Origin of the sequence: Streptomyces sp. NPDC090077 (assembly GCF_044747545.1) — a bacterium.
Classification (GTDB): Bacteria; Actinomycetota; Actinomycetes; order Streptomycetales; family Streptomycetaceae; genus Streptomyces.
In genome coordinates this window covers 334922-392592 of sequence record NZ_JBIVEG010000002.1, presented here as the reverse complement: position 1 = coordinate 392592, position 57671 = coordinate 334922, and the positions used below count along the sequence as shown (strand labels likewise).

Sequence of the window (57671 nt, the reverse complement as noted above, 5' to 3'; positions counted from 1 at the left end):
CCGTCAACGCCTGGCTGCCCGAACCGTCCCTGTGGGCGGTGCAGTTGTGCGTCGCCTGGGACGGCCTGGCGTCGGGCGTCAGCGTCACCGCGCTGATGGCCGCCGCCCCCGGTCTGGTCCGCGAGGACCAGCTCCCGGCCGCCGGCGCGCTGATGTCCCTCACCGGCGAGATCGGCTCCATCACCGCCCCGTTCCTGGGCGGCGTGCTGCTGGCCGCGTGGGGGCCCGCCCCCGTCTTCGCCTTCACCGCCGCGACCACCGCCCTCACCACGCTGCTGATCACCCGGGTCCGGCCGCTGCCGCCCGGCGGCGGGGACGAGGAGGAGGCCGGCGGCGGCAAGCCCTCCCGGTCCCCCCTCGCGGCCTTCCGGTTCGCCCTGCGCGACCGCGTCGTGGGCGGCCTGGTCCTGCTCGGCGGTGTGACCGCGGTCTTCAACGTGCCCGTGGTCCTCTTCCCAGAGATGGTGGACCGCCGGTTCGGCGGCGGCGAGGTGATGCTCGGCCTCCTCTACACGGCACCGGCCGTGGGCGCCGTACTCGTCTCGGCGACCAGCGGCTGGCTCGGCCGGGCGGCCCGCCCCGGACGGCTGCTGCTGGCCGCCGCGTTCACCGGAGGCCTCGCCACCCTCGGCTTCGGCCTGAGCGGCGACCCCGTGCTCGCCTTCGCGCTGCTGGCCGTCGGCGGCGCCGCCGGGACCGTGTACGAGATCCTCGAGTACGCCCTCGTCCAGCACCACACCCCCGACGCGATGCGCGGCCGCGTCGTCAGCGTGATCACCGCCCAGGGCACCAGCGGCGACATCGTCGGCGACGCCGAGGTCGCCGCGATCGCCCGCTGGTTCAGCCCGGCCGGGGCCGCGGTCTTCAACGGCGCGGTCTGCGCCGTCGCCGCCGTGGCGGTCGCCGTGGCCGTACCCGGACTGCGCCGGGCCACGCTCCCCGCGCCCGGCGCGGACGACGACGGACCGCACGGCCCCGCCGGCGCCCCCGAGGCCCCGGCCGCGCCCGCCGCGCCCCGCGCCTGACCCCCTCCGCCGCACCCCACTCCCCCGGCCGGCCGCCGTCCCGGTCCCGCCGACGACCTCTGGAGCACCACCCATGAGCGACCGCACCCCCCAGCGTCTCCCCCTCACCGGGGCCCAGACCGGCGTCTGGTACGGCCAGCGGCTCGACCCGCGATCCCCGGTCTTCAACGTCGGCCAGTACATCGAGGTCCAGGGCCCCCTGGACGCCGGCCTGTTCACCGCCGCGCTGCGCCGCACGGTCGCCGAGTGCGAGGCGCTCACCGTCACCTTCGGCGAGGACGCCGACGGGGAGCCGTACCAGCTGGCGCGGCCCGGCACGGACCCCGGGCCGGCGGTCGTCCAGGTCCTCGACCACACCGGCCAGGACGACCCGTACGGCACCGCGCTGTCCCTGATGCGCCGTGACATGGCCACCCCCGCGGACCCGGCCGAGGACCCCCTCTACCGCTTCGGCCTGCACCGGGTCGCCCCGGACCGGACCCTCTGGTACCAGCGGGTCCACCACATCGCCCTCGACGCCTACGGGTTCTCCCTCGTCTCCCGGCGCGCCGCCGAGGTCTACACGGCCCTCGCCGAGGGCCGCGAGCCCGGCCCCGCCCCCTTCCCCGGCCTGACGGCGATCCTCGACGAGGAGGCCGCCTACCTCGGCTCCGAACGCCACGCGGCGGACCGGGCGTACTGGCGGGAGCGCCTCGCGGAGCTGCCCGGGCCGGCCCCGCTGAGCGGCGCCGCACACCCCGCGGCGCACTCGTTCCTGCGCGCGCACGCCGAGCTCGGCCCCGGGCCGACCGGCCTGCTGCTGGCCGCCGCCCGGTCCGTGCGGGCCGGCTGGTCCGATGCGGTGACCGCCGCGTTCGCCGCCTGGCTGCACCGGGCCGGCGGGGCCGAGGACATGGTCCTCTCCCTGCCCGCCATGGCCCGGCTCGGCTCGGCGGCGCTGCGCGTACCGGCGATGGTGGTCAACGTGCTGCCGCTGCGGGTCACCGTCCGGCCGGGGACCCCGTTCGGCGAACTGGTCGCCGACGTGGCCGCCGGGGTGCGCGGACTGCGCCGCCACCAGCGCCACCGCGCCGAGGACATCCGCCGCGAGCTCGGTCCCGGCCGCCCGGAGGGCGCGGGCGCCTTCGGCCCGATGCTCAACGTCAAGGCCTTCGACTACGGCCTGGACTTCGCCGGGGCGCCCGCCACCGTGCACAACGTCGCCGCCGGCCCCGTGGACGACCTGACCCTCGGCGTCCACCACGACGAGGCCGAGGGCCGGATCCGGCTGGAGCTGGACGCCAACCCCGACGCCTACGACCAGGAGACGGTGACCGCGCTCCTCGCCGAGTTCGCCCACTTCCTCCAGGCCTGCGCCGAGGCCGGTGCCGGGTCCCCGGTGGGCCGCCCCGACCTGCTCGCCCCCGCCGCCCTGGCGGCGGCCGTCGCCGCCGCCGGCGACACCGCCCGCCCCCTGCCGGCCGGCCCGGTCGTGGCCTCCTTCGAGGAGGCCGCGCGCCGCCACGCCGACGTGCCCGCCGTGATCGCCGGGGACACCGTCCTCGACCACGCGGAGCTGCACGCGCGGGCCGGGCGGCTGGCCCGTCTGCTGATCGCGCGGGGCGTCGGCCCCGAGTCGTTCGTGGGCCTGGCCCTGCCCCGCACCGCCGACCTGGTGGTGGCGCTCCTCGCGGTCCTCAAGGCGGGCGGCGCCTACCTCCCGCTGGACCTCGCGTACCCGGCGGACCGGCTCCGCTTCATGGTGGACGACGCCCGCCCGGTGTGCGTGCTCACCACCCTGGACAGCGCCGCCCTCGCCCCGGACGCCCCCGGCACCGAGCGCATCGTGCTGGACGCCCCCGACACCCTCGCCGCGCTGGCCGCGCTCCCCTCCGGCCCGGTCGGCGACGCCGAACGGACGGCTCCGCTGACCGGCGGCCACCCCGCGTACGTGATCCACACCTCCGGTTCCACCGGCCGCCCCAAGGGCGTGGTCGTCCCGCACGCGGCGCTCGCCACCTTCCTGCACGTGCAGGCCGAGGCGCTCGCCCTCGCCCCCGGGGACCGTCTCGTCGCGGTCACGACCGTCTCCTTCGACATCCACGTCCTGGAGCTGCACACCCCGCTGCTGTGCGGGGCGACGATCGTCCTCGCCGACCGCGACACGGTCCGCGAACCCTCCGCGCTGGCCGCCCTCGTGGACGCCCACCGGCCCGCCGTGATGCAGGCGACCCCCTCGCTGTGGCACGCCCTGCTGGAGGACGGCCGGCCCGCCGCGCTGTCCGGGACCCGCGTGCTCGTCGGCGGCGAGGCCCTGCCCGCCGCGCTCGCCGAACGCCTCGCCCGCACGGCGCGGTCGGTCACCAACGTGTACGGGCCCACCGAGGCCACCGTGTGGGCCACCTCCGCCGACCTCGCGGCGGACCACACCGGCGTGCCCGGCATCGGCCTGCCGTTCCGCAACACCCGTGCGCACGTGCTGGACTCGGCGCTGCGCCCGGTCCCGGCCGGCCGGGCCGGCGAACTGTACCTGGCCGGCGCCCAGCTGGCCCGGGGCTACCTGGGCCGTCCGGCCCTCACCGCGGAGCGGTTCACCGCCGACCCGTTCGGCCCGGCGGGCTCGCGCATGTACCGCACCGGCGACCTCGTCCGCCGGGACCGGGACGGCGGGCTGGAGTTCCTCGGCCGGGCCGACGACCAGGTGAAGCTGCGCGGCCACCGGATCGAGCCGGGCGAGGTCGAGGCGGCGCTCGCCGCGGCCGCCGGCACGGGCCGGGCCGTCGCCCTGGTGCGGGAGGACGAGCCGGGCCGTCAAATGCTGGTCGGCTACGTCACCGGTGCGGCCGACGGCTCCGGCCCCGACCCGGCCGCGGTGCGGGGCGCCGTCGCCGACGTGCTGCCCGGCTACATGGTGCCGGCCGCGGTCCTCGTGCTGGACGCATTCCCGCTGACCGCCAACGGCAAGGTGGACCGCAAGGCGCTGCCCGCTCCGGCGGCGGACCCGGCCGGTGCGGGCGGACGCCCCTCGGGCGGGGCCCGCGAGGAGATCGTCACCGGTGTCCTCGCCCATGTCCTGGGCGTCCCCGCACTCGGCCCGGACGACGACTTCTTCGCCCACGGCGGCCACTCGCTGCCGGCCTCCCGCGCGGCGGCCCGGCTGCGGTCCGCGCTGGGCGCCGACTGCACGATCCGCGACGTGTTCGAGTCGCGGACCGCCCGGGCGCTCGCCGCCCGGCTGGACGGCCGGACCTCCGCGGACCGCCCGGCCCCCGCCCCGGCCGCCCGGCCGGCCGTACTGCCGCTGTCGTACGCACAGCAGCGGCTGTGGTTCCTCCACCAGCTGGAAGGCCCCTCGACCACCTACAACATCCCGTTCTCCGTACGGTTCGACGAGCGCCTCGACGCCCCGGCCCTGGACGCGGCGCTCGCCGACACCGTGGCCCGGCACGAGGCCCTGCGCACCGTGTTCGAGGAGCACGACGGCGTTCCCGCGCAGCGGGTGCTGCCCGTGGACGGTGCCGGTGTGCGGCTGCGCCTGGTGGAGGCAGACGGCGCCGATGCCGTCGAGGCGGCGATGGCCGGGGCGCTCGGCCACCGCTTCGACCTGGCGGCGGGCGCCCCGGTCCGGGTGACGCTGGTCCGCCCCCGGTCCGGTGCCGGTGACGTGCTGGTGGTGCTACTGCACCACATCGCCTCCGACGAGTGGTCGATGGGCCCCTTCCTGGCCGATCTGACGCAGGCCTACGCCGCCCGCCGGGCGGGCCGGGCCCCGGAGTCCGCCCCGCTGCCCGTGCAGTACGCCGACTACGCGCTGTGGCAGCGCGAGCTGCTCGGCGACCCCGCCGACCCGGATTCGACGGCCGGCGCGCAGGCCGCGTACTGGCACCGGACGCTGGCCGGGGCGCCCCCGGAGCTCGCGCTCCCCGCGGACCGGCCCCGCCCGGCCACCGCGGCCGAGGCGACGGCCGGGGCCCTGGTGCACCGGCCGGTCCCGGACGGGGTCGCCGACGGGATCCGGCGGCTGGCGCGGGAGACCGGCACCAGCGTCTTCATGGTGGTCCACGCGGCGCTCGCCGGTCTGCTGCACCGGCTCGGCGCGGGTGAGGACGTGGTCCTCGGCTCGCCCGTCGCGGGACGCTCCGACAGCGTCCTCGACGGCCTGGTCGGGTTCTTCGTCAACACCCTGGTGCTGCGTACCGACCTGAGCGGCGATCCGACGTTCGCGGAGCTGCTGGACCGGGTGCGGACCGCCGATCTGGCGGCCCTGGACCACGCCGACCTGCCGTTCGACGCCGTGGTGGAGGCCGTGGCGCCGGAGCGGTCCCCGGTACGGCACCCCCTGTTCCAGACGATGGTCTCGCACAGCACGGTCAGCCAGGACCTCGGCTCGCTGTTCGGGCTGGACGCGCGGGTGGACCGGATCGACCCGGGTGCCGCCAAGTTCGACCTGGACGTCACCTTCTCCGACTCCGCGCACGGCACCGGTCTGGAACTGGAGGTGTTCTACGCGACCGCCCGCTTCGACGCGGCCACCGCCACCGCCTTCACCGAGCGGCTGCTGCGGGTCCTGGCCGAAGCGGTCTCGGAGCCCTCGCGCCCCGTCTCCGGCTGGGAGCTGCTCGACCGGCCCGAGCGGGCCGCCCTGGAGCGGTGGAACGCCACCGGCAGGCCGGTCGCCCCCGAGCCGGTGACGGCCGTGTTCGCCGCGCGGGCGGCCGCCTCACCGGACGCCACCGCCGTGGTGGCGGGCGCGGAGCGGCTGTCCTTCGCCGAGCTGGACGAGCGGGCGGGCCGGCTGGCGGCCCTGCTCGCGGCCGCCGGTGCGGGCCCGGACACGGTCGTGGCCCTCGCCGTCCCCCGGTCCGCGGACACCGTGGTTGCTCTGCTGGCGGCTCTGAAGGCGGGTGCGGCGTACCTGCCGCTGGACCTGGACCACCCGGCCGACCGGCTCGCCTTCATGCTCGGCGACGCCGCGCCGGTGTGCGTGGTGACCACGCGGGCGGCCGCCGGGCGCGTGCCGGGCGTACCGGCCCTGGTGCTCGACGACCCGGAGACCGCGGCCCGGCTCACCTCGGCGGCGCCGCTGCCGCAGGTGCCGGTGCATCCGGAGCACGCCGCGTACGTCATCTACACCTCGGGGTCCACGGGCGTGCCGAAGGGCGTGGTGCTGCGGCACGCGGGCCTGACCCGGCTCTTCCGCGACCACGAGCGCGACCTGTACGGGCCGGTCGCGGACCGGCTGGGCCGCCGGGTGCGGGCCCTGCACACGGCGTCGTTCTCCTTCGACTCCTCCTGGGAGCAGCTGCTGTGGCTGGTCGCCGGGCACGAGCTGCACGTCCTCGACGAGTTCGGGCGGCGCGACGCGGAGGCCGTCGTCGCGTACGTGCGCGAGCACCGGATCGACGCCCTGGACGTGACGCCGTCGTACGGGCGCCGGCTGCTCGACGCCGGACTGCTGGCGGGCTCGTGGCGGCCGCCGCTGTTCCTGCTCGGCGGCGAGGCCGTGCCGCCCGGCATGTGGGCGGAGCTGCGCGAGTTCCCGGACGTCGAGACCGTCAACTACTACGGACCGACCGAGTTCACGGTCGACGCGCTGGTGGCGCGGGTGGCCGACGGCCCGTCCCCGGTGGTGGGCAGGCCGCTGGACAACACCCGGGCGTACGTGCTGGACGCGCGGCTGCGTCCGGTGCCGCCGGGCGTGCCCGGCGAGCTGTACCTGGCCGGTGAGCAGAGCGCGCGGGGCTACCTGGGCAGGCCCGCGCTGACCGCGGAGCGGTTCGTCGCCGACCCGGCGGGGGCGCCCGGTACCCGCATGTACCGCACGGGCGACCTGGCGCGGTGGCGGGCGGACGGGCTGCTGGAGTTCCTGGGCCGGGCCGACGACCAGGTGAAGATCCGCGGCTTCCGCGTGGAGCCGGGGGAGGTGGAGGCGGCGCTGGCCGCGCTGGAGGGCGTGTCGGCGGCCGCGGTGGTGGTGCGCGAGGACCTGCCCGGCGCCGCCGGAGCGCCGGAACTGGTCGGGTACGCCGTGGCGGACCGGGCCGAACCGGAGGAACTGCGGCGGCAGTTGGCGGCGGCCCTTCCGGAGCACCTGGTGCCGGCCGCGGTGGTGGTGCTTCCGGTACTGCCCGTGAACGTGAACGGCAAGCTGGACCGGGCGGCGCTGCCGGTGCCGGGCCCGCGCGCAGCGGGTGAGTCCCGGGCGCCGCGCGGGGCGGCCGAGGAGCGGATCGCGGCGGTGTTCGCCGAGGTGCTGGGGCTGGCGTCGGTCGGCGCGGAGGACGACTTCTTCCGGCTGGGCGGGCATTCTCTGCTCGCGACGCGCCTGGTGGCCCGGATCCGTGCCGCCGGTACGGCGTGCTCGGTACGGGACGTGTTCGAGGCGCGCACGGTGGCCGGGCTCGCGCAGCGGCTCGCGGGCCGGGGTGGCGCGGGCCGCCCCGAACCCGTGGCGGCGGCGCGGCCGGAGCGGCTGCCGATGGCCTTCGCCCAGGCGCGGCTGTGGTTCCTGGACCGCCTCGACGGCGCGTCGGCCACGTACAACGTGCCGCTGGCGCTGCGGCTGACCGGGCCGCTGGACGCGGCCGCGCTGCGGTCGGCGGTCGGCGACGTGGTGATCCGCCACGAGGCGCTGCGCACGGTGTACGGCGAGGACGCGGCGGGCCCGTACCAGCGGGTGCTGGCGCCGGGCGGGACGGAGGTGCCGTTCGCGGTGACGGCCGTGCCGGCCGGCGGGGCCGACGCGGCGCTGGACGAGGCCGCCGGGTACGCCTTCGACCTGGAGCGGGAGCTCCCGGTCCGGGTGACCCTGCTGGAGGAGGGGCCCGAGGCGCACACGCTGCTGGTCCTCTTCCACCACATCGCCTCCGACGAGTGGTCGACGGGGCCGTTCCTGGCCGATCTGGCGCACGCCTACGCGGCGCGCTGCGACGCGGGCCGGGCGCCGGAGTTCGCCCCGCTGCCCGTCCAGTACGCCGACTACGCGCTGTGGCAGCGGGAGCTGCTGGGCGAGGCCGCGCAGCCCGGCTCGGTCGCCGCCGAGCAGTCCGCGTACTGGCGGGGGGCGCTGGCCGGGATCCCGGCCGAGCTCACGCTGCCCGCGGACCGCGGCCGCCCGGCGGTGCCCTCGTACGGGGGCCGGACGGTGTCGGTGGGCCTGCCGGAGCACCTGGTCGCCGGGCTGGAGGCGCTGGCCTCCTCCTCGGGGACCACGGTGTTCGCGGTGGTGTCGTCCGCGGTGGCCGCGCTGCTGCACCGGCTCGGCGCGGGCGACGACCTCCCGCTGGGCTTCCCCGCGTCGGGGCGTTCGGCGGAGTCCCTGGACCCGCTGGTGGGGTTCTTCGTGAACACCCTGGTGCTGCGGGCCGACGCGTCCGGGGACCCGGAGTTCGGGGAGCTGCTGGCGCGTACGGCGCGGGCGGCGACCGGGGCCCTGGACCACGCCGACCTGCCGTTCGACGCGGTGGTCGAGGCGGTGGCCCCGGAGCGCTCGCTGTCGCGGCACCCCCTGTTCCAGACGATGGTGGCGTACGAGGGCGGGGCGGCCGTGCCGGCCGGCCTGTTCGGCGGGGCGGTGACGGCGCGGGAGCGGACCGTCGGCGCGGGCGCCGCCAAGTTCGACCTGGAGGTGCTGTTCCGGCGGACGCCGTCCGGGATGACGTGCGGGATCCGTTACGCGGTCGACCTGTTCGACGAGCCGACGGTGATGGTGCTGGCGGGGCGGCTGGTGCGGCTGCTGGACTCCGTGACCGCGGATCCGTCCGTACGGCTGTCGCAGATCGCGCTGCTGGACGGGGCCGAGCGGGAGCAGGTCCTCTCCGGGTTCAACGACACGGCCGTGGCACTGGACGGACCGGCCACCCTCGCCGGCCTGGTCGCCGCGGGCGCGAACCGCGCCCAGGGCCCGGCCCTGGTCTACGAGGACACGGAAACCTCCCGCCCCGACTTCGAAGCCGCCGTCAACCGGCTCGCCCGGCTGCTCATCGGCCGCGGCGTCGGACCCGAGTCCGTCGTCGCCGTCGCCCTCCCCCGCTCCGCCGAACTCCTCATCGCCCTCCACGCGGTCATCCGGGCCGGCGGCGCCTACCTCCCCCTCGACCCGTCCCTTCCCGCCGACCGGCTCGCGTACATGACGGCGACGGCGCGTCCGGTGTGCCTGCTGACCGACGCGGTGTCAGCGGCCGCCGTTCCGGCGTCCGACGGGACGGGTGTGGTGCTGCTGGACGCGCCGGGAACGGGCGCGGAGCTGGCCGGGCTGCCGGCCGGTCCGGTCGAGGACGCGGAGCGTACGGCTCCGCTGCGGCCCCACCACCCCGCGTACCTGATCTTCACCAGTGGTTCGACGGGACGGCCGAAGGGGGTGCTCGTCGAGCACGAGGCCATCGTGAACCGCCTGGAGTGGATGCAGCACGCCTACGCGCTGACGGCGCGGGACCGGGTGCTGCACAAGACGCCGACGGGCTTCGACGTCTCGGTGTGGGAGCTGTTCTGGCCGCTCGCCCAGGGCGTCCCCCTGGTCATCGCCCGCCCCGACGGCCACAAGGAGCCGGCGTACCTGGCGGATCTGATCGGCGAACAGCGGGTGACGGTCTGCCACTTCGTGCCCTCGATGCTCGGCGCCTACCTGGCCGAGCACACGATCGAGGCAACGCCGTCGCTGCGGCTGGTCGTGTGCAGCGGTGAGGCCCTGACGACCGATCTGACGGACCGCTTCCACGCCCACAACGCGCACGACGCCGAGCTCGCGAACCTCTACGGCCCGACCGAGGCCGCCGTCGACGTCACCGCCCACACCACCACCCCCGACCACCCACACCCCACCGCACCCATCGGCACCCCCGTCTGGAACACCCAGACCTACGTCCTCGACCACCACCTCAACCCCGTACCCCCCGGCACCCCCGGCGAGCTCTACCTCGCCGGCACCCAACTCGCCCGCGGATACCTCCACCGACCCCACCTCACCGCCGAACGCTTCACCGCCAACCCCCACGGAACCCCCGGCACACGCATGTACCGCACCGGAGACCTCGTACGCCAAACCCCCGACGGCACCCTCCACTACCTCGGCCGCACCGACCACCAAATCAAACTCCGCGGCCTGCGCATCGAACCCGCCGAAATCGAAACCACCCTCACCACCCACCCCCACCTCACCCACACCACCGTCCAACTCCGCGAAGACACCCCGGGAGTCCAGCACCTGGTGGCCTACGTGGTCCCGGCGGCCGGGACGGACGAGCCGGACGAGGCGGAGCTGCGGGCGTGGGCGGGCGACCGGCTGCCCGAGTACATGGTGCCGAGCTTCTTCGTGACGCTGGCCGAGCTGCCGCTGTCGCCGAACGGCAAGCTCGACCGCAAGGCCCTGCCGGCCCCGGAGCTGCACGGGGCCAGTGGCTCCCGGGCCCCGCGCGACGCTCGGGAGGAGATCGCCGCGGGTGTGCTGGCGGACGTCCTGGGGCTGCCGTCGGTCGGCGCGGACGACGACTTCTTCGCGCTCGGCGGGCACTCCCTGCTGGCGGCCCGGGCGGCCGCCCGGCTGCGGGAGGCCCTGGGCGGGGAGTGCGCCGTGCGCGACGTGTTCGAGCTGCGGACCGCGGCCCGGCTGGCCGCGCGCCTCGCAGGGCGGGGCGCCGGGTCCGGTGACGGCCGTCGGCTGCCCGTACTGGCCGAGGCGGCCGCGCGGCGCGCCAACCGCCCCGAACTGTCCTACGCACAGCACCGGCTGTGGCTGCTGGACGCGCTGCGCGGCACCGGCACGGTCTACAACGTGCCGGTCGCGGTCCGGCTGCGCGGCCCGGTGGACGCGGAGGCGCTGCGCGCCGCCGTGCAGGACCTGGCGGCCCGGCACGAGGTGCTGCGGACGGTGATCGCGGAGGAGGACGGCCGCCCGTACCAGCGGGTGCTGCCCGCGGAGCGGGCCGTGGTGCCGGTGGAGGTCCGGGAGGTGTCCGCCGACCGGCTGCGGGCCGAGGCGGAGGCCGCGGGGTCGTACGCCTTCGACCTGGAGCGGGACCTGCCGCTGCGGGTGACGCTGCTGCGGGCCGCGCCCGATGACGCCGTGCTGCTGGTGCTGCTGCACCACATCGCCACCGACGAGGCCTCGGCCGGCCCGCTGCTGGCGGACCTGTCGGCGGCGTACGCGGCGCGCTGCGACGCGGGCCGGGCACCGGAGTTCGCCCCGCTGCCCGTCCAGTACGCCGACTACGCGCTGTGGCAGCGGGAGCTGCTGGGCGAGGCCTCCGACCCCGGGTCGCCGGCCGCCGCCCAGGCCGCGTACTGGCGCGGGGCGCTGGCCGGGATCCCGGCCGAGCTGGTGCTGCCGGCCGACCGCGGCCGGCCGGCGGAACCGACGTTCCGGGGCGGGGTGGTGCCGTTCTCCGTGTCCGCGGCGACGGCGGACGGGCTGCTGCGGCTCGCCCGGACGGCCGCGGCGACCCCGTTCATGGTGGTGCACGCGGCGGTCGCGGCCCTGCTGCACCGGCTGGGCGCGGGCGAGGACATCCCGCTCGGCAGCCCGGTGTCGGGGCGCGGCGGGGCGGAGCTCGACGGGCTGGTCGGGTTCTTCCTGAACACCCTGGTGCTGCGCACCGACGTGTCCGGCGACCCGGGGTTCAGCGAGCTGGTGGCCCGGGTGCGGGACACGGCGCTGGCCGCCTTCGCCCATGCGGACCTGCCGTTGGAGGCGGTCGTCGAGGCGGTGGGGCCGGAGCGGTCCCGCGCCCGCAATCCGCTGTTCCAGACGATGGTGACGTACCACTCGGTGGCGGAGTCCGCGCGGGAGCTGTTCGGGGCTCCCGCCGAGGAGTTCCGGGTGGAGACCGGCGGGGCGAAGGTGGACCTGGAGCTCGCCTTCGGCACCCTGCTGCCGGGCAGCGGCTTCGAGGGCGGGATCCGGTACGCCGCGGACCTGTTCGACGAGCCGACGGTCGAGGCGCTCGCCGGGCGGCTGGTGCGGCTGCTGGAGGCGGTGGCGGGCGATCCGTCGGTGCCGCTGTCGCGGATCGCGCTGCTGGACGGGGCCGAGCGGGAGCAGGTGCTGTCCGGGTTCAACGACACGGCCGTGGCGCTGGACGGACCGGCCACCCTCGCCGGCCTGGTCGCCGCGGGGGCGGACGGCGCCCAGGGCCCGGCCCTGGTCTCCGAGGGCACGGAAACCTCCCGCCCCGCCTTCGAGGCCGCCGTCAACCGGCTCGCCCGGCTGCTCATCGGCCGCGGCGTCGGACCCGAGTCCGTCGTCGCCGTCGCCCTGCCCCGCTCCGCCGGACTCCTCATCGCCCTCCACGCCGTCATCCGGGCCGGCGGCGCCTACCTCCCCCTCGACCCGTCCCTTCCCGCCGACCGGCTCGCGTACCTGCTGGACAGCGGCGGCCCGGTGCTCGCGCTGGCGGACGCCGCCTCGGCGGCGCTACTGCCGCCCGGTCCGGACGTCCCGCTGGTCGTGCTGGGTTCACCGGCGGTGGAGGCGGAGCTCGCCCATCAGGCCGAGGGGCCGGTGGCGGACGCGGAACGGGTCGCACCACTGCTGCCCCGCCACCCCGCCTACGTCATCTTCACCAGTGGTTCGACGGGACGGCCGAAGGGCGTGCTGATCGAGCACGAGGCCATCGTCAACCGCCTGGAGTGGATGCAGCACGCCTACGCACTCACCCCGGCCGACCGGGTGCTGCACAAGACCCCCACCGGCTTCGACGTCTCCGTGTGGGAGCTGTTCTGGCCGCTCGCCCAGGGCGTCCCCCTGGTCATCGCCCGCCCCGACGGCCACAAGGAACCCGACTACCTCAACGGCCTCATCACGGAACAGCAGGTCACGGTCTGCCACTTCGTGCCCTCGATGCTCGGCGCCTACCTGGCCGAGCACACGATCGACGCCACGCCGTCGCTGCGGCTCGTGGTGTGCAGCGGTGAGGCCCTGACCGCCGACCACACCCGGCGGTTCCACGCCCACAACACCCACCGCGCGGAGCTCGCGAACCTGTACGGACCCACCGAGGCCGCCGTCGATGTCACCGCCCACACCACCACCCCCGACCACCCACACCCCACCGCACCCATCGGCACCCCCGTCTGGAACACCCAGACCTACGTCCTCGACCACCACCTCAACCCCGTACCCCCCGGCACCCCCGGCGAGCTCTACCTCGCCGGAACCCAACTCGCCCGCGGATACCTCCACCGACCCCACCTCACCGCCGAACGCTTCACCGCCAACCCCCACGGAACTCCTGGCGCACGCATGTACCGCACCGGAGACCTCGTACGCCAAACCCCCGACGGCACCCTCCACTACCTCGGCCGCACCGACCACCAGATCAAACTCCGCGGCCTGCGCATCGAACCCGCCGAAATCGAAACCACCCTCACCACCCACCCCCACCTCACCCACACCACCGTCCAACTCCGCGAAGACACCCCGGGGGTACGACGGCTGGTCGCCTACGTGGTGCCGGCCGAGGGCCGCACGGTCGACGCGGCGGAGCTGCGGGCCCTGGCCGCCGCCCGGCTGCCGGAGTACATGGTCCCGTCGGCGTTCGTGACGCTGGAGCGGCTGCCGCTGTCGGCCAACGGCAAGCTGGACCGCGGGGCGCTGCCCGCGCCGGCGCTCCCGGCGGCCGCTACGGCCGCCGCGGCGGGCGTCCCCGCCGCCGTCCCCGCCGGGGAGCCGGTGGACGTCCTGCGGGCCCTGGTCGCCGAGGTGCTGGGCCTGGCGGCGGTCGGGCCGGACGACAACTACTTCGAGCTGGGCGGCGACAGCATCGTCTCCATCCGGCTGGTGGGCCTGGCGCGGAAGGCGGGGCTGACCATCTCGGCGCGCCAGGTCTTCCAGCACCCGACGCCGGCCGCCCTGGCGTCCGTCGCCACCCGGCGCGCGGACGCCGCGGCGGCGCCCGTACGGCCGGCGGACGGCGGGCCGGGCCCGCTGCCGCTGCCGCCGGTGGCGCAGTGGCTCGCCGAACGCGGCGGCCCCTTCGCCTCGTTCGCGCAGGCCCGGCTGGTGCGGCTGCCGGCCGGCACCGACCGGGCGGCCCTGGTGGCCGCGCTGCAGGCCGTACTGGACCACCACGACGCTCTGCGGCAGACGCTGACGGTGGCCCGGCCCGGGGTGTGGAGCGCCGAGGTGCGGCCCGTGGGAGCGGTGCCGGCCGCGTCGGTCCTCGACCCGGTGGACGCGGTGGGGGCCGGTGACGCCGAGCTGCGGGAGCTGCTGGCCCGGGAGTCGGGGCGGGTCTCGCGGCTGCTGGACCCGGAGTCCGGCGTGATGCTGCGGGCGGTCCACTTCGACCGCGGTCCCGATGCCTCCGGGCGCCTGCTGCTGGCGGCCCACCACCTGGCGGTGGACGAGGTGTCCTGGCAGATCCTGCTGCCCGACCTGCGGGCGGCGTACGAGGCGGTGGCCGCCGGCCGGCCTGCCGTCCTGGAACCGGTGCCGACCTCGCTGCGGACCTGGACGTCCCATCTGCTGGCCGAGGCCCAGGCGCCGCGGCGGACGGCCGAACTGGACCACTGGCTCGCGGCCTCCGCGGCAACGGCTCCGCTGCTGGCGGACCGCCCGCTGGACCCGCGCACCGACACCGCGGCGACGGCCCGGAAGCTGACCGTGCGGGCCTCCGCGGAGCGTACGGCGCCGCTGCTGCGGGAGGTGCCGGCGGCCTTCCACGGCACCGTCGGCGACACCCTGCTGACCGCGTTCGCGCTGGCCGCCGGGGACCTCGCGGCCCGTCACGGGCTGCCGTCCGGCGACGGGTTCACGGTGGACCTGGAGGGGCACGGCCGCGAGCAGGAGCTGCTTCCGGGTGCGGACCTGACCCGGACGGTGGGCTGGTTCACGTCCATCCACCCGCTGCGGATGACGGCCCGGTCCTACGACCCGGCCGGTGTGCTGGCGGGCCGGGACGACGCCGGTGCCGCCCTGAAGGAGGTCAAGGAGCTGCTGCGGCAGGTCCCGGACGGCGGGCTCGGCGCGGGCCTGCTGCGGTACGCCAACCCGGCCGCCGCACGGCTCTTCGACGGCTCCGCGCGGCCCGAGGTGCTCTGGAACTACCTGGGCCGGCAGACCGGCGCGGCGGACCCCGACTGGGGGCCCGCCGCGGAGGCCGACGCCCTCGCCGCCCGGCCCGACCCGCTGCTGCCGCTGTCCCATCCCCTGGAGATCACCACCGAGATCGGTGACGGCCCGGACGGGCCCGCACTGACCGCGACGTTCACCTGGGCCGGCGGGGCGGTCCCGCAGAACACCGTCGGGGAGCTCGCGGACGGCTTCCTGGCCGCCGTCGACGCCCTGGCCGCCTGGGCGGCCGACGGCACCACCGGGGGGTACACCCCCTCGGACCTCGACCTGGTCGACCTCGACCAGGACCAGATCACGATGCTCGAAGACATGTGGAGGGCACAGCAGTGACCCAGGCCAAGATCGAGGACATGCTCCCGCTGTCCCCCTTGCAGCAGGGCATGCTGTTCCACTCGCTGTACGACGGCGCCGCCCCCGACGTCTACACCGTGCAGGTGTCGGTGTCGCTGGCCGGACCGGTGGACGCGGAGCGGTTGGAGCGGGCGGGCGCCGCGCTGCTGCGCCGCCACCCCAACCTGCGGGCCGGGTTCTGGCACGAGGGGGTGCCGCAGCCGGTGCAGTTCGTGCCGGCCGAGGTGTCCTTCGTCCTGGACCGGGTCGACCTCTCCGACGACCCGTCGCCGGCCGCGGTGCGCCGGGTGGAGCGCGCGGAGCTGGCGAAGCGGTTCGCCCTGCACCGGCCGCCGCTGCTGCGCCTGGTGCTGGCCCGGCGGGGTCCCGAGGACCACCTGCTGGTGGTGACGGTGCACCACGTCCTGGTGGACGGCTGGTCGATGCCGCTGCTGGTGGGTGACCTGCTCGCGCTGTACGAGGCGGACGGCGGCCCCGGCGGTCCGGGCCCGGTCCGCCCGTACAAGGAGTACCTGCGGTGGCTGAAGGCCCAGGACGGTCCGGCCGCGGAGGCCGCGTGGCGCGGGGCGCTGGCCTCGCTGGACGGGCCGACGCTGGTGGCGGCGGCCGACGCGGGCCGGCTGCCGGTGCGGCCGGGCGTGCACCGGCTGGAGCTGACGGCCGAGGCCACCTCCCGGCTGACGGGGGCGGCGCGCCGCCTGGGCACCACGCCGAGCACGCTGGTCCAGGCGGCCTGGGGGCTGCTGCTGGGGTCGCTCACGGGCCGGGACGACGTGGTGTTCGGCCTGACCGTCTCCGGGCGGCCCGAGGAGATACCGGGTGTCGAGGCGATGGTGGGCCTGTTCATCACCACCGTGCCGGTCCGGCTGGCGGCCCGCCCGTGGGACACGGTGGGCGGGCTCGTACGCCGCTTCCGGGACGAGCAGAACGCCCTGCTGGCCCACCACCACCTGGGGCTGCGGCTGATCCAGAAGCAGGCGGGCGGGGGCGAGCTGTTCGACACGCTCGTGGTGGTGGAGAACTATCCGGTGGACCCGTCCGCCCGGCCCGCGCTGTCCGACGGCGTCCGGGTGGCCGGGGTCGAGGCCCGCGACGGCACGCACTACCCGCTGACGCTGGCGGTGAACCTGGACGAGCGGGCCGAACTCGCCGTCGAGTACCGGCCGGACCTGTACGACGCCCGGGACGCGGCCCGGATCGCGGCCCGGCTGGCGGGCCTGCTGGAGCAGCTGGCGGGGGACCCGGACACGCCGGTGGGTGCGCTGCGGATGCTCGCGGCAGACGAGCCGGGCGCCGTCCGGCCGGGGCTGCGCGGCGCGTCCCGCGCGGTGCCCGCCGGCACCGTCGCCGACCGGTTCGCGGAGCGGGCGGCGGCCACCCCGGACGCGTGCGCGGTCGTCGCGGGCGACGGCCGGCTGACGTTCGCCGCGCTGGACGCCCGCGCCAACGCCCTCGCCGGGCTGCTGGCCGGCCGGGGCGTGGGTCCCGAGGACGTCGTGGCCCTGGCCGTGCCCCGGTCCACGGACGCGGTCGCGGCGGTCCTCGCGGTGCTGAAGACCGGTGCCGCGTACCTGCCGCTGGACCTGGACCACCCGGCGGACCGGCTGGCGCTGATGCTGGACGACGTCCGGCCGGCGTGCGTGGTGGCCACCTCCGCGGCGCTCGCCCTGCTGCCGGCCGGCGAGGCCGCGGGGGCGGGGCGGGTGGTGCTGGACGCCCCGGAGACGGCGGCGGAACTGGCCGTCGCCCCGGCCTCCTTCAGCGCGCCGCGCAGGGCGCTGCCCGGGCACCCGGCGTACGTGATCCACACCTCGGGTTCGACGGGTGTGCCCAAGGGCGTCGTGGTGACCCACGGCGGCCTGTCGGCGCTGTACGCCAACCACGTGGCGGCGGTCTTCGGGCCCGCGGTGGCGGCGGCAGGCGGGCGGCGGCTGCGCGCCCTGCACACCGCGTCGTTCTCCTTCGACACCTCCTGGGAGCAGCTGTTCTGGCTGGTGCTGGGCCACGAGCTGCACGTGCTGGACGAACGGGACCGGCGGGACGCCGAGTTCACGGTGCGCTACGTCCGCGAGCGGCGGATCGACGCGCTGGACGTGACGCCGACGCACGCGCAGGCGCTGCTGGAGTGCGGGCTCCTGGACCGGGGAGTGCACCGGCCGGGGCTGGTGCTGCTCGGCGGCGAGGGCGTGCCGGACACCCTGTGGCGGCAGGTCAGGGACACGCCGGGGGTGATGTCGGTCAACCTGTACGGGCCGACCGAGTACACGGTGGACGCGCTGGCGGCCGACCTGTCGGTGTCGGCGACGCCCGTGGTGGGCCGGCCCATCGGCAACACGGCGGCGTACGTGCTGGACGGTGCGCTGCGGCCGGTTCCGCAGGGCACGCCCGGCGAGCTGTACCTGGCGGGCGCGGGCGAGGTCCGCGGCTACCTGCGGCGGCCCGCCGCATCGGCGGAACGTTTCATCGCCGATCCGTTCGGCACCCCGGGCGGACGGATGTACCGCACGGGGGACCTGGTGCGGCTGCGCGGTGACGGGCAGCTGGAGTTCCTCGGCCGGGCCGACGACCAGGTGAAGATCCGCGGCCACCGGGTGGAGCCCGCCGAGGCGGAGGCCGCGCTGGCGGCCCTCGACGGTGTGGCCTCGGCCGCCGTGGTGGTCCGCGAGGACACCCCGGGCGTGCGCCGGCTGGTGGGCTACGTGACCGGCACCGCGGACCCGGAGCAGGCGCGCAAGCAGCTCGGGGAGCAGCTGCCCGAGTATCTGGTGCCGTCCGCGGTGGTGGTGCTGCCGGCCCTGCCGGTGACGGTGAACGGCAAGCTGGACCGTGCGGCGCTGCCGGCCCCGGTGCTGTCCGGCACGGCTTCCTCGCGGGGGCCGCGCGGGCCCCGGGAGGAGGCCCTGTGCGCGGTGTTCGCCGAGGTGCTGGGGGTGGAGCGGGTCGGCGCCGAGGACGACTTCTTCGCCCTGGGCGGTGACAGCATCGTCTCCATCCGGCTGGTGGCGCGGGCCCGCAAGGAGGGCCTGCTGCTCTCGCCCCGGGACGTGTTCGAGCACCGTACGCCGGCCCGGCTGGCGCAGGCGGCCGCGGCCGCGGGCTCCGGCGACGCCGCCGGGTCCACCGCCGCGTTCCTCTCCGGGACCGGTCCGCTGGTGGAACTCTCCGGGGCGGAACGGGCGCTGCTGGACGACGCCTTCCCGGCGGCCGGCGAGGTGCTGCCGCTCTCCCCGCTCCAGGAGGGCCTGTACTTCCACGCCCGGTACGACGACCGCGCCCTGGACGTCTACCTGATGCAGAACTTCGTCGAACTGCTCCACGAGGTCGACGCGGCCGCGCTGCGGGAGGCCTTCGACGGCCTGCTGCGCCGGCACCCGAACCTGAGGTCCGGCTTCCGGCACGAGGGGCTTCCGCACCCCGTCCAGGTGGTGCCGTCCGCCTGGGACCTGCCGTGGCGGGAGCTGGACTGGTCGGACCTGGACCGGGCCGGGCAGGACCGCGCGCTCCGGGAGTTCTCGCTGGCCGACGCGGCCGAGCGGTTCGACCTCGGGGCTCCCCCGCTGGTGCGGGTGACGCTGGTGCGGATGGCCGCCGACCGGTGGGTGCTGTGCGTGACGCAGCACCACATCCTCACCGACGGCTGGTCGGAGTCGCTGTTCTTCGAGGAGCTGTTCGCCCTGTACGGGGCGCGCGGCGACGAGTCGGTGCTGGCGCCCGTCACCCCGTACCGCGACTACCTGCGGTGGCTGGCCGCGGTGGACACCGGGGAGGCGGTGCGCGCCTGGCGCGGCCACCTCGCGAGGCTGGACCAGGGCACGCTGGTCGCGGCGGCCGATCCGGCCCGGCCGCCGGTCACGGCCGAGGTGGTGGACCTGTCGCTGGACGAGGAGTCCAGCGACCGCCTGCGGGAGTTCGCCCGGGGCGCCGGGATCACCCTGAACACGGTGCTGTCCACGGCGTGGGCGATGGCGCTGGCCGGGATGACCGGCCGCGACGACGTGGTGTTCGGCGCGACGGTGTCGGGCCGCCCCGCGGGGCTGCCGGGCGTCGACCGCATGATCGGCATGTTCATGAACACCCTGCCGTTCCGGGTGACCCTGAGGCCGGCCGAACCGGTGCGGGACCTGCTGGTACGGGTCCAGTCGGAGCACGCCGGCCTGCTGCCGCACCACTACACGGGTCTGGGCCGGATCCAGCGCGAGACCGGCATCGGCCAGCTCTTCGACACCCTGTACGTGTTCCGCAACACCCCGCTGGACGACTCCGCCCGCCGGGACGCGGTGGCCGAGCACCACATCGGGTGGACCCACAGCGTCGACGGCACCCACTACCCGCTGACCCTCGCGGTCACCCCGGGACGGGCGCTGGAACTGACCCTGGCCTACCGCCCCGACCTGTACGACGCGGCGACGGCGCAGCGGCTGGCCGCCCGGGTGGCCCTGCTGGTGCGCTCGATCGCGGCGGACGGCTCGGTCGCGGTGGGCCGGCTGCCCACCCTGCCGGAGCCTGAGCGGGCCGCGCTGCTGGAGCTCGGCGACGAGAGCGGGCACCCGTTCCCCGACGTGTCGGTGGCGGACCTCTTTGCCGCGCAGGCCGCCCGTACGCCGGACGCCACCGCGCTGGTCTTCGGGGACGAGCGGCTGAGCTACGCCGAGCTGGCCTCCCGGTCCGACCGGCTGGCCCGCGCGCTGCGGGCGCGCGGGGCCGGCCCGGAGCGGGTGGTGGCCCTGGGCCTGCCGCGCTCCGCGGACTTCGTGGTCGCGCTGCTCGCGGTGCTGAGGACCGGCGCCGCCTATCTGCCGCTGGACCTGGACCACCCGGTGGACCGGCTGGCGGCCATGGTCGGGGACGCCGGTGCGCTGTGCCTGGTGACGGCCGGACCGGTGGCGGGCCGGGTGCCCCGGGTGGCGGGGGTACCGCTGCTGGCCCTGGACGCGCCGGACACCGTGGCCGAGCTCGCCGCCCTGTCCGGCGGGGCGTGGACGCAGGAGGAGCGGGCCGGCCACCGGGACGGCAGGCACCCGGCGTACGTCATCTACACCTCGGGCTCGACCGGGCGCCCCAAGGGCGTGGTCGTTCCGTACGCGGGGCTGGCGAACATGCTGGCCAACCACCGTGAGCGGATCTTCGCGCCGGCCGTGGAGCTGGCCGGCGGCCGCCGGATGAAGGTGGCCCACACCGTGTCCTTCGCCTTCGACATGTCCTGGGAGGAGTTCTTCTGGCTGCTCGACGGGCACGAGGTGCACGTCATCGGCGAGGAGCTGCGGCTGGACCCGGCGGCGCTGACCGCGCACTACGACCGGGTGGGCATCGACGTGGTCAACGTGACGCCGTCGTACGGGCAGCAGCTCGTGGACGCCGGGCTGCTGGATGCCGGACGGCACCGGCCCGCGCTGGTCCTGCTGGGCGGCGAGGCCGTCCCGGACTCGCTGTGGACGCTGCTGGCCGGGACGGACGGCACGATGGCGTACAACCTGTACGGGCCGACCGAGTACACCATCAACGCGCTCGGCGCCGACGTGGCCGACAGCCCCGACTCGTGCGTGGGCCGCCCGGTCCACAACACCCGCGCCCATGTACTGGACGGGGCGCTGCGCCCGGCCGCGCCGGGGGTTCCCGGCGAGCTGTACCTGGCGGGCGCGGGTCTCGCCCGCGGCTACCTGGGCAGGCCCTCCCTCACCGGGGAGCGGTTCGTGGCCGATCCGTTCGGCGGGCCGGGTACGCGGATGTACCGGACCGGCGACCTGGTGCGCTGGCGGGCGGACGGCGGCCTGGACTACCTGGGCCGGGCCGACGACCAGGTGAAGATCCGCGGGTTCCGGATCGAGCCGGGCGAGATCGAGTCGGTGCTCGCCGGGTTCCCCGAGGTGGCCGCGGCCGCGGTGGCGGTGCGCACCGGTCCCGGCGGGGTCGAGCGCCTCGTCGCGTACACCGTGCCCGCCGCCGGGGCGCAGGACCCCGGCGCCGGCGCGGAGGGGCTGCGCGCGCGGCTGGCGGCGGTACTGCCGGAGTACATGGTGCCGGCCGCGTTCGTGGAACTGGCCGCGCTGCCGCTGACCGTGAACGGCAAGACGGACCGGGCCGCGCTGCCGGCCCCGGACTTCGGCGACGGCGGCGGCCGGCCCCCGAAGGACGCCCGCGAGGAGCTGCTGGCCCGGATCTTCGCCGAGGTGCTCGGCCTGGGGTCGGTCGGCGTGGAGGACAACTTCTTCGAGCTGGGCGGGCATTCGCTGCTGGCGATGCAGCTGGTCGGCAGGATCCGCGACGCGCTGGGGGTCGCCGTCCAGGTCGGTGCGGTGATGTCCGCGCCGACGGTGGCCGACATCGCCGCGCGGATCGCCGGGGACGCCCGGGAGGACGCGCTGCGGGTGCTGATGCCGCTGCGCGAACGGGGCACCGCGCTGCCGCTGTTCTGCTTCCACCCGGCGTCCGGGTTCGCCTGGCAGTACACGGGCCTGCTGCGCCACCTCGACCCGGACCGGCCGGTGTACGGCCTCCAGTCGCCCGGCCTGGCCGGGGAGCCGCCCGAGGTCGCGGACGTCGCCGGGCTGGCCGAGGTGTACCTGGAGCGGATCCGCGCCGTGCAGCCCGAGGGGCCGTACCACTTCCTCGGCTACTCCTTCGGCGGGACCGTGGCCCACACCCTGGCGGCGCTGCTCCAGGAGCGCGGCGAGGAGGTGGCCTTCCTCGGCCTGCTGGACGCCTACCCGCCGGAGACCGAGGACTGGTCGTACGCGGACTCCCCCGACTGGCGCGAACGGCTGGAGCGGGAGGAGTCCGGGTTCCTGCGCGCGGTGGCCGGACCCGACTCCGCGGCGGCCGGAGCGGCGGACCGGGAGGAGCGCACCGCCGCGATCCGGGACAGCCGCGGTCTGCTCGCCGGCTTCGACGGGCACCTGCTCGACGCGATCGTGTCGGTGAACGTGCACTGCGTCCGGCTGCTGTCCCGCAGCCGGACCCGCTCCTACCGCGGTGACGTGCTGTTCTTCACCGCCTCCCGGACCACCCCGGCGGAGGAGGCGCCGGCCCTGGTGTGGCCGCCCTACCTGTCCGGGCGGCTGGAGGAGCACGTACTGGACCTCGGCCACGACGAGCTGATGTCCCCGGCCGCGCTGGACCGGATCGGGCCGGTGCTGGACCGCGCCCTGGCCGCCGTACGCACGCGGAACACGACGATGGGGAGCACGAGATGACGGAATCCGGAGCCTCCGGGCACCTGCGGTTCGCGGGCCGGGTCGCGTTCGTGACCGGCGCCGGCCGGGGCATCGGGGAGGCGGTCGCCCGCACCCTGTACGCCCAGGGCGCCTCGGTGGTCGCCACCGACGTCGACGGCGCCGCGGTCGCCGCCGTCGCCGCCGCGCTCGCCGGGAGCGCGGCCGCCCCGCCGCCGGGCAGGTTCCTGGCCCGCCCCCTGGACGTGGCCGATCCCGGCGCGGTGCGCGCCGCGGTCGCCGCCGCGGTCGCGGAACTCGGGCCGGTGGACGTCCTGGTGAACGTGGCCGGGGTGCTGCACACCGGCCCGGCCGCCGCCGTCGACGACGAGGCCTGGGCCCGGGTGTTCGCGGTGAACTCCAGCGGCGTGTTCCACACCTGCCGGGAGATCGCCCCGGCGATGGCCGGGCGGGGCCGCGGCAGCATCGTCACCGTCGCCTCCGACGCGGCGGGCGTACCGCGCGTGGGCATGGCCGCGTACGCCGCCTCGAAGGCGGCCGCCACGATGTTCACGAAGTGCCTGGGCCTGGAGTACGCCCGCAGCGGCGTCCGCTGCAACGTGGTCGCGCCCGGCTCTACCGACACCGCGATGCAGCGTTCCCTGTGGGAGGGCGACAGCGTCCCGCAGCGGGTCCTGGAGGGCGATCCGGGCCGCTACCGCAACGCCGTCCCGCTCGGCCGGATCGCCGACCCGGCGGACGTCGCCGACGCCGTCGCCTTCCTCGCCTCCGACGAGGCCCGCCACATCACGATGCAGCAGCTGTACGTGGACGGCGGCGCCTCGATGCGCTGACGGGCCGGCCCGGCCGCAGCCCCTGAAGTCCCCGAAGTCCCCGAAGTCCCCGGGAACACGCGCGATCGCGCCGCGCCGCGTGCGCCTTCGCGCCACCCGCACCCCCTGCCTGCCCCCCCTGCGCGCCCCGCGCGCAGCAGCCCTGAGGAGTCACCGTGCCGACGGTCCGTCCAGTCGCACCGCCCGCCCTGCCCCCCGCACCGCCCGTGTCCGCCGCGGCGGACGCCCCGGACCACCCCGCCGTGGGCGCCGCCACCGCCCTGCTCGGCGCCTACCGGCCGGGGGACCGCTTCCTCGCCACGCCCACCCGCACCCTGCTGGCGCAGGGGCCCGCCACCGCCGTGCCCGACGACGGCACCCCGCTGCCCGACCGGGTCAGAGCCGCGCTGGACCGGGCGCGCCGCGCCGGGAGCGCACGGCCGGTGGTGCTCGGCGCGGTGCCCTTCGACAGCACGGCCCCCGCCGCACTGGCCGTACCGCGGGAGGTGCGCACCGGTCCCCCACTCCGGGCCGATCCGCTGGTGACCCTGCCCGCGGACCCGCCGGAGGCCCTGGACTGGAAGGTCGTCGAGGTGCCCGCGCCCGAGCAGTACGCCCGGGCCGCCGCCGAAGCGGTGGCCCGCATGACGGCGGGCGAGGCGCAGAAGGTCGTACTGGCCCGCACCCTGGAGGTGTCGGCCCCCGGCCACGAGCCCGACCCGGCCGTGCTGCTGGGCCGGCTGGCCCGCTTCGACCCCGCCGGGTACACCTTCGCGCTGCCAGTGGGCCCCGGCCGGACCCTGCTGGGGGCCAGCCCCGAGCTCCTGGTGGCCCGGCGCGGCGGCCGGCTGGTCGCCAACCCGCTGGCCGGGTCGACGCCGCGGGCCGCGGACCTGGCCGAGGACGTGCGGCGCGCCGCCGCGCTCCTGGAATCGGCGAAGGACCTGCACGAACACGCCGTCGTCGTGGAGCAGGTGCGCGGCGCCATGGCCCCGTACTGCTCCTCGCTGGAGGTGCCGGCCCGTCCCGCGCTGGTGCGCACCGCCACCATGTGGCACCTGTCGACCACCGTGACCGGGACGCTCGCCGACCCGGGCACCACCTCGCTGGACGTGGCCGCCGCGCTGCACCCCACGCCCGCCGTGTGCGGGACGCCCACGGCGGCCGCCCGCCGGATGATCGGCGACGTCGAGCCCTTCGACCGCGGCTTCTACACCGGGATGCTCGGCTGGCAGGACTCGTCGGGCGACGGGGAGTGGGTGGTGACCCTGCGCTGCGCCGAGGCGGTGGACGGACTGCTGCGCCTGTACGCCGGTGCCGGTGTCGTCCCCGCCTCGGACCCGCTCGCCGAGACGGCGGAGACCGCCGCGAAGTTCCGTACCTTCCTCAGCGCCGTGGGAGCCTCCCTGTGACCGTGTCCGAAGCATCCGCAGCACACCTGCCGTCCGTGCCGTCGCCCGACGCCCCGCTGTGGCCGGCCGAGTTCGCCGAGCGCTACCGGGCCGCCGGCCACTGGCGCGGCGAGACCCTGGGCGGGATGCTGCGCGAGCGGGCCGCCGCCCACCCCGGCCGGGTGGCCGTGGTGGACCCGGCGGGCGGCCCCGACGGCGGGCGCCGGGAGTGGACGTACGCCGAACTGGACCGGCGCGCGGACCGGATGGCGGCCGGCTTCACCGCCCGGGGCATCGCCGCCGGGGACCGGGTCGTCGTACAGCTGCCGAACACGGCCGAGTTCTTCGAGGTGGTGTTCGCCCTGTTCCGGATCGGGGCGCTGCCGGTGTTCGCGCTGCCGGCCCACCGGCAGGCGGAGATCGGCTACTTCTGCTCCTTCACCGGGGCCGCCGCGTACGTCTGCCCGGGGCGGCTCGCCGGGTTCGACCACCGTGAGCTCGCGGCCGCGGTCCGGGAGGAAGTGCCCGCGCTGCGGCACGTGTTCGTCGCGGACGCGGACCCCGGCGCGTTCACCGCGCTGGCGGACGTGCCCGTGGACCCGGAGCCGGGGCCCGCGCACCGGCCGCGGCCGCAGGACGTCGCCTTCCTCCAGCTGTCGGGCGGCAGCACGGGCGTCCCGAAGCTGATCCCCCGGACCCACGACGACTACCTGTACTCGGTGCGGGCCTCGAACGGGATCTGCGGGGTGACCTCCGAGTCGGTGTACCTGGTGGCGCTGCCCGCCGCGCACAACTTCCCGCTGTCCTCACCCGGTTCGCTGGGCGCGCTGTACGCGGGCGGCCGCGTCGTGCTGTGCCCGCAGCCGGCACCGGAGACGGCGTTCCCGCTGATCGAGCGCGAAGGGGTGACGATCACCGGGCTGGTGCCCCCGCTGGCCCTGCTGTGGACCGGTGCGGCGGCCGGGACCGGCCACGACCTGAGCAGTCTGGACGTCCTGCTGGTCGGCGGCGCCAAGTTCTCCGAGGAGGCGGCCCGCCGGACCGGGCCCGCCCTCGGCTGCCGGCTCCAGCAGGTCTTCGGCATGGCCGAGGGCCTGGTCAACTACACCCGGCTGGACGATCCCGAGGAGCTGGTCAACGGCACCCAGGGGCGGCCGATCTCCCCGGACGACGAGATCCGGATCGTGGACGACGAGGACCGCGAGGTGGAACCGGGTGCCACCGGGCACCTGCTGACCCGGGGCCCGTACACCATCCGCGGCTACTGGCGGGCCCCCGAGCACAACGCCCGGTCCTTCACCGCCGACGGGTTCTACCGCACCGGGGACATCGTCCGCGCCCTGCCCGGCGGACACCTGGTCGTCGAAGGGCGGGCCAAGGACCAGATCAACCGGGGCGGGGAGAAGATCGCCGCCGAGGAGGTCGAGAACCACCTCCTCGCCCACCCGTCCGTGCACGACGCGAACGTGGTGGCGGAACCGGACCCGTACCTCGGTGAACGCACCTGTGCCTACGTGGTCCTGCGGGCCGGCGCCGAGCCGCTGCGCCCGGCGGCCGTCAAGTCCTTCCTGCGCGGCCGGGGGCTGGCCGGGTACAAGGTGCCCGACCGGGTGGAGTTCGTCGCCGCCTTCCCCACCACCGGGGTCGGCAAGGTCTCCAAGAAGGACCTGCGCGCGGCGGCGGCCACCGCCGCGGGCGAACCGGCCTGAAGCGCCTCCGGCCGGCCCCGGAACACCTCGCCGCCCCACACCACTACGAACGGAAACGCCATGTCCCTCCCCCGCATCGACGCCTATCCCCTGCCTGCCGAGGCCGACCTGCCGGCCAACCGGGTCGGGTGGAAGCCCGATCCCGCCCGCTCGGTCCTGCTGGTGCACGACCTGCAGAACCACTTCCTGTCGGCCTACGGCGAGGGTTCGCCGACCGTCGCCGCCCTGCTGCGCGAGGTGGCGGGGCTGCGCGCGGCGGCGGAGCGGGCCGGGGTGCCGGTCCTGTGGACCGCGCAGCGCGGCGGTCAGAGCGCCGCCGAGCGCGGACTGCAGCAGGACTTCTGGGGTCCGGGCCTGCCCGCGGACCCCGTGGCCGAGGCGATCCCGCAGGCCGTGGCCCCGTCGTCCGCGGACCAGGTGCTCACCAAGTGGAAGTACAGCGCCTTCGTCCGCACCGACCTGGCCGAGCGGATGGCCGCCCTCGGCCGTGACCAGCTGGTGATCACGGGGGTGTACGCGCACATCGGCGTGCTGCTGACGGCCGCGGACGCGTGGATGCGCGACATCCAGGCCTTCCTCGTGGCCGACGCGGTCGCGGACTTCTCCGCCGAGGACCACCGGATGGCCCTCGCGTACGCGGCCGGCCGGTGCGCGCACGTCACCACCGCCGCCGGGGTCGCCGCCGCCTGGTGAGCGCGGACCGCCCTCAGGGTGCGCCGGACCCCTGCCCGCGGACGTAGGAGCCGGGGGTCCGGCCGAAGTACCGGCGGAAGGCCAGGATGAACCCGTTGGCGCTCGTGAAGCCGACCCGGGCCGCGACCTCCCCCACCAACTGGCCCTGGTCCAGGAGGCAGAGGGCGTGGTTGAGCCGCAGCCGGGTGCGCCACTCGGAGAAGGCCATGCCGGTCTCCGCGCGGAACGCCCGGCGCAGGGTGGTGGAGCTGGTGTAGAGACCGGCGGCCCATTCGGTGGCGGTCCGCCCGTCGCCGGGGTCCCGGGACAGGCCCCGGGCCACCGCGAGGGCGGCCTCGCTGACCGGCTGCGGCAGCGGCAGGCAGTCCGGGTGCGCGGCGGACAGCGCGGCGAAGACCCCGGGGTCGTCGGGGCCCGCCGCGCTGCTGCGCATCCGGCCCAGGAGCAGGGTCCGTTGGGCATCGGTGACGTTGACCAGGGTCGGTTCGGCGTACGGCAGGTCGAAGCGTGCCGCCTCGAAGGTCTCGGACAGCACGATCGCGCCCGGTTCGAACCGGGCGCCGTGCACCACCCCGGCAGGGATCCACAGGGCGACCGAGGCCCTCAGTTCGTGGTCCCGGTCGAGCGCGGTCACGGTGATCGCACCGAGCGGCACGTACAGGAACTGGTGGAAGTCGTGGACGTGCGGCGGATGTCCGGCGGCCGTCACGACGCCGTCGTCCGCGAGCCCGACGGGCTCGGCCCGGAAGTCGGCCACGGCACGTGGTCGCGGGAGCCGGTGCGGCGTGGTCGGGCGGCGTACGCCCTCGGGTGTCCGGTGAACGGTCGTGCGGGTCATGCACTTCCCCCCTCGTTCTCATGGCGGGGGCCGGATCCGACCCCTCAGTGCGATCGATCCGCCCCCACCATTGGATCGAACACTACTACGGTAAGGCTAACCTAACTTCGTCCTGAGGATCCGGTGAGGAGCCCCCGAAGCACCATGAAGCAAACCGCCCCGCCGGCGGCGGCGCGGCCGGAGCCGCCCGTCGCACGGACCCGTGCAGCGCGCGGAGCCCCGGTCGCCCTGCTCGCCTGTCTGATCCTGCTGGCGGTGGTGGTCGCCGGCATCGGAATCGGTGCCCGCGACATCGCGCCGGTGTCCGTCCTGCGCATCCTGTTCGACCCGTTCGGGACGGGCTACGACCACGACGTGCTCTGGACGGAGCGGATCCCGCGCACCCTGCTGGGGCTGACCGTCGGCGCCGCCCTCGGCGCCTCCGGCCTCATCATGCAGGCCCTGACGGTCAACCCGCTGTCCGATCCGGGCATCCTCGGCGTGGAGCAGGGCGCCGCCCTGTGCGTGGTGCTGGGCATCCTGCTCCTCGACCTGAACGACGCCGGCGAGTTCTTCTGGCTCGCCCTGGCCGGCTCCGCGCTCACCGCGGCGGCGGTCTACCTCATCGGCACCCGGACCCGGGCCGGCAGCAGCACACTCGGGCTGGTCCTCGCCGGCGTGGCGGTGGCCGCCCTCCTGGCCTCCGTCGTGACCCTGCTGGTCGTCCGCGACGAAGTCGTCTACGCCAGCCTGCGGTTCTGGTCGGTCGGACAGCTCGCCGGCCGGGCGCAGGTACTGGACGAGATCCTCCCCTTCGCGCTCGCCGGACTGCTCCTGGCCCTGCCCCTGGGCCGCACCCTGAACATGCTCGCGCTCGGTGACGACACCGCCCGCGGGCTGGGCGTCCGGGTGGAGCGGGCCCAGCTCGCGGGCGCCGCCGTGGCCGTGCTGCTGTGCGCGGCCGCCACCGCCGCCGTCGGGCCGGTGGCGTTCGTCGGGCTGATCGCCGCACACGCGGCGCGGATGCTCGTCGGCTCCGACCACCGGTGGTCGCTGCCGCTGTCGATGGTCTGCGGCTCCGTCCTGCTGGTCGGCGCCGACACCGTGGGCCGGATCGTCCTGGACCACGGCGAGGTCCAGGTGTCCGTGATGACGGGAATCGTCGGAACCCCCTTCTTCGTGTGGCTGGCCCGCCGCCGCGACCTGGTGCGGATGTGAGAGACGTGTCCCACGACCCCGTGATCACCGCAGGCCCGGCGGCCTCCGCCGCCCCGCCGGAGCGGCCCCCGGCCGCCGGACCGGCCGGACCCGGCTCCGCGCCCGCCCGAGCCGGCTCCGTGCCCGCCGGACCCCACGCCGGGCCGGCCGCGACCGCGGCGCGGCTGGCCGCGGCCCGGCGCACCGCGGACCGCAGGCGCACCGCCACCTGGCTGGTGCTGCTGGCCCTGCTCCTGGCCCTGCTCGTCGCCTCCGTCCTGCTCGGCGGGCTGCGCAACATCCCCGCCGGGGACGTCCTGCCCGCCGCGTTCGGCCTGCGGACCGGGCTCGCCGACTACGTGATCCACCGCATCCGGCTGCCCCGGGCGCTGGCCGCCCTGCTGGGCGGCGCCCTGTTCGGACTGGCCGGCGCGCTCTACCAGCGGCTGGTCCGCAATCCCCTGGCCACCCCGGACGTGGTCGGCGTCTCGGCCGGTGCCGGAGCCGGTGCCGTGACCGTGCTGCTCCTCGTGCCGACGATCCCGTACGGGGTGGAAGCCGCCGCGATGGCGGGGGCGTTCCTCATGGTGGGCGCGGTGCTGGCGCTCAGCCGGCGGGGCGGGAAGGTGGACACCCACCGGCTGGTCGTGATCGGCATCGGCCTCGCGGCCGTCGCCACCGCCTACACCAACTACCTGTTCACCATGGCCGGGAAGCAGGGCCTGTCCCAGGTCATGCGCTGGCTCGTCGGCAGCGTCAGCGGCGCCACCTGGGAGGGCGTGACCACGCTCGCCGTCGCCCTGGCCGGGTGCGGGGCCTGCGCGGCCCTGCTCCGGCGGCCGCTGAACGCGATGTCCCTGGGCGACGAACTGGCCTCGGGCCTCGGCACCCGGGTGGGCGGGGCCCGTACGGCGGCCCTGCTGCTCGGCGCCGCCGCGGCGGCCCTGGCCACCAGCGTCACCGGCCCGATCGGCTTCGTGTCCCTGGTCAGCGGCCCCGTCGCGGCCCGGCTCGTCGGCACCGAACGCGCCCTCACCCTGGCCCCCGCGGTCGGCGCGGCCGTGGTGCTCGGCGCCGACGTCCTGGCCCAGCACGGCCCGCTGATCTCCCCGGTGCCCACCGGGGCCGTCACGGCGCTGATCGGCGCCCCCTACTTCGTCCTGCTCATCCTGCGCCGCGGGCAAGGAGCCCCCTCGTGAACCACCCCGTCAAGGACCACCCCGTCAAGGACCATCCCGCCCCGGCCGCCCTCGAAGCCCGGGCGGTGACCTCGGGCTACGACGGGCGGACCGTCGTCGACGCCCTGTCGCTGGAGGTCGAACCGGGCCGGATCACCGCCCTGGTCGGCCCGAACGCCTGCGGCAAGTCCACCCTGCTCAAGTCGCTGGCCCGGCTGCTGCCGGTGGCCTCCGGCTCGGTGCTGCTCGACGGCCGCGACATCCACGCCCTCCCCACCAGGGAAGTGGCCCGCCGCCTGGGCATCCTGCCGCAGACCCCGATCGCCCCCGAGGGCATCACCGTCGCGGACCTCGTGCGCCGCGGCCGCCACCCGCACCAGCGGTTCGGGCGGCGCAGCAGCCCCGCCGAGGACCTCCTCGTCGCACAGGCGCTGGAGGCCACCGGCACCGCCGAGCTCTTCGACCGGCCCGTGGACCAGCTCTCCGGAGGCCAGCGCCAGCGCGTGTGGATCGCCCTGGCCCTCGCCCAGGAGACCCCCACCCTGCTGCTCGACGAGCCCACCACCTATCTCGACATCGCGCACCAGATCGAGGTCATGGACCTGCTCGCCGATCTGAACGAGCAGACCGGCCGGACCATCGTCCTGGTCTCCCACGACCTCAACCAGGCCGCCCTGTACGCCTCGACCGTCGTCGCCATGCGCGACGGCCGGATCGTGCGCCGGGGCGCTCCGCACGAGGTCCTCACCGAGCAGACCGTCGCCGAGGTGTTCGGCCTCGACTGCCTGGTCGTCCCCCACCCCCGATCCGGCCGGCCGCAGATCTTCCCCCTCGGCCGCCGGCACCGCAATCCCGCATAGGAGAAACCCCTTGTCCAGCTACGCCAGAACCCGCACCACCACCGCCCGTCGTCTGCGGCGCGCGGCCACCGCGACGGCCGCCGCCCTCTCCCTGACCCTGCTCGCCGCCTGCGGCGGGGGCACCGACGAGCAGGGCGCGGACAAGCCGGGCGACTCCGCCACGACCGCAGGCGCCTTCAAGCCCGTCAGCCAGAAGAACGCCTGGGGCACGGCCGAGGTCAAGAAGAAGCCGGTCAAGGTCGCCACCGTCTCGGACGGCGACACCTCGATCGCTCTGGCCCTGGGCATCGTCCCCGTGATCACCCCGGACGTCGAGGACGGCTCGCCCGTCGCCCAGTTCAAGCAGCGCGCCATCGACCGGCTGAAGGCCGGCAAGCTCAAGACGTACGACGACACCGACGGCACCGCGTACGAGGCGATCGCCGCCGAGGCCCCCGACGTGATCCTGGGCATGAACACCTGGGAGATGGACAAGGACTACGCGAAGCTCACGCCCATCGCCCCGGTGGTGACCTACACCGACAAGGCGCAGGCCGACACCCTCACCTGGCAGGACCGCCTGCGCCGGGCGGCCCAGGCCCTCGGCCTGGAGGCCAAGGCCGAGGAGGTCATCAAGGCCAGCGAGAAGACCACGGCCGACGCGGCCGCGGCCCACCCGGAGTTCAAGGGCAGGACGTACACCTACGCGGTCGTCCACCCGGAGCAGATCAGCTTCATGTCCTACGGGGCCCAGGACCCGGGCGTCTTCGAGAAGCTCGGCTTCGTCAAGACCGACAAGGCGAAGAACTACGGTCCGGACAAGAACGGCATCAGCCTGGAGAACCTCGACCAGCTCGACGCCGACGTCCTCCTCGTCACCTACCCGTTCGGCAACCGCGGTGTGATCAGCCCGGCGGAGCTGGAGGGCAACAAGCTCTTCCAGTCGCTGAACTCCGTCAAGGGCAAGCACTTCCAGGTGGTGCCCTCGGACAACAACCTGGCCTCCGCCATCGCCTACCCCGACGCGCTCAACGCGTCCTGGGCGACCGAGCAGCTCGTCCCGCTGCTCCAGAAGGCCGTCGCAGGCCAGTAGCGGCGGGCGCGCACGCCGTCCGGCCGGGCCGGCCGGACGGCGGCGCACCGCCGGAAGCACACCGCAGTCCCATCACGTGAGGAGCCCGTCATGTCCAGCCGCAACCCCCGTTCCGTCGTCACCTTCCCGATCGTGCTGAGGGAGCTGACGGTGCTGCGCGTCGCCGACGTGACGCCGGGCATGCGACGGGTCACCCTCGGCGGTCCGCAGCTGGGAGCGTTCCGCAAGAACGGGCTGGACCTGCCGGAGCTCAGCAGCGAGGGCTTCGACGACCACGTCAAGTTCTTCTTCGCCGAGGAGGGCGCGGACGCCCCGGTCCTGCCGGGACAGAACGTCTCCAGCCTCGACTGGCCCGCCGACGCCCGGCCGCTGACCAAGGACTACACCCCCGTCCGGTACGACCCGCGGGCGGGCGAGATCGACTTCGACTTCGTCAACCACGCCGGCGGGGTGGCCTCGGCGTGGGCCCTGGCAGCCGCGCCGGGCGACGTCACCTGGATCGCCGGGCCGAAGATGTCCCACCGCCACCCCGAAGGCGCCGACTGGCTCCTGGTCGTCGGCGACGAGACGGCGCTCCCCGCGATCGGCCGGTGGCTCGCGGAGATGTCGGAGGGCACCCGCGCCCGGGTCTTCATCGAGGTCGGGGAGGACAGCCACCGCCAGGACCTGCCGACCCGCGCCGACGCCGAGATCACCTGGCTGGTCCGCGACGGGGCCCCGGCCGGCACCACCGACCTGCTGGAGCGCGCCGTACGCGGCATGGAGTGGCTGCCCGGCACCGTCTTCGCGTGGGCCGCGGGCGAGGCGGTGGCCCTCAAGGGCATCCGCCGCCATCTGGCCGTCGACCGGAAGGTCCCGCGCGAGCAGACCCACATCACCGGCTACTGGCGGCGCACGGAACCCCCGGCGCTCGTGGCCGCGCCCACGGAGACGGCCCCCTCCCCGCACGAATCCCCCGAGTCCCCCGAGTCCCCCGACCCGCACGACCGCCTGCACGAACTCACCGACCTGGCACCGGGCCTGGCGATCCGGGCGGCGGTGACCGTCGGGCTGGTCGACCTGGTCTGGCAGGGCGTGCGCACGGCGGCCGGGCTGGCCGACCGCTCCGGCACCGATCTGCGCACGCTGACCGCCCTGCTGTCCTACCTGGTCGAGCTGGACGTCCTCGCGGCCGGTCCCGACGGCTACCGGCTGACCCCGGTGGGCGAGGAACTCGTCGAGGACGACCACTCGTTGGAGGAGTACGACCTGCGCGGGGCGCACGCCGCCCTCGACCTGTCCCTGTCCGGCCTGCACGAGACGCTGCGCACCGGCCGGGCCGGCTTCCGCACCGCGTCCGGAGCCCCCCTCGCCGTGGCACTGGCCGCGGACGAGCGGCTCGGCGCGTCCGCCCGGGAAGCCGTCGAGGACGAGGCCCTGTGGATCGCCCCGGGCGTCCGGACCGGGTACGACTGGGCCGCCGCCGGGTCGGTGACCCTCGCCGGCCCCGGGGCCGGCGCCGTCGCGGGCAGCCTCGCCGCGGCCTTCCCCGCCCTGCGGGTCCGCGTCGCCGCCCTGCCGTCGGCGCTGCGCACGGTCGCCGACCGCGTGCTGGACTCCGCGGTGCGCGACCTGGTGGAGCTGGTGCCCACCAGCGGGCCGGTACCGGCGGGCGCGGGAACCGTCCTGCTGTGCCGGCTGCTGGAGCAGCTCCCGGACGAGGACGCGGTGCTGGCGCTCCGCGAGAACGCCGCCGCCGTCCGCGGGGGCGGCGCGCTGCTGCTGGCCGAGCAGGTCGAGGGCCCCGACGGCATCGGGTCGGACCCCGAGGCCGCCCTCCACCACCTGCGGCTGAAGTCCGCGTTCGGCTCGGGCGTGCGCACGGAGCAGGACGTCGAGGGGCTGGCCGCCCTGGCGGGGCTGCGCGTCGTCGCACGCCGCGACATCGGCTGGGACCACCGCCTGTGGGAGCTCGCCCCCCTCGGCTGAGGGTTCAGCCGGGCAGCGCCACGGTGAGGTCCACCTCGACGAGCTGCCCCGTGAAGCCGAGCTGCGCGACGCCCAACAGCGTGCTGGCGGTGGTGAACGCCGGGCCGAGGGCCGAACCGGTGAGCCGCTGCCAGGCGGCACCCAGCTCGGCCCGGTCCTCGCTCCGCACGTAGATCACCGAGCGCACCACGTGCTGCGGCTCGGCGTCCACCGCGGCCAGGGCGGCGAGCGCGTTCGCGACCACCTGGTCGACCTGCCGCTCCAGCGATCCGGCACCGACGAGGGAACCGCCCCGGTCGAGCGGGCACTGCCCCGCCAGGTACGCCGTACGCCCGGCCTCCACCACGGTGACGTGGTGGTAGCCGGGCGTCTCGTGCAGCTGCTCGGGGTTGATCCGGGTGATCTTCGCAGTCATGCCCGCGAGTCTGACCGCCCCGCCCCCGGCACGCACCGCAGTTTCCCACCGGGTCATGGGCGAGGAGCGGCCACGCGGCGTCACCGCGGCAACCGTGCGGATCTTCGCGGCACATGCCGGAGGAAAGGGCCACCAGGGCGCCACAGCCCCTCCGTCCCGTACACGGCCGGTACGGGTGTTGCCCGTGGCGCCGGCGTGCCGGATGCTGGCCCGAGCCGGGGGATCGGGGGAGTCCATGGCCGCGTTGCGCGGGAGCGGGGTGCTCGACGCCTCGCAGGTGCGGATCAGGGGCGCCGACGGGGAGGTCGTGGGGGCCGGGTTCCTCGTCGCACCCGACCTGATCTGCACCTGCGCCCACGTCGTCGGCCAGGCGCTCGGCCGGCCGCCCGGTGAGGACCCCGCCGAAGGCCCCGTGGACCTGGACTTCCCGCTCGTCTCGGGCCGGCCGTCGGCCCGGGCGGCCGTGGTGTCCTGGCGCCACGACGGCCGGGACGTCGCACTGCTGCGGCTCGACGCACCGGTGGCCGGAACGCGCCCGGCACCGCTGGTGGACGGCACCTCGGTCTGGGGGCACACGTTCCGCGCGCTCGGCTACCCGCACGGCGTCGACCAGGGCGTCTGGGCGTCCGGTGTGCTGCGCGCCGGGCAGGGCTCCGGCTGGGTGCAGATGGAGGTCGGCGCCAGCGGTCCGGCCGTCGTGGGGGGCTTCAGCGGATCGCCCGTCTGGGACGACGCCCAGGACGGCGTGGTCGGCATGACGGTCGCCGCGCACCTGGGCGACCGCACCGCCTACCTGCTGCCGTCCGCCGACCTGCTCGACGGGCGGACCCTGAGCCCGCGCTGCCCCTTCCAGGGCCTCGCCCCCTTCGCCGAGGACGGGGCGGAGTTCTTCCACGGGCGCGACGACGACACCCGGCGCGTCTTCGGCGCGGTGGTGCGGCGCCCCGTCACCCTGGTCGTCGGCCCCTCGGGGTGCGGTAAGTCCTCGCTGGTCAGGGCCGGGGTGCTGCCGAAGGCACGGGCGGCGGGGATGGACGTGTCCGAGCTGCGCGCGGTGCCCGGCGTACGGGCCGTGGCGGTGCTGGCCCGGGCCCTGTCCGGCCTGCTGGACCCGGCGCCCGGCGAGGTGGAGCGGCTCGCCCGGGCCGAGGAGCTGGCCCGGCTGCTGGAGGCCGGCCCTGACGTGCCGGCCGAGCTGCGGGCCAGGCTGCTCGCCCGGCCCGGTGCGGCCGCCGCCGGACACCTGCTCTTCGTGGACCAGCTGGAGGAGTACGCGGTCGGCGCCCCCGACGACGCCCGCGAGCTGTTCCGGCTGTTGGCCGGCCTCGCGGGCCGGGAGGGCCCCGCTCTGCTGCGGGTGGTGGCCACCGGACGTCCGGGTTCGCTGGAAGCGCTGGTGACGCCGGAGTCCTCCGAACTGGTCGGTGAGGCGGTCGAGTTCCTCGCCGCGCTGGCGGGCGAGGCCCTGGAGCGGGCGGTGACCGGGCCGGTCGCGGCCGAGCCCGGCCTCTGGTTCGAGCCCGGGCTGCCCCAGCGGATCCTCGCGGACGCCGGTGACGCGCCGGGCCGCATGCCGCTGGTGCAGTTCGCGCTCACCCGGCTGTGGGAGCGGCGCAGCCGCTCGATGCTCACCCACGCCGCGTACGACGAACTGGGCGGAGTCGCGGGCGCCCTGGTCGGGTACGCCGACGAGAGCCTGGAGGCCCTGACGGGCCGGCAGCGTCAGGCCGCCCGCCGGCTGCTGGTCCAGCTGGCCAGGCCCGAGGGTGACGGCTTCGTGCGCAGGCCCGCCCGGATCGGCGAGCTGTCGCCCGAACTCGCCTCGGTGGCCCGGGAGCTGGCGCCGGGCAAGCTCGTCGTCCTCAACCCCGCCCCGGACGGCTCCGGTGAGATCGTCGACCTCGCCCACGAGTCCCTCACCCGGCTGTGGCCCGGGCTGCGCCAGTGGCTCACCGACACCCGCGAGTTCCGCGCCTGGCAGGAACAGCTGCGGACCGACCTGCGCCGCTGGGAGGCCCACGACCGCGAGGCCGCCCGGCTGCTCCGCGGCACCGACCTGGCCGAGGCCCGGCGGCGCCTCGCCGGCCACCCGGACGACGCCACCCCCGAGGAGGCCGACTACGTACGGCTGAGCACGCGGGCGGCCCGGCGCGGCACCCGGATCAGGCGGGCCGCCATGGCCACCCTGGCCGTCCTGACGGCCCTCGCGGCCGTCCTCGCCCTCCTCGCCTGGCAGGGGCTGCAGCGCACCGGGGAACAGCTGCGCGTCCAGGCGGCCGGCCTGCTGGCCCAGGCCGCCGACGACACGCCGTCCAGGGAGGCGACGACCGCGCTGCAGCTCGCCCTCGCCGCCCGGAGCACCCAGCGGACCGCCAAGACCGCCCAGGCGCTGCTGCGCCAGTACGTACGCCAGCCGGACCTCCTGCACGCCTACCCCGCCGTCTGGGAGGGGAGCGTCCGCGCCATCGACGCCACCCCGGACGGACGGACCCTGGTCGTGGCCGGCAGCCCGCCCGGGGGCGGCAACCGGTTCGTGTGGACCCTGGTCACCGGAGCACTCGACGGCCGGATCCGGACCCGCAGACTGGCCGGCGAGGTCTCGGACGCGTACGCGAGCACCGTCAGTCCCGACGGCCGCCTCTTCGCCGTGACCTCCCCCGACTCGGTCCGGCTGTGGCGCCTCGACGACCCGGAGCACCCCGACACGCTCCGGCTCCCCGCCCGGGAGACACCCAAGGAGGTCGGCCTCGCCCTCGACTTCAGCTCGGACGGCAGCCGCCTGCTGCGCACCCTCACCGACCGCACGACGGAGTGCTCCTACGGCACCCGGCCGTGCGTACCCGCGTCCGCCGACGCGTGGGAGGTGCCCTCCGGCCGGCCCCTCACCGTCGCCGCCGACCTGCTGCCCCGGACGGGCCTGGACACGGCCGCCTTCACCGGCGACCGCGACACGGTGGCCGTGAGCAACACCCGCCGCCCCGCATCCGCGGAGGTGACGGTCAAGGAGCTCGCCACCGGCCGGACCCTCTACACCGCGGGCCCGCCCCCCGGCGCGACCGAAGGCCTGTCAGAGATCAGGGCGGGCGGCGAGCTCGCCGTCTGGACCGAGGGCAACCGGTACTACAGCCGCCCGCTGGGCCGCACCCCGGGTGCGGTCACCGAACTCCCCGCGCCCGGTTCCCGGAGGGACGCCGACCCGTCGACGACCTACGAACACTACGCGCCCACTTCCGGCAACGAGGTGGAGACACCCGGCGGCTACGCCGACACCGGCCTGCTGGACCTCCGCACGGGGCGGTACTTCACCGCCCGCCTGCCCAACGCCGACACGGTCATGTACACGCCCGCTACCTCGGCGGTGGCACCGGCACCAGGAGGCGGACTCACCGTACTGGTCGCCGTCGGGACCTCGCTCATGGTGGTGGGCGCCGCACCGGCGGGCACCGAACGGTTCAAGGGCGGGGACGCCATCGACGGGGAGTACGCCCTGGCCCCGGACCGGCGCACGATCGCGCGCCTGGCCCGCGGCTCCCTCCAGGTACTGGACGCCTCCCGTACCCGCCACCGCTCCGTGGACCTGCCCGCCGGCCCGGACTCCGCACGGGTCACCTGGACCGCCGACGGCCGGTGGATCGTGGTCTGGCGGCGGGACGACGGCCTCTTCCGCGCCTACGCCGCCACGGACCTCGGCCGGAGCGTGGACCTGCCCCGGCTCTTCAAGGACGAGGTGGTCACCGACAGCCTCGTCGGCCTCCAGGGCTCGGAGATCGCCCTGCTCGGATCGGACGGCACGCTGGCCCGCCTGGACGCGGCGACCGGGGCGGTCCTCACCCCCGCCTTCTCCGCCCAGGAGAACCCCGACGACGTCAGCCGCATGCGGGACATGTGGGGCGAGGGACGGATCGTGCCCAGGCCCGGGCACCCCGGCCAGGCCGCCGTCGTGAGCCGGGCGGGCACCACGAACGGGGAGATCGGCCTGTGGGACCTGCGGACGCAGAAGCGCTCGGCCGCCCCCCTGCACGGTCTGGGCGTCTCCACCCCGAGCATGCAACTGCACTGGCACGGCGACATGCTGGTCTTCAGCGCCGACGGGACCCGGCTGGCCGTCAAGCAGGGCGACGGCCGGATCCCCGTCTGGGACGTCGACGCGGGAAGGCAACTGCCCGACCCCGTCACGGTGTCCATCTCGGCGGAGCTGGTCGGCTTCGGGCCGGACGGCACCCTCCTGACATGGGACGAAGGGACCCTCACCATCCACGACCTCGCGCACGGGACGACCGTCACCGCCCAGGTCCGGCTGCCCTTCCCCCTCGAGGTCAACACGGGCAACGCCGCGATCACGGCGGCCGGGCAACTGCTGATCGAGGACGGGGAGCGGGCCCGCGTGCTGGAGCTGGATCCCGACGTCCAGTTCCGGGCCCTGTGCGCCGCGGCCGCACGCGACTACACCCCGGCCGAACGCAAACTGCTCCCCGACGGCACCCCGCCGGGTGCTCCGTGCACCTGACCCGGGCATGCCACGATTCGGTAACCGATCACCCGAACGGCAGGTGCGGCCCGCCGTCCCGCACCCACCATTCCTCCATGACCAGTACCGAGGACATCACCGCGAACATCGGCCTGGAGGACGGTTCCACCGTCCGCTTCCTCCTCACCGGCGCCCCCGGGGCGGCCCCGGCGACCGGTGAGGGCCTCGGCCCCCTCGTACCGGTCGGCCGACGGGCCGATGCGGTCGCCGCCTTCGCCACCGACGCACTGCGCTCCGCCCTGAAGCCCCTGGGGGCCCTCGTCCGCGAGGTGCACTCCTCGATGACCTCGGTACCCGTGCCGCCCACCGAGATCACCGTCACCTTCGGCATCCAGCTCACCCAGGACCTCCAGCTGGGCATCGTCAACGGCAACAACCAGGCACACCTGACCGTGACCGCCAACTGGACCCCGCCGACGGACGCCTGACGACGACTCATCGGCACCGCGCCCCGGCTCACCGCGGCCGGCGGCCGGACTGGGACCGGTGCCCCTGACGTGACCTGCCGGAACGCTACCGCCCGCGAGGCAGACGGCCTATGAGCGGTTCGCCCGCTGAGAGGCGGACCGCACGTGGGCCCGCCTGCTCGAGCCAGCCCAGGTCCGCGACGAGCCGGGTCGACGTAGAGCTGCTTCAGTTCGCTGCCCTGTAGCACCATCACGCCGAGCACCGCGTTCTCGGTGGCGCCACCCAGGTCTCCTGCTGCGGCACGGCGAAGAAGTACATCGGCACGGTCCACAGCGCGTGGCCTCCTGCCTTTCGGGGGGAATGAGCTCGGGCAGCGGCCCCCGTGCCGGCGAGGGTTCGTCTACTTGCCAGGGCGTCCGAGCTGGTGGATGGTCCAGCCGGCGGTGCGCCAGGGTTCGGGGTCGAGGGTGGTGCGGCAGTCGACGATCAGGGTGTTGGCAGGGCCGTCGACCAGGTCGGTGGGGTCGGCCTGCTGGTATTCGGGCCATTCGGTGGCGAGGACGACGAGGTCGGCTCCGTCGACGGACTGGGCGAGGTCGTCGGTGTAGTCGAGTTCGGGGTTGCGGGTCATGGCGGTGGTCACGGCCTGGGGGTCGTGGACGGTGACGGTGGCGCCGGCCTGCTGGAGGGTGTGGGCGAGGGCGAGGGCGGGGGATTCGCGGACGTCGTTGGTGCCGGGCTTGAACGCCGCTCCCCACACCGTGACGCGGGCGCCCTTGAGGGGCCGGCCCGCCAGGGCGCCGGTGATGAGGTCCATGGCGGTGTCGGTGCGGGACTCGTTGATCTCTTCGGCGGCGCGCAGGAGGGTGGCGGCTTTGTCGGCGCCGAGCTGGCGGGCGGAGGCGGTGAAGGCGCGGACGTCCTTGGGGAGGCAGCCGCCGCCGTAGCCGATGCCGGGGCGCATGCCGCCGCTGCCGATGCGCGGGTCGATGCCGAGGATGTCGACGATCTGGGAGACGTCGCCGCCGGCGGCCTGGCACATGTCGGCGACGGCGTTGATGTAGCTGATCTTCAGACCGAGGAAGGTGTTCGCCGCGCCCTTGGCGAGTTCGGCGGTCGCGGGGTCGGTGACGAAGATCGGGACGCCAGCGTCGAGGATCGGGGCGTAGACGGCGCGGATAGCTTTCTCGGCCTCGGCGGTGGTCAGGCCGGCGATGAGGCGGTCCGGGCGCAGGGTGTCCTCCACGGCGTGGCCCTCGCGCAGGAACTCCGGGTTCCACACGACTTCGACCGCGGTGCCGGCGGGGGCCAGGCGCTGGGCGAGGGCGGTGACCTGGACGGTGGTGCCGACAGTGACCGTGGACTTGCCGACGATCGTGCACGGCCTGTCGAGGTGGGGGGCGAGCTGGCGGATCGCGCCGTAGACCTGGCCGGTGTCGTAGGAGCGGCCGTCGGCATCGATGGGGGTGCCGACGCCGATGAAGTGGAGCTCGGCGAAGGCGGCGGCTTCGCGGATGTCGGTGGTGAACCGCAGGCGGCCGCTGGCGGTGTGGGCGGCGAGGAGCTCCGGGAGGCCGGTCTCGTAGATGGGGCATTCGCCGGCGTTGAGCCGGTCGACCTTGGCCTGGTCGACGTCGACGCCGAGGACTTCGTGGCCGAGGTGGGCCATCGCGGCCGCGTGCGGGATACCGAGGTGGCCGCAGCCGATCACTGAAACGCGCATTCCTTGACTCTCAGTTCTGGGAGGGACCCTGTGCGAAGGGGCCGGGGAACAGGCCAGCCCAGAGGCTAGCGCCGTTCCCCAGCCCCGCAGTTCACTCGCTGTTCGCGTTGAGGTTCAGCAGCCGCTCCAGCTCGCCGATCGCGGCGGCGGCCGTCTGCCGTACGACCACGTCACCGGTCTGCGGCCCCTCCAGCGGGTAGGCGAACCAGGAGCCGTCCGGACGGGGGAATCCCTCGGGGTCGACGAGGAACACTTTGAGCCCGGCCGCGCGGGCCCGCTTGGCCACCCACCGCCGGTCGGCGTGCAGCCCGATCACGACCAGCGCCTTCGCGTCGGGGTGGAAGCTGACCGGCGGGATCCGCTGGTCGTAGCGGCGCATGAACTGCTCCTGGAACCCGGCGCGCGCCCCGAGCCCGTCGAAGTTGTTCGTGATGAACGGGCCGACCATGTGCCCGGCCTCCTCCATCCGCTTGAGCGCGTGCAGGGCCGGGGTGACCTCGGCCTGGAAACAGGTCCGGTACATCTCCGACAGCTCGGCGACCTTGTCCTCGGTCTGGAGGAACATCTCCGACAGCAGCGGGTCCCGGCCCGGCGCCAGGACGAACGTGAAGCCCTTGCCGAGGAGCTCGTCCTCGATCTCGTTGACGTGGTAGATCTCGTGGAGGCGGTGCAGCGGCGGGATCCCGGCCTCGTAGGAGACACCGCAGCCGACCTCGACCTGGAACGGCAGGAAGTCGGTGAGCTGCGCCAGGGAGTCGGCGTAGACCGGCTTCCCGGGGGTGTCCTTGACCCGGACGCCGTGGGTGAGAACCTCCCACGGCCGGCGCCGGATGGTCCGCGGCGGGAACGTGTTGACCGAGGTGAACGTGGTGTCGATGACCTCGTAGCCGGCCGGGAGCGCCCGGCGTGCGCGGAGGTCTTCCGGGTGTTCCTCGAAGCGGACCAGGTGTACGCGCAGGTCACCCAGCTCGAACCGGCCGGCCCCGGCCTGCTTCCAGCCGCCCTCGGTCAGCATGGCGTGGTTCTGCTCCCACGCTTCCTCGATCTCGCTCCTGGGCGCGGCCACCGAGTGGTACAGGTACATCTGCGTCATGGCGAGTGCGGGCGCGGCGGTGGTGTCCACGAGGCCGTACTGGTGCCAGTAGTGGACGATGCGCCGACGGGCGTCGCCCTCTCCGCTCCAGCCGGAGTTGGTGGCGGTCTCCTCCTGCTGGGTGCGTCGCCAGATGCCCTCCTCCTCGAAGCGGGGCCGGTCGGCGGTCACACCGTAGAAGTCGTGCCACTTGCTGAGCTGGTCCTCGTCGAGCTGGTCGATGACCGTGACGGGAAACTGCATGGTCTTCCTTCCGTCGCAATGGCCCGCCCGTGACGGGGCGGGGATGGGTCAGCTGAGGGCGGTCACCGCGTCGGTGAGCGCGCCGGTCAGGAAGTCGATGTCCTGGCTGTCGCAGTTCAACGGGGGCGCGACGACCAGGCCCTCGCTGCGCGGGTGGCCGGCTCCCGTGAAGGGGTAGAAGAAGACGCCGCGCCGCTCGCACTCCCGCATCAGGGGCCAGAGCAGGCCGGGAGCGACCTCGACCCCGTACAGGTGGCCGATGCCCCGGACGTCCCGGACCGGCGCCCACCCGGTCAGGGACCGAAGAGCCACGCCGAGACGCTCGCCGCGCACGGCGAAGGCTTCGAAGTCCATCGATTCCAGCTCGTCCAGGACTCCGAGGCAGGCCGCCGCCTGGAGGGGGTGGGTGGCCATGGTCCCCATCGCGGGCAACGGATCCGCGTCCTTGTGCCGCAGCAGGGGCGCGATCTCGGGCGCCACCAGGACCGCCCCGACGCCGGTGTAGCCGGCTCCCAGGCCCTTCGACAGGACGACCAGGTCGGGCTCACACCCGTCCCAGTGCCGACTCGCCAGCGGCGTGCCGGTGCGCCACAGCCCGGTGAGGACTTCGTCGTGGATGACCAGGACGTTCCGCTTCCGGCAGATGTCCGCAACCCTGCGCAGGTAGCCGCCCGGGGGCACGAAGGCGCCGCCCGTGGTTCCGTTGACCGGCTCGATCAGGATCGCGGCGACGTTCTCGGCGCCCCGGCTGTCGATCGCCCGCGCCACTTCGCCGGCGCATGCGGCATCGCAGCCGTGTCCCTCGTGGGCGTGGCCGTGTGTGGGTGGGTAGGGCGCGGGGAAGGCGGGGCCGAGACCGCAGCGGTCTTCCGGGCGGGGATTGCGGATCTGGTTGCCCGCCACGCCGAGGGTGAAGGCGCTGTTGCCGTGGTACGAGAGGTCGGACGTCAGGATCTCCCCGCGCCGCTTCCCGTCGCGGACCCGCACGATGTTCCGCGCCAGGCCCACGGCGACTTCCACCCCGAGGGTCCCGCAGGTGGTCAAGGCGACGGAGTCCTCCGGTCGCCCCACGGCGCGGCACAGGCGGTCCATCAGCTCCAGCTGGATGCGGGGCTGGACGACGGCCGCGCCGCCGAAGGTGTAGCGGGAGAACTGCTTCTCGACGCGGGAGAAGACCGCCGGGCTGCCCTGACCGACGTTCGCGCACAGCAGGCCGCTGGATCCGTCGAGGATCCTGCGGCCGTCGGCGAGGTGGAGCCAGGGGCCGTCCGATCCGACCGTTTCGAAGTCCGGCAAGGGCCTGGATGACGTCAGCAGCCGTTCGCGGTGCGGCAGGTACCGATCCACTGGAAGTCCTTTCCTGGGAGGACTCGGGGGGTTAGGAGTGTGCGGCGGCGGTGAACCGCGGCAACTCCAAGACCACCGCAGCGGGACGCGGTACAACAGTCGGTAGCCGTCGGGCTGCAAGGAGTTTGCATCTCGTGCACGTACGGACAGCTGCGGGTGGGCCCTGCCCCATGGGGCTACGCGCGCCCTTGGGCACACGGGACGGGGTTATGGACACAGTGCGAAAGCCGCAGGTCGCAGGTACAGCCGCAGGAGCCGGGACGCCCGGCGAGGTGGTCCGCCGCACCCGCAGAGCGCGGGACATGACCCTGGCCGAGCTCGGCAACCTAACCGGCTACTCAGCCGCCCAGGTATCCCGGCTGGAGCGCGGGAAGTCCGCCATGACGGACGTCTTCGTGCTCCAGCGGTTCGCACAGGCGCTCGGCATCCCGCCCCAGGACTTCGGCCTCGCACCGGCCGAAGGCGGCCAACCGGAGCTGCCCAGTCAGCGAACGGGACCGTATCCGGGCCGGCCCACCCCTAGGCTGGGATACCCAGGTCACAACGGAGGGGAGGACCCGGTGCGCACGCGACGGCAGTTACTCGCCGACCTCGCGGTCACCGCGGCAGCCGCCATGGGCGCCCCCGTCACCGGATCTGACTCCGGCAAGCCCGAGGAGGCACAACTCGGCGAGGCGCTCGTCGCCGGACTACGCGACGCGATGCTGGGCCTGGGCCCTGCTGCCGCGGACGCGCCCCTGAACCATCTGGCCGCCGAGCTGCGCCGGGCCTCGGCCGAGTTCAACGACTGCGCATATTCCCACCTCGCCCTCCGCCTCCCCCGCCTCATCTCCGCCGGCCATCGGTCCACCGGCGGCAGCGACAGCTTCCGTGTGCTGGCGCAGGCGTACCTCCTGGCGACCCGGATCCTCATCAAGCTCGACGAGCCGCAGCTCGGCTGGATGGCAGCCGACCGCGCACGGCAGTTCGCGGACGCAGGCGGTGCGCCCGTCGCAGTAGCTGAGGCAGCCCGTCAACAGGCCGTCCTCGCCCGCAAGGCAGGCTGGCACGATCAGGCCCTCACTCTCGCCCTCAACGCCGCCGACGAACCCGCATTGCGTGAACTCGGGAGTACGGGAAGCGCCCAGCGGGGCCTGCTGATTCAGTGCGCCGCCTACACCGTGGCCCATCAACGCGATCAGAGCGGCATGCGTGAGCTGACCCGCGAGGCCGCCGCCATCGCCAGAAACCTGGGCGCCGTCACCCACCTCCGCGACACCAACGGCGGCTTCAGCCAGGCGACGGTGCAACTCCACCTCATCTCGGCGGAGACCACCGCCGGCGACCCCTCAGCAGCCATCACCGCTGCCGACGCCCTCGCACCCCAGGCACTGCCCACCACGGAGCGGCGCGCGCTCTACTTCACCGACCGAGCGAAAGCCTTCGCCCAGTGGGGCCGACGAGACGAATGCATCCGCGCCCTCCTGCAGGCCGAGTACTGGGCCCCGCAGGAGACCCACGCCCGTCCGGCTGTGAAGGCCCTCGTATCCGGCCTCCTCGTCTCCGGCCGCACCACACCCGCACTACGAGGCCTCGCGGCACGCACCGGCGTCCCGCACAACTAAAGGTTGTTTCGCAAGGGTGACCAGGCCGAAAGATGCCCGGTTTGCCTCGATCCGACCCTACGGCTCGATGGCCTGGAAAAGGGACAAGGATGCTCATTGCGGCGTCGCTCGTGTCCCTCATCAAGGGCCTCGATCACCTTGTGAAACGACCTTCAGGACCGGAAGGCTTCCCGGAGGAGGGCGCCGAACTCGGCGGGGTGCGTGGTCAGGCCGGTGTGCCCGCCGGGGAAGTGCCGGAGTTCCGTGCCGAGGTGGTCGGCCAGGAAGGCGGCCGGCCGGTAGGGCAGTTCGCCGCGGGAGTCCTCGCCGCAGGCGAGGACGAGCCGGTCTGACAGTGCCTCCAGCCGGTGGACGTCCGGGGCGTAGGACATGAAGCCCGGCAGGATGCGGCCGACGAAGTAGGGCAGGTTGGTCATCGTCTGCTCGGCCCGTGCCGCCGCCTGCGGCGGAAGCGCCGTCGCGGCCTTCGGCTCGGTGGTGTCGCCGGGCTTCTTCAGGCCCGCGGCGAACACGGCCATCGCCGGCATGAGCCCCTCCGCCCGGAACGTCGCCCGCACGCGCGCGAGGAGCACGCGGTGTTCGGCGGCGTCCGGCAGGACCTCCACCACGGGCGGCTCGTGCGCCACGAGGCGCCGGACGCGTTCGGGGTGGGCGGTGAGCAGGTGCAGGGCGGTGATCGCGCCCGAGCTGGAGCCGAAGACGCGCGCGGGTTCGCCGGGCGACAGGCGTTCCAGTATCCGCAGGGCGTCGTCGGCGTGTTCGGCCACGCTCTGCTCGGCTTCGGGGTCGTCCAGCGTGCTGCGTGACATGCCGCGCGGGTCGTAGGTCGCGACGGTGTACTCGGCGGCCAGGCCGTCGGCGATGCCGTCGAAGGAGGCCGCGCCGCCCGACCCTCCGGGGATCAGCAGCAGGAGCGGGCCGCGGCCGCGCACCTCGTAGTGCAGGGTCGCGCCGTTCACGCGCAGGGTGGCGAGGGTCGGGCCGGTCATGTGGAGTCTCCTTCTCGGGCGGGGGGCCAGTGCTCCAGGAGGGTGTGGAGGGCGTCGAGGGCGCGGGTCCAGGACTGCTGCGGCGAACGCTCGTGCGCGAAGCCGCCCGCGGCCTCCAGGGCGACGAAGCCGTGGAACGTGCTGCGCAGCAACCGGACCGCGTCCGTCAGGTCGGGCTCGGTCAGGCCGTAGCCGCGCAGCATGCCGTAGGTCAGCTCGACCGCGCGCCGGGGCCCGGCCGCCTTCTCAGCCAGTTCGGGGTCGATCCGGATCGGGGTCTGCGTCGCCGCGTAGCGGCCCGGATGCGCGTGGGCGTACTCCCGCCAGGCGTCGGCGTACGCGACCAGCGCGTCCTTGCCCGCCCGGCCGACGGTGGCCTCGGCGATGCGGAGGGTCTTCTCGTCCGCCGCCAGCAGTGCGATCCGGCCGCGCAGGTCCTCAAGGCCCCGGACGTGCGCGTAGAGGCTCGCGTCCTTCACGCCCAGCCGACGCGCCACCTGCGCCATGGTCACCCGGTCGAGCCCGGTCTCGTCCGCCAGCTCGGCGCCCGCGATCGTCACCCGCTCTGCCGTCAGTCCTGCGCGCGCCATGCACCCTCCCTCATTTCTTCCTAGGAGTCCTAGTTTTATCCTAGGGGTCTTAGGAATGGCAAGTGGGGGAAGCCGCCGGGGGGCGGGTACCGGCGGTGGCGCACGGCCCGGCCCGGCACCCGGACATCGGCCGTCCCGTGCTGTATGCCTTGCGCATGGATGCCCGCCGGCGGCCCCTCGCCCCCTTCTCCTCCCGGCGCGGCGGACGACTGCTGCTCCTCGTGCCCTTCGCCCTGATCGCGGCCGTCACCGTGGTGGACGTCATCGCGCCGCCGGAGGTGCACCTGGGGCCGTTCCTGATCGCGGCGCCCGCGGTGACGGCCTCGTTCGCGGGGCCGCGTATGACGGCCTTCGTGGGCGCGGTCGCGGTGCTGGCCCAGTCGGTGGTGGCGGTCGCGCGGACGAGCCTCACCGACCTCAACCACACCTACCAGATCATCGCGCTGGTCCTGATCTCGGTCATCGTCACCTTCTTCGCCCATCTGCGGGAGCGCGACGAGCACCGGCTCGCGCGGCTGCGCACCATCGCCCACGCGGCCCAGAGCGTCGTACTGCGCCCCCTCCCCCATCGGGCGGGACCGCTGCACATCGCCTCCGTCTACCTGGCGGCGGAGGAGGAGGCGCAGATGGGGGGCGACCTGTACGCCGCGGCCCGGACGGCTTCCGGGACCCGGCTGCTGATCGGCGACGCCCGGGGCAAGGGGCTCGACGCCATCAGCGAGGCGTCACTGGTGCTGGGCGCCTTCCGGGTGACCGCCCACCGGGAGCACGAGCTGCCGGAACTGATCGGGCAACTGGAGGAGGGCGTCGGCTCGGCGGAGGAGCCGGGGAGCACCGCGTCCACGGGACACGGTGCCGGCGAGGCGGCCGATGACGCGGACGAGGCCTTCGTGACCGCGCTGGTCCTCGACATCCCCGACCGCGAGCCGGTGGTACGGCTGGTGAACTGCGGGCACCCGCCACCGCTGCTCCTGAGGCAGGGACGGGTGATCCCGCTGGACACGGCCGAGGCGAGACCGCCGCTCGGGCTCGCGGACGTCCTCGCCACCGACGCGACGGTGGCGACGTTCCCGTTCGAAGTCGGTGACGTGCTGCTGCTGTACACGGACGGGGTCGTCGAGGCGCGCGACGCATCGCGCGCCTTCTACCCCCTGGCCGAGCGGCTCACGGCCTGGGCCCGGGAGGACCCGCAGACCCTGCTCGACCGCCTGCGGGCCGACCTGCGGTCGTACGCGGGCGGCCACCTCGGCGATGACGCGGCACTCGTCGCGGTCGAGCGGCTCGCTCCCGGCCGAAGCGGGCGGCCGTAGCCGGGGACGCCACGGCCCCCGACCGGATCAGTCCGTGACGGGCAGGCACTCGGCGAGCAGGGCGAGGACGTCCTGCCAGGCCCGCTGTGCGTGCCGCGGGTGGTGGCCGACGCCGGGGACCGTGGTGTGGTCGACCGGTGGGTGGTGGAAGGCGTGCAGGGCTCCTCCGTAGACCGTGAGGCGCCAGTCGACGCCCGCGGCCTGCATCTCCGCGGTGAACGCCTCCCGTTGCGCCGGCGGCATGATCGGGTCCTCCGACCCGACCCCGGCCCATACCGGGCAGCGGATGCGTGCCGCCTCGCCCGGCCGGCCCGTGGTCAGTGCGTTGACCGTCCCGATCGCGCGCAGGTCGACCCCGTCACGCCCGAGCTCCAGGGCGATCGCACCCCCGGTCCCGTAGCCGACGGCGGCGGTCCGGCCGGGGTCGGCCCGTGGTTCGGCGTGCAGCACGTCGAGCGCGGCGTGGCCGATGTCCCGCATGCGGTCGGGGTCGGCGAGCAGCGGCATGCAACGGGCCAGCATCTCCTGCGGGTCTGCGAGGTAGCGTCCGCCGTGGAGGTCGAAGGCGAGCGCCACGTAGCCCAGTTCGGCCAGGGCTTCGGCCCGTCGGCGCTCGACGTCGCCGAGCCCCATCCCCTCGGGGCCGATCAGGACTGCCGGCCGGCGCCCGGTACCGGCCGGGAGCGCGAGGTGTCCGATCATCGTCAGGTCGTCGGCCGGGTAGGCGACCGTGCGGGTGGTGAACGTGCGGGTGGTGACCGTCGTCATGGGACCGGACGCTAATGGCCGTTGCGCCCGCCCGGGGTGGTGTTCACCGATGGCAGACGGCGGGCCGTCCCCACCACGACGTGCCCGGGCGGGCGGAGGCCTTGCACACGTCGGTCAGGACGGGGGCGAGGAGGTCCGGGGCGAAGTCGTGCTCCTGGCCGGGGCAGACGCGCGGGGGGAAGTTGCCGGCCAGTGCGTCGAGTTCCCGGGCCCCGGTGAGGATGTGCGGTGCGCCCGCGTCCCCGCTGCCCACGCGTCGCCCATGACCCGGCCCTCGTGGGGCAGGGTGCGGGCGGTGGCCTCCATACTGCTCCAGAAGGGTCCGGCGGAGCCTCCCTCCGACCGACCACCTCCTGAGAGAAGGCCGCATGACCTGGTCCGAACGCACCGTCATCCGCGACGGCGTCCGCATCTCCTGCCGTGACCGGGGCGGAGACGGACCCCCGCTCATCCTCCTGCACGGGCTGGCCGGCCATGCCGGCGAATGGGACGACGTCGCGCGGGACCTGAGCCGCCGGTACCGGGTCGTCGCCGTGGACCAGCGGGGCCACGGCGCCAGTGAACGCCGCCCGCGCGACGTCTCCCGCGCCGCCTACGTCGCCGACGTGGTCGCCGTGGCGGAACAGCTCGGCCTGCGGCGGCCCGTCCTGATGGGCCAGTCGATGGGCGGCAGCACGGCCATGCTGACGGCTGCCGCGCACCCCGGGCTCGTCCGCGCCCTCGTACTCGTCGAGGCCGCACCCGGCGGCCCGACTCCGGACACCCCCGCGGAGATCGGCGGCTGGTTCGACTCCTGGCCGATGCCGTTCCCCTCGCGGGACGCCGCCGTGCGGTTCCTCGGCGGCGGCCGGGTCGGCGAAGGCTGGGCCGACGGGCTGGAGGAACGCGACGGCGGGTGGTGGCCCCGCTTCGACGCCGACGTGCTTCTCGCCTCGCTGGCCGAGAACGCCCGGCGGGCCTTCTGGGACGAGTGGGCGGAGGTCACCTGCCCGACCCTGGCCGTCTTCGGCCAGAACGGCATCATCCCGCCCGAGGACGCCGACCGCATGCTCCGGCAACGACCGGAGACGGTGGCCGTGAGCGTCCCCGGAACGGGACACGACGTCCATCTGGAACGGCCCGACACCGTGCGCCGGCTGCTGGCGGAGTTCCTCGACGGGATCGAGGACACCACTCCCGGGGACTGACCCGGCCAGACCCTCAGGCGGTGCCCGGCTGGAGCATCTTGCGGCCCGCGCCGCTCCCGCCGTCCACGGCGACGGACGCGCCGGTCATGTACGGGAAGTCGTCCGAGGCGAGCCCGAGCACGGCGCGCGCGATCTCCTCGGCATCGGCCATCCGTTCGAGACCGTCGACGTTGAGCGGCCCCCACGCCTGCTTGTACCGCGCCCAGTCCGCGTCCGGGATGCCCGGCGGGCGGACGAAGGCGGTGTCGGTGGTGCCGGGCAGCAGGGCGTTGATCCGGATCCCCCGGGGACCGTAGGCGAGCGCCGCGGACTTCACCAGGCCCTGCACCGCGCGCTTGCTCGCGGTGTACGCGGCCCCGTTCGGCCGGGCCTGTTCGGCCGCCGACGACGAGGTGCAGATGATGACGCCGCCCTGCGCCCTGAGCATGTGCGGAACCTCGTACTTGACCGCGAGGAACACTCCGCGGGCGTTCGTGGCCTGGACGTCGTCCCACTCCTCGACGCTCATCTCGTGGGGCAGCCTGCCGCCGCCGATGCCGGCGTTGTTGAAGGCCACGTCGATGCCGCCGTAGCGGCTCGCGACCCGGTCCACGAAGCCGCGTACCTCGGCGTCCACCCGTACGTCGGCCTGCAGGTACGTGGCCTCGCCGCCCGCGTCCCGGATCTCCCGTTCCACCTGGCGCCCCAACTCGGCCCGCCGGCCGCAGAATCCGACGTGGGCCCCCTCCCGGGCGAACGCCTTCGCGGTCGCCCTGCCGATGCCGGACGTGCCCCCGGTGACGAGGACCGACTTCCCCCGGAAGCGGCCGCCCTCGGGGCGGGACCTCGACGGGGCACCGGCCGCCCGGGCTGTTGTGCTGCCGAAGGCCGCGCTCCCCAGCCCCAGAGCGGCCGCGCCGCCGAGGAGGGAGCGCCGTCCCGGGGCAGCGGGTCCCGCGTCCTCGTGGTCACTCGTATCCGTGTTCGCCTTGGTGTCCATGACGATCATCCTCGGCGCCCGGCCCGGACCGGCGGTTCCGTCCACCGGCCGGACATCGCGGCCGGTGGGAGGAGGGGCCTCCTCCCACGGGAGGAGACCCGGCCCGCGGGCGTCCGCCTATCGTGGGCGCCATGAACCGATCGTGGATCGAGCTCGCGTTCGACCGGCGATTCGCCGGCGTGCGGATCCTGGCGCTCGCCGGCGTCATGGTCGGGTACTTCCTGCTGCTGCAACAGCCGTCCGGGGCCCGGGACTGGGGCTTCGCCGCGGCCGGGGTGGTCCTGTGCCTGGTCGCGGGGAAGTGGGTGTTCGGCGCGCTGCTCGCGCAGACGGCCCTGCTCGTGGCCGCGCACGCGCTGGGCGCGGGCACGGCCACGTCGCTGAAGGTGCTGGCCGCCGTCACCCTCTTCGAGCTGGCGGTCCAGCGCTCCGGACGCCTCCTCGCCGCCGGGGCGACGGCACTGGCGCTCACCGTCGCCGTGCACCGCTTCGACGAGCTGCCCGGCGGTTCCATGCCGGTGCTCTACAAGATGGCGATGCTCTCCGGCGTACCGCTGCTCCTGGGCTCCTACGTACGCGTGACCCGCGAAGCCGCCCTGCAGGCGCGGGAGTACGCGCGACAGCAGGAGCTCCGGGCGGAGCAGCGGCTGCTGGCCGGCCGTACGGCCGAGCGCACCGCCATCGCGCGGGAGCTGCACGACCTGGTCGCCCATCACGTCTCCTCCATGGTGCTCCGCGTCGGTGTGGCCCGGCACGTCACCGCCGCGACGGGCACCACCGACCCGCGGATCACCGACGTCCTCGACGACCTGCACACCAGCGCCGGCGCGGCCCTGGCCGATCTGCGGCGCCTGGTGGCCGTACTGCGGGCCCCGGGCGGGCGGAGCGGTCCGGAGACCGGTTCCCTGGTCACGGCCGGGGCGCTGCCGGCGGCACTGGAGTCGGTGGTGGAGCACGTCCGTCAGACCGGGCTGACGGTGACCCCCTGCGTCGACCCCCGGGTCGCGGGGCTCGACGCGGTGCGTGGACTCGCTGTCCTCCGCCTGGCCCAGGAGGGCCTGGCCAACGCGGCCAGGCACGGCGGGCCCGGCGCACACGCCGAGCTGACCGTGCGGGTCGCCAACGAGGCCGTGCACGTGACGGTCGAGGACGACGGCGCCGGGAAGGCCCGGACGCAGACGTACCCTTCGGGACACGGCCTGATCGGCATGCGCGAACGGGTGGACCTGCTCGGCGGCCGGCTGGACGCGGGCCCCGCTGCCGGGGGCTGGCGGCTCACGGCCGAACTGCCCCTCTCCCCGCCCGGCTTGGAGGCCCGCCCGTGATCCGCATCCTCGTCGTCGACGACCAGCAGCTCGTCCGCATGGGACTGCGCATGCTCTTCGAGCAGACTCCGGACATCGAGATACAGGGCGAGGCGGACAACGGCGCGGAGGCGGTACGGCTGGCCGAACGCCTCACGCCCGACGTCGTCCTGATGGACCTGCGGATGCCCGGCACGGACGGCATCACGGCCACCCGCCGCATCCTCGCCGCGCGTCCCGCCACCCGGATCGTCGCCCTCACCACCTTCGACGACGACGACCACCTGTATCCGGTGCTGGCCGCCGGGGCCTGCGGCTTCCTGGTGAAGGACACCCCTCCCGCCGAACTCCTGGAGGCCGTAAGCCGGGCCGCGGCCGGAGGGGCACCCTTCAGCCGGGACGTCCTCGACCGCCTCGTCGCCCAGGCCCTGCGCTCCCGGTCCGCCCCGGAAGGCCCCGGGGACCTCCCGGTGGCGGGCATCACCCCGCGCGAGCGGGAGGTCCTCGGGCTGCTGGGCGTGGGCCTGTCCAACCAGGAGATCGCCGACCGGCTGCACCTGGGTGTCACCACGGTGAAGACGCACGTGTCCAGCCTGATGGCGAAGACGGGCCGGGACAACCGCATCCGTCTCGCCGTCCTCGCCGTCCTCACGGGCATCACCTCGGACTGACCGGCCCCTGCTCACGCCCTGCGGCGCTGGTGGCGCAGCCGGGCGGCGGCGGCCAGGACCGGGAGGGTCACGGCCGTGGCGGCGGCGCCGAGTGCGGTGTCGGTGGCCAGGATCAGGCGGACCGTCCGCATGCCGAGGGTGAGGACCTCGCTGCCGCGCCGGCGCATGCCCTCCTCGAACCGGCGCACGGCCTCGGCCGTCGTCGTACCGCCTTCCTCGACCTCGCCCAGGTGCCGGAGCAGGGCGGCGGCATCGCGGATCGCCGCACCGGCCCCCATTCCGGCAGTGGGCGGTGTCGCGTGGACGGCGTCGCCGAGCGCGGTGATGCGGCCCGCGGGCCAGGGCGCGAGCCCGGTGGCGCGGGTCGGGGCGGCGTTGAAGCGGTACGCGGCCACGCTGTGCGGGTCGGCGCGGGCGATGACTTCGAGGGTGTGCTCGGCCCAGCCCTGTGCGCGGAACCTCCGGACCAGCGCGTCCTGCAACGCGCCGTCGCGCACGGCGCGCAGGGCGTCGGTCGCCGGGGATTCGGGGAACATGGCGCCCCAGATGTAGGTGGGGCCGGTGGTGACGGACATCCGCAGCTCGGGGGCATCGAGCGCGGCGTTGCCGACCGGATCGAGGAAGCCGGTGTACAGCGCCGCGCCCCGCGGGCCGACCGCCAGCCCCGAACGTGGTCCGAGCCGGTGCCGTTCACCGGGGCTCAGGTCGGTGCGGAGGGTACGGCCGGAGAACCCGATGATGCCCGCCGGGCTGTTGGTCCGGCCTCCCGCCAGGTGGCGTGCCACCAGGGAGTGGGTGCCGTCCGCGCCCACCACCAGGTCCGCCGGGACGGGTGCGGCGCCGTCGGTGAACAGCACCCGGGGGGCGCCGTCGTCGCCCCGGCCGACCCCGGACACCGTCCGCCCCAGGTGCAGGTCGTCGCCGACCTCCTCGGCCAGCAGCATGCGCAGCGTGATCCGGTCGACGTCGACGCCGGCATCGCCGCCGAGGTCCGGCCCGTGGCCGAGCAGCCTGCCGCGACGGTCCCAGAACGCGTCGCGGTCGCGCAGCCGCAGCGCCGAGGCCGACGCCAGCAGCCGCTGCACCGTCTCCGGCGCCACCAGTTCCCGGAGCGCCGACTGGGCCCGCCCGTCCAGGGTGATGTGGTACCCGCCCGTCGCCGCCACGTCGGTGTCGCGGTCGAACACCGCCACGTCGAACCCCCTGCGGCGCAACCCCGCCCCCAGGGCGAGTCCACCGATACCGCCACCGACCACGACAACACGCATAGCCGTCCGTCCCTTCCACCGGTCCTGTCCTTCACGGGCACTTGACGGTGACACCGGTGGTGGACACGGAGCGGCCACCACCGGGCAGGATGGGACGATGGCGAACACCTCACGACGGGCCTTACGGCTCCTGTCCCTGTTCGGATCGCGCCGCCTGTGGTCACTGCGCGAGCTCGCCGCCGCGCTCGACGTCAGCGAGCGCACGGTCCGCCGTGACGTCGAGACCCTGCGCGAGCTCGGCTACCCGGTCACCACGGTCCACGGGCCCGACGGCGGCTACCGGCTCGGTGCGGGGCACACCCTTCCGCCGCTGCTGTTCGACCACGACCAGGCCCTCGCGGTCGCGGTGGCCCTGCAGACCGCGCCCGGCACGGTGTTCGGCCTGAGCGACGACGCGGCGCGGGCGCTGGTCACCCTGGAGCAGGCCATGCCCGCCGCGCTGCGGGAATCGATGAGGTCCCTGCGCCTGACCAGGCTGCAGAACTACTGGGAGTTCCCCGCTCCCCCGATCGACCCGGCCGCGCTCACCGCCGTGGGGGCCGCGGTGCGCCACCGCCACGTCCTCGTCGCCGAAACGCTGCGCCCGGACGGCTCGCGCCCCGGCACCGGCGACGACGACTTCCTGCCCGCCCGCCGCATCGAGCCCCACCACCTGGTCGTCTGGGCCGGCCGGTGGTACCTGGTCGCCTACGACCTGGGGGACCACCAGTGGCGGGTACACCGTGTCGACCGGCTCCTCCCCCGGCCCACGACACACCTCTTCGGCCCGCGCCTGCCCCCCTGCGACGACCTCGCCCACTTCGTGATGAGCAGTCACGACCGCGGTGACACCCCCGCCGCCTGGGAGTGCACCGGCAGCGCCCGGCTCAACCTGCCGGCCGGCGTCGTCGCCCGCTGGGCACCGAGCGGCTCGGTCGTCGAGCACCTCGACGCCGAGCACTGCCGCCTCACCCTCGGAGCCTGGTCCTGGGCCGGCATCGCCGGGCTCCTCGCCACCTTCGACGCCGAACTCACCGAACTCCGCCCGCCCGAACTCGCCCGCGCGTGCCGTCGGCTGGCCGATCGCCTGGGCGGGGCGGTGCCGCACGAACCGGTCCCGGATGCCGGGTTGTCAGTGCCCTTTGGCAGCATGGGCCCATGAGCAAGGTAGTGAACTACAGCATGGCGAACCCCGGCGAGTTCGTGCGCTTCGTGCCCGCGCTGGACCTGAGCGCCGACGAAACGGAACTCCTGGACAAGATGCGCGTCCGCGCACGGGCCTACCAGGACAGCCTCGACCACCAGGGCGTGGACTGGGGACTGTCGGTCCCCGACGCCCTGGAAGAGCTCGTCTCCGGCCGGGCCGACTCCGTCGCCCCCTACGCCGGCTGCGCCTACTACACCGCCCTCCAGATCGTCATCGACCACAACGCGAGCGACAGGTCGACCCTGGCGAGCTACCGGAGCCCCATCACCTACTTCTCCGCCCTGGACGACGCCCTCAGCGCGGTGGGCGTCCCGGCCGACCTGCTGCCCTACCAGTACCTCTTCAGCGGCCCGCCCGCGCAGATCGGGTTCCGCATACCGTCCCCCCTGGAGGGCTCCCCGGAGATCGGGTGCTGGCCCCTGGCGAAGGCCGTCCCCGCGGTGGAGGCCTACCGTGCGGTGCTGGACCGCGTCGACGCCGATCTCCGGTACGACCTCGGGGAGCTCATCGAGGCCCTCGACAGCTGGGCCTCGGAGTGGAGCACGGGGCAGGGCGCCTGGTGGTGGGCCGAGGACGGCCTGATCGTCTTCTCCATCACCGGCTGACGCGCCGGGCGCACGGATCCCGCTGAGGCCCCAACTGCGGTTCCGGGCCCGGCCGGACGGGTATCGGGGCCACTGCGGTTCGCGTGCGGTGGGTGTCTGACCTCTGCGGTTCCGGTTCTCCGGTGGCGTGCCCGAGAATGGCGGCGTGGACAGTTGGATGCCGCCGGTGCAAGGACCTTTCGTGGGGCGAACGGGTGAGGTCGCCGAGCTGATGGCCGGGCTGCGGGCGCGCCGCCTGGTCACGCTGGTCGGGGGTGGCGGGGTCGGCAAGTCCCGGCTGGCCGCCGAGACGGCGCTGCGCGCGCCCGGTGAGCCGTACGAGGCCGTGTACTGGGTCCCGTTGTGGTCGTTGTCCGGCCGGGCGCTGTTCGCGGCGGCGGTGGCGGACGCCTGCGGGCTCGCCGACCATTCGGCCCGGGAACCGGCGGAGGCGCTGGGCAGCTGGATCGGCGGGCGCCGGGTGCTGCTCGTACTGGACTCCTGCGAGCACGTGCGGGAGGAGTGCGCAGCGCTGGTGGAGGCCCTGCTGGACCGCTGTCCCCGCCTGGTGGTGCTCGCGACCAGCCGTGAGCCGCTGGGGCCGCGGGGCGAACGAGTGCAGCGGGTCGACCCGTTGGACCCCGGGACCGACGGGCTGGAGCTGTTCACCGAGCGGGCCGGCGCCGTCGGCGTGCGGTGGACGGAGCCCGGGGAGCGGGAAGCGGCCGCGGCCGTGTGCCGGTGGCTGGAGGGCGTTCCGCTGGCCCTGGAACTGGCCGCCGGGCTGCTGCGGGAGCACGGTGTGGGCGACCTGGCCGCGGGCCTGGGCCGTCGGCTGGATCTCGGCGGGAGCCGGGACGCCTCCGCGGGGCCGGCGCGGCACCGGGCCCTGGTGACCACCATCGGCTGGAGCCACGAGCTGTGCAGCCCCGCCGAACGGCTGTTATGGGCCCGGATGTCGGTGTTCCGGTCCCACCCCACGCCGGAGGCGGTGCTGTACGTGTGCGGCGGGGGCCCGCTGGGGCCGACGGCGCTCGCCGCCGCCCTGGCGGGGCTGCAGGAGAAGAGCATCGTGGCCCTCGGGGACGGCCGGGTGCGGATGCTCGACACGGTCCGCGAGTACGGTGCGATGTGGCTGGCGGAGATCGGCGAGAGCGGGGCCGTGGCCGACCGGCACGCCGGCTA

The 57671-nt window shown here is 75.1% G+C and carries 33 protein-coding genes (2 of these 33 running past the window's edge); 22 read left to right on the top strand and 11 right to left on the bottom strand.

Going from position 1 to position 57671, the window contains the following annotated elements:
• The 7 genes from entS to ACIPW5_RS05925 form a co-directional block, all read left to right on the top strand.
• Window positions 1–1025, top strand: partial view of an enterobactin transporter EntS gene (gene entS, locus ACIPW5_RS05955; protein ID WP_401240918.1) — the 3' portion only. 298 nt of this gene lie to the left of the window's left edge; 1025 of the gene's 1323 nt are visible here — the last part of the coding sequence; its start codon lies off the left edge, out of view; the stop codon is at window positions 1023–1025.
• A gap of 73 nt (window positions 1026–1098) precedes the next feature.
• Window positions 1099–15402, top strand: coding sequence for an amino acid adenylation domain-containing protein (locus ACIPW5_RS05950; protein ID WP_401240915.1), 14304 nt, complete (start codon window positions 1099–1101; stop codon window positions 15400–15402).
• A complete protein-coding gene (locus tag ACIPW5_RS05945; RefSeq protein ID WP_401240912.1) occupies window positions 15399–22613 on the top strand; it encodes an amino acid adenylation domain-containing protein in 7215 nt (2404 codons plus the stop codon). The genes ACIPW5_RS05950 and ACIPW5_RS05945 overlap by 4 nt, the downstream gene beginning before the upstream one ends.
• Window positions 22610–23425, top strand: a complete 816-nt coding sequence (locus ACIPW5_RS05940) for a 2,3-dihydro-2,3-dihydroxybenzoate dehydrogenase (RefSeq protein ID WP_401240909.1) — start codon at window positions 22610–22612, stop codon at window positions 23423–23425. Before ACIPW5_RS05945 ends, ACIPW5_RS05940 begins: the two co-directional genes overlap by 4 nt.
• 188 nt (window positions 23426–23613) lie before the next feature.
• Window positions 23614–24816, top strand: a complete 1203-nt coding sequence (locus tag ACIPW5_RS05935; RefSeq protein ID WP_401241430.1) for an isochorismate synthase — start codon at window positions 23614–23616, stop codon at window positions 24814–24816.
• Between the two features lie 2 nt (window positions 24817–24818).
• A complete protein-coding gene (locus ACIPW5_RS05930) occupies window positions 24819–26504 on the top strand; it encodes a (2,3-dihydroxybenzoyl)adenylate synthase (RefSeq protein ID WP_401240906.1) in 1686 nt (561 codons plus the stop codon).
• Window positions 26505–26564: 60 nt separating this feature from the next.
• Window positions 26565–27197, top strand: coding sequence for an isochorismatase family protein (locus tag ACIPW5_RS05925; RefSeq protein ID WP_401240904.1), 633 nt, complete (start codon window positions 26565–26567; stop codon window positions 27195–27197).
• 13 nt (window positions 27198–27210) lie between these two features.
• Here the strand turns inward: ACIPW5_RS05925 and ACIPW5_RS05920 are convergent, their stop codons facing one another.
• Window positions 27211–28035 carry an AraC family transcriptional regulator gene (locus ACIPW5_RS05920; RefSeq protein WP_401240903.1) on the bottom strand — a complete coding sequence of 275 codons (825 nt, stop codon included), beginning with the start codon at window positions 28033–28035 and terminating at the stop codon, window positions 27211–27213.
• 144 nt (window positions 28036–28179) lie between these two features.
• Here ACIPW5_RS05920 and ACIPW5_RS05915 point away from each other — a divergent pair, with 144 nt between their 5' ends.
• The 5 genes from ACIPW5_RS05915 (at window position 28180) to ACIPW5_RS05895 (ending at window position 34289) form a co-directional block, all read left to right on the top strand.
• Window positions 28180–29232 (top strand): FecCD family ABC transporter permease, encoded by a 1053-nt coding sequence (locus tag ACIPW5_RS05915; RefSeq protein ID WP_401240900.1) that lies wholly within the window; start codon window positions 28180–28182, stop codon window positions 29230–29232.
• A 5-nt stretch (window positions 29233–29237) separates the two neighbouring features.
• Window positions 29238–30410 (top strand): FecCD family ABC transporter permease, encoded by a 1173-nt coding sequence (locus tag ACIPW5_RS05910; protein ID WP_401240898.1) that lies wholly within the window; start codon window positions 29238–29240, stop codon window positions 30408–30410.
• Window positions 30407–31249, top strand: coding sequence for an ABC transporter ATP-binding protein (locus tag ACIPW5_RS05905; protein WP_401240895.1), 843 nt, complete (start codon window positions 30407–30409; stop codon window positions 31247–31249). Before ACIPW5_RS05910 ends, ACIPW5_RS05905 begins: the two co-directional genes overlap by 4 nt.
• A 10-nt stretch (window positions 31250–31259) precedes the next feature.
• On the top strand, window positions 31260–32321 hold the full coding sequence (locus ACIPW5_RS05900) for an ABC transporter substrate-binding protein (protein WP_401240893.1): 1062 nt from the start codon (window positions 31260–31262) through the stop codon (window positions 32319–32321).
• A gap of 90 nt (window positions 32322–32411) precedes the next feature.
• Window positions 32412–34289 (top strand): SIP domain-containing protein, encoded by a 1878-nt coding sequence (locus tag ACIPW5_RS05895; RefSeq protein ID WP_401240891.1) that lies wholly within the window; start codon window positions 32412–32414, stop codon window positions 34287–34289.
• A 4-nt stretch (window positions 34290–34293) separates the two neighbouring features.
• On the opposite strand, the gene ACIPW5_RS05890 is transcribed toward ACIPW5_RS05895, so the two are convergent.
• Window positions 34294–34704, bottom strand: a complete 411-nt coding sequence (locus ACIPW5_RS05890) for a RidA family protein (protein WP_401240889.1) — start codon at window positions 34702–34704, stop codon at window positions 34294–34296.
• A 235-nt stretch (window positions 34705–34939) separates the two neighbouring features.
• Between ACIPW5_RS05890 and ACIPW5_RS05885 the strand changes: the two genes are divergently transcribed.
• Window positions 34940–39211, top strand: coding sequence for a trypsin-like peptidase domain-containing protein (locus tag ACIPW5_RS05885; protein ID WP_401240886.1), 4272 nt, complete (start codon window positions 34940–34942; stop codon window positions 39209–39211).
• 77 nt (window positions 39212–39288) lie between these two features.
• Window positions 39289–39660: a CU044_2847 family protein gene (locus ACIPW5_RS05880; RefSeq protein WP_401240883.1), complete on the top strand. Its 372-nt coding sequence runs from the start codon at window positions 39289–39291 to the stop codon at window positions 39658–39660.
• Window positions 39661–40040: 380 nt separating this feature from the next.
• Here the strand turns inward: ACIPW5_RS05880 and ACIPW5_RS05875 are convergent, their stop codons facing one another.
• From ACIPW5_RS05875 to ACIPW5_RS05865, 3 genes are all read right to left on the bottom strand, one after another.
• Entirely contained in the window at window positions 40041–41363 is a 1323-nt protein-coding gene (locus ACIPW5_RS05875) for a UDP-glucose dehydrogenase family protein (RefSeq protein ID WP_401240880.1), read from the bottom strand.
• A gap of 91 nt (window positions 41364–41454) precedes the next feature.
• A complete protein-coding gene (locus tag ACIPW5_RS05870; protein ID WP_401240877.1) occupies window positions 41455–42699 on the bottom strand; it encodes a hypothetical protein in 1245 nt (414 codons plus the stop codon).
• 48 nt (window positions 42700–42747) lie between these two features.
• A complete protein-coding gene (locus tag ACIPW5_RS05865; protein ID WP_401240874.1) occupies window positions 42748–44046 on the bottom strand; it encodes an aminotransferase class III-fold pyridoxal phosphate-dependent enzyme in 1299 nt (432 codons plus the stop codon).
• 170 nt (window positions 44047–44216) lie between these two features.
• Here ACIPW5_RS05865 and ACIPW5_RS05860 point away from each other — a divergent pair, with 170 nt between their 5' ends.
• A complete protein-coding gene (locus ACIPW5_RS05860; RefSeq protein ID WP_401240871.1) occupies window positions 44217–45650 on the top strand; it encodes a helix-turn-helix domain-containing protein in 1434 nt (477 codons plus the stop codon).
• A 152-nt stretch (window positions 45651–45802) separates the two neighbouring features.
• On the opposite strand, the gene ACIPW5_RS05855 is transcribed toward ACIPW5_RS05860, so the two are convergent.
• Together ACIPW5_RS05855 and ACIPW5_RS05850 are read right to left on the bottom strand one after the other, a co-directional pair.
• Complete coding sequence (locus tag ACIPW5_RS05855; protein ID WP_401240870.1) at window positions 45803–46639, bottom strand: alpha/beta fold hydrolase; 837 nt, start codon at window positions 46637–46639, stop codon at window positions 45803–45805.
• The gene (locus tag ACIPW5_RS05850; RefSeq protein WP_401240867.1) at window positions 46636–47229 is read right to left on the bottom strand and encodes a TetR/AcrR family transcriptional regulator; all 594 of its coding nucleotides are present in this window, start codon (window positions 47227–47229) and stop codon (window positions 46636–46638) included. Before ACIPW5_RS05850 ends, ACIPW5_RS05855 begins: the two co-directional genes overlap by 4 nt.
• 155 nt (window positions 47230–47384) lie before the next feature.
• Here ACIPW5_RS05850 and ACIPW5_RS05845 point away from each other — a divergent pair, with 155 nt between their 5' ends.
• Window positions 47385–48539 (top strand): PP2C family protein-serine/threonine phosphatase, encoded by a 1155-nt coding sequence (locus ACIPW5_RS05845; RefSeq protein WP_401240864.1) that lies wholly within the window; start codon window positions 47385–47387, stop codon window positions 48537–48539.
• Between the two features lie 27 nt (window positions 48540–48566).
• Here the strand turns inward: ACIPW5_RS05845 and ACIPW5_RS05840 are convergent, their stop codons facing one another.
• The gene (locus tag ACIPW5_RS05840; protein ID WP_401240862.1) at window positions 48567–49307 is read right to left on the bottom strand and encodes a dienelactone hydrolase family protein; all 741 of its coding nucleotides are present in this window, start codon (window positions 49305–49307) and stop codon (window positions 48567–48569) included.
• Window positions 49308–49350: 43 nt separating this feature from the next.
• On the bottom strand, window positions 49351–49560 hold the full coding sequence (locus ACIPW5_RS05835) for a hypothetical protein (protein ID WP_401240860.1): 210 nt from the start codon (window positions 49558–49560) through the stop codon (window positions 49351–49353).
• A 115-nt stretch (window positions 49561–49675) separates the two neighbouring features.
• Here ACIPW5_RS05835 and ACIPW5_RS05830 point away from each other — a divergent pair, with 115 nt between their 5' ends.
• Complete coding sequence (locus ACIPW5_RS05830; RefSeq protein ID WP_401240857.1) at window positions 49676–50494, top strand: alpha/beta fold hydrolase; 819 nt, start codon at window positions 49676–49678, stop codon at window positions 50492–50494.
• 13 nt (window positions 50495–50507) lie between these two features.
• On the opposite strand, the gene ACIPW5_RS05825 is transcribed toward ACIPW5_RS05830, so the two are convergent.
• Window positions 50508–51473: an SDR family NAD(P)-dependent oxidoreductase gene (locus ACIPW5_RS05825; RefSeq protein ID WP_401240854.1), complete on the bottom strand. Its 966-nt coding sequence runs from the start codon at window positions 51471–51473 to the stop codon at window positions 50508–50510.
• A 131-nt stretch (window positions 51474–51604) separates the two neighbouring features.
• On the opposite strand from ACIPW5_RS05825, the gene ACIPW5_RS05820 reads away from it, so the two are divergent.
• Both ACIPW5_RS05820 and ACIPW5_RS05815 read left to right on the top strand, forming a co-directional pair.
• Window positions 51605–52798: a sensor histidine kinase gene (locus tag ACIPW5_RS05820; RefSeq protein ID WP_401240851.1), complete on the top strand. Its 1194-nt coding sequence runs from the start codon at window positions 51605–51607 to the stop codon at window positions 52796–52798.
• Window positions 52795–53448 carry a response regulator gene (locus ACIPW5_RS05815; RefSeq protein ID WP_401240848.1) on the top strand — a complete coding sequence of 218 codons (654 nt, stop codon included), beginning with the start codon at window positions 52795–52797 and terminating at the stop codon, window positions 53446–53448. Before ACIPW5_RS05820 ends, ACIPW5_RS05815 begins: the two co-directional genes overlap by 4 nt.
• A gap of 11 nt (window positions 53449–53459) precedes the next feature.
• Here the strand turns inward: ACIPW5_RS05815 and ACIPW5_RS05810 are convergent, their stop codons facing one another.
• Complete coding sequence (locus tag ACIPW5_RS05810; protein ID WP_401240846.1) at window positions 53460–54716, bottom strand: FAD-dependent oxidoreductase; 1257 nt, start codon at window positions 54714–54716, stop codon at window positions 53460–53462.
• 97 nt (window positions 54717–54813) lie between these two features.
• Here ACIPW5_RS05810 and ACIPW5_RS05805 point away from each other — a divergent pair, with 97 nt between their 5' ends.
• The 3 genes from ACIPW5_RS05805 to ACIPW5_RS05795 all read left to right on the top strand — a co-directional run.
• Complete coding sequence (locus tag ACIPW5_RS05805) at window positions 54814–55857, top strand: helix-turn-helix transcriptional regulator (RefSeq protein WP_401240843.1); 1044 nt, start codon at window positions 54814–54816, stop codon at window positions 55855–55857.
• Complete coding sequence (locus ACIPW5_RS05800; protein ID WP_401240840.1) at window positions 55854–56507, top strand: hypothetical protein; 654 nt, start codon at window positions 55854–55856, stop codon at window positions 56505–56507. Before ACIPW5_RS05805 ends, ACIPW5_RS05800 begins: the two co-directional genes overlap by 4 nt.
• Window positions 56508–56688: 181 nt before the next feature.
• On the top strand, window positions 56689–57671 hold the 5' end (the start) of the coding sequence (locus ACIPW5_RS05795; protein ID WP_401240837.1) for an ATP-binding protein. It continues 1015 nt past the right edge of the window; the window shows 983 of its 1998 coding nt (coding positions 1–983); it begins with the start codon at window positions 56689–56691; its stop codon lies off the right edge, out of view.

What these genes read in the sequence shown, in the direction of transcription:
- ACIPW5_RS05880 (WP_401240883.1), top strand. Translation starts at nt 39,289, where the DNA reads ATGACCAGTACCGAGGACATCACCGCGAACATCGGCCTGGAGGACGGT.
- ACIPW5_RS05820 (WP_401240851.1), top strand. Translation starts at nt 51,605, where the DNA reads ATGAACCGATCGTGGATCGAGCTCGCGTTCGACCGGCGATTCGCCGGC.
- ACIPW5_RS05950 (WP_401240915.1), top strand. Translation starts at nt 1,099, where the DNA reads ATGAGCGACCGCACCCCCCAGCGTCTCCCCCTCACCGGGGCCCAGACC.
- ACIPW5_RS05940 (WP_401240909.1), top strand. Translation starts at nt 22,610, where the DNA reads ATGACGGAATCCGGAGCCTCCGGGCACCTGCGGTTCGCGGGCCGGGTC.
- ACIPW5_RS05870 (WP_401240877.1), bottom strand. Translation starts at nt 42,699, where the DNA reads ATGCAGTTTCCCGTCACGGTCATCGACCAGCTCGACGAGGACCAGCTC.
- ACIPW5_RS05855 (WP_401240870.1), bottom strand. Translation starts at nt 46,639, where the DNA reads ATGACCGGCCCGACCCTCGCCACCCTGCGCGTGAACGGCGCGACCCTG.
- ACIPW5_RS05810 (WP_401240846.1), bottom strand. Translation starts at nt 54,716, where the DNA reads ATGCGTGTTGTCGTGGTCGGTGGCGGTATCGGTGGACTCGCCCTGGGG.
- ACIPW5_RS05805 (WP_401240843.1), top strand. Translation starts at nt 54,814, where the DNA reads ATGGCGAACACCTCACGACGGGCCTTACGGCTCCTGTCCCTGTTCGGA.
- ACIPW5_RS05800 (WP_401240840.1), top strand. Translation starts at nt 55,854, where the DNA reads ATGAGCAAGGTAGTGAACTACAGCATGGCGAACCCCGGCGAGTTCGTG.
- ACIPW5_RS05915 (WP_401240900.1), top strand. Translation starts at nt 28,180, where the DNA reads ATGAAGCAAACCGCCCCGCCGGCGGCGGCGCGGCCGGAGCCGCCCGTC.
- ACIPW5_RS05840 (WP_401240862.1), bottom strand. Translation starts at nt 49,307, where the DNA reads ATGACGACGGTCACCACCCGCACGTTCACCACCCGCACGGTCGCCTAC.
- ACIPW5_RS05845 (WP_401240864.1), top strand. Translation starts at nt 47,385, where the DNA reads ATGGATGCCCGCCGGCGGCCCCTCGCCCCCTTCTCCTCCCGGCGCGGC.
- ACIPW5_RS05885 (WP_401240886.1), top strand. Translation starts at nt 34,940, where the DNA reads ATGGCCGCGTTGCGCGGGAGCGGGGTGCTCGACGCCTCGCAGGTGCGG.
- ACIPW5_RS05925 (WP_401240904.1), top strand. Translation starts at nt 26,565, where the DNA reads ATGTCCCTCCCCCGCATCGACGCCTATCCCCTGCCTGCCGAGGCCGAC.
- ACIPW5_RS05920 (WP_401240903.1), bottom strand. Translation starts at nt 28,035, where the DNA reads ATGACCCGCACGACCGTTCACCGGACACCCGAGGGCGTACGCCGCCCG.
- ACIPW5_RS05850 (WP_401240867.1), bottom strand. Translation starts at nt 47,229, where the DNA reads ATGGCGCGCGCAGGACTGACGGCAGAGCGGGTGACGATCGCGGGCGCC.
- ACIPW5_RS05830 (WP_401240857.1), top strand. Translation starts at nt 49,676, where the DNA reads ATGACCTGGTCCGAACGCACCGTCATCCGCGACGGCGTCCGCATCTCC.
- ACIPW5_RS05825 (WP_401240854.1), bottom strand. Translation starts at nt 51,473, where the DNA reads ATGGACACCAAGGCGAACACGGATACGAGTGACCACGAGGACGCGGGA.
- ACIPW5_RS05875 (WP_401240880.1), bottom strand. Translation starts at nt 41,363, where the DNA reads ATGCGCGTTTCAGTGATCGGCTGCGGCCACCTCGGTATCCCGCACGCG.
- ACIPW5_RS05860 (WP_401240871.1), top strand. Translation starts at nt 44,217, where the DNA reads ATGGGGCTACGCGCGCCCTTGGGCACACGGGACGGGGTTATGGACACA.
- ACIPW5_RS05895 (WP_401240891.1), top strand. Translation starts at nt 32,412, where the DNA reads ATGTCCAGCCGCAACCCCCGTTCCGTCGTCACCTTCCCGATCGTGCTG.
- ACIPW5_RS05890 (WP_401240889.1), bottom strand. Translation starts at nt 34,704, where the DNA reads ATGACTGCGAAGATCACCCGGATCAACCCCGAGCAGCTGCACGAGACG.